Below are 57,671 nucleotides of genomic sequence, written 5' to 3' on the forward strand. Positions count from 1 at the left end.
CTCATGGTCTATGAAGTGGCCAGAGTCATTTGCCATATCGAACATTCGCCTGAACCGGACATTCCAATCGTTTCGGAGAACCGTGCTGTCTTGCTTCTCGACTAGAATCGGCGCAGCCGTGTGGATGGCAGCCGTGACTTTCGCGTCTCTCGACCACCGAAAGGCGGGAAGGTTTAGGGTGTTCGGGTTGATGGCCCTGATTTCATCGACGGTGAGCGCGTACCGCTTTGCGGGATCGGCAATTTCTGCAGGCTGCCTGATATGTGCCGTGAACCACGGCTGCTCGATCTTGACCTGAGTGCCGCCGATGGTGAGCAGCCCGAACTTCGTTTCGTTGTGCACATCCTTGAAGATCTTGTCTTCGTTCTCGAAGCCGTAGAACGAGACCAGAGATTTCTCCGACAAGAGCTGGCGCAGGAACTCTCGGTAGGTGAAGCCGACCACCAGACCATTCGGAATGATCAGGCCAGCTCGCCCCGTGGGATGGAGGGCCTGCCAAGCAAGATCGGTGAACACGGCGTAGGTGTTGACGTCTCCGACGCCGCCTCGCGGGAAGCGCCCGGACTCGCGCATGAAATGGCTTTCGGTCGCGGCGGTTCTCAGCGCGTCCTGCCATTCTCTAGCCAGGCGCGGGTTGGTTTCGTCCAGCCGTTCGATCAGCTTCTTGCGCGCGGCGGCATTCTTCGCCGTTGCAATTTCGGCATCCCGAAGCGCGAAAAACTCCTGTTCCTGAAGTTTGACACGCTCCCACGGCGGATTGCCAAGCACAACGTCGAAGCCGCCCCGCTGCATGATATCCGGAAACTCAAGCGGCCAATGGAAGGCGCGCGCCTCGCGCGCGACCTTGGGCGCATCAACCATCGCGTTCCGGATCTTGCCCTGATTGAGCGCCATCCAGATTTCTTCGGTTGTCGGGACGGTTCGCTCTGACGGGCCTGTTGGAGCGTGGCCAGTCTTGGGCAGCAGGAACGCTGCGATAAAAAGGTCGCAGGCGGCCTTTGCGCGGACGAAGTCCTGCTTTTTGCGAAGTTCCTTGAAGCGTGCGGCTTTAGTGCCGATTTCCTCCAGTGTGTCTTCGGGCAGCTCACGGAAGCCAGAGAAGTCGACCGCGAACGGCTTGGTCTCGGGCAGTTCGTTGAGGCCGGTGCTAAAATCGAAACCGCCTTGGCCGGTTTTTGCCGCAGCGTTTATCTTCTTGTAGATGCTGGCGATGTCCTTGTCGTCGCCCGTCAGCGGTTTGTACGCGGCATCAGGAATGCCCTCCTCCAGCACCTTCAGGTCGAAGACGCCGAGCAGTGCGTCGCCGCAGCGGATCTGCGCGTCGAAGAAGCCCAGCGGTAGTCCGGGGTCGACCGTCTCGATCCAGAGCGCGACCTTGGTCAGCTCCACCGCCATCGGGTTGCGGTCCACCCCGTGGATGCAGCAGCGCGCTACATCGCGCAGGGCATGGCGGAAGTCGTCCATCGAAGGCGTGCCCTCGGCCCGGATGCGTGCGAGCCGCGTGGCGATGCGACGGGCGGCGGCCAACAGGAAGTGGCCAGAGCCGCAGGCAGGGTCGATGACCGAAAGCTTCAGCAGCGCCTTGGCGGGATCGTCCGCCTCGGCCTCGGTCTTGTCGAGCACGGGATCGAGTGCGGTATCGAGTAGCGCCTGAACCAGGCTGTCGGGCGTGTAGTAGGACCCAGTGGTCTTACGCTGGTTGCCCTTCTGCTCAGCTGCCTCGGACGCGAATACGAGCGTCTTGCCATCATCGCCCAGCTGCGGCTGGAGTTCGAGGAGGGACTCGTAGACCGAGCCCAGTTCCTCGGTTTCCATCGCACGCCAGTTGACGGGGACCATGCCGGTTCTATCGGCAAGCCAGGAGAGGCGATAGAGCGCCTCCATGAAGGCCCGGTTGCGCAGGCGGGCGGTTTCGAGGTGGGGCAGCCTGTCTTCGGCGAAGAGGCCGCCGAGCGCCGGCAGCGCAAGCGCCTCCTGCCCATGGGCGAGCGCGCGGAAGACGATCTTGATGCCCTCGTAGCGGTCGTGATGCTTGTCCCAGGTGGCGGCGCGGTAGCACTGCTTGCGCAGGGCGGCGAGGCTATAGCCCTGCGCGTAAAGCGCGCGTGCGTCGGTCTTTGACTTCGTGGGATGAAGGAGGTTCCGGTCCTCGGCGACCATCAGGAAGATCAGCCGGTAGACGAGGCGGAGGAGCTCGTTGAACCAGGCGGTGAGGTTCACCTCGCCGGATTTCAGCTTGGCGGCGAGGCCGGGGTTGGCCTCGAGGAAGCCCGAGCCCAGAACCTTGAGAGCAATCTGGACCTGGGCTGCTAGGCGCTCGCGGGCGGCCTCGCCCTCGCGCGTGCCGGACTCGCGCCAGCGTTCGAGGGGGCAATCGGTGGCCGGGGTGCCTGCGGTGCCGAAACGGGACCGGTGGATCAGCAGCCAGAGTGCGGCGAAGGATGCGATGTCCTCGGTCGAGAAGATCTGGGCGAGATCGGCTTCGATGTACGCCGGGCGCGTCAGGGACGCGTTGTCCCGCATGAGCCGAAGGTGGATACCATTGGTGACGATGCCCCACAGCGCTTCCTCGGAGTCGTTGAGGTAGTCCTGAAGGGCGAAAGCGGGCGAGCGGGAGCGGTCGACGGACAGGGTCGGGCTGCGGCGGTCCAGCGTCTCGCTCGGCGGGACCACGACCATGGCGACCCGGCCGCTCGCGATCATGGCGAGCGGCGCGGCGGCAGGAGTCAGGTCATGAAAGCCGAAGGTCTCCTTGAAGAAGCCCGCTACGAAACGGCGGGTGGCGTCCTGCGACGGCGCGTCGAGTTTCGCGAAGGCATCAATATGTGATTGCCCGACGCGGAACGCCGTCGAGATTTCCTCGCGGATCGTGAGACCCTTGCGGACGGCGTAGTCCTCCGGCGCCTGTTCCGGGGCATCACGCTGATCGATCCTCGCGATCATCGCGGGCGCGATCAGGTTGCCCTCGAGGCTGAGCGAGGGCCATGCGGACATATCGGAGATCGATTTGCGCGCCATGATCACATCTCGCCCGGCATAAGGACGAACAAGCCGATCACGTCGGGCGGGAGGACCGCCTCGACGCTGACGCGCGAGATGGATCCGGCTGCGGTACGCAGACGAGCATGGTCCTCGACGAGCTCCGCCGCCCGCTGCTCGACGAAAGCCGCCAATGGCCCAGCGAGCAGGTCGGGCAGTTCCGCCTTTGCGGCATTGATCATCCGATCTCGTGCGATCGTTGCGAGGTCAGCGGTGGCCGGCGTGCTGAGCATGTCGCGGACGTCTTCGCCTGTCGCCACGATGCTTTTCCCTTGAAGAGCAACCAGGGCAGCTTCTTCAGCCAGCAGGAGCTGCTCCTTTCGGCCGTGGATCGTGAGCTTGTAACGAACGCGTAGGAGTGCGACGCGTGTCATCGCCGAGACGGCCGCTGTCGGCCACGCACCGACGCGGCCGACGCCGAGATCCGGAAGCGCCTCCTGATCCAGCGAAGCCTCGACAAGGCTCTCGGCAAGAGACGCCGTCAACGGATGGGTTCTCGTCAACAGAGAGGTGCCAGAGGGAGCGGGCTCGGCTGCGGCAAGTCTGACCGATTTCTCTAGGCCCCGCTGTTCGAGCTTCTCCTTCAGGCTCTGCTGAAGGGCGTGGACGTGAGCAATGTAGACGTTCCGCTTCTTCTCAAGCGGAACCCCGAACCGCGACATCGCGCGCTCCACGAAAAGCCTTGTGTCCTCCGGAGAGCCAAGCAGGCTCCTGACCTTGTCCCATTCCGGCGCCACCTCGGAGGGCTTCATCGCATTTTGGGCGAACCGCGCACGGGACTTCTTCTCATTTTCGCTGGCGTCGCGCCAACGCGCTTCCATCACCTTCGTGCCATCCTCCAGGCGAAGGTCCAGAGTGAGCTGTTTGTGCCCACCACGGCGGAGCATCATCGCGCACATCAAGGCGTGTGTGACCGGCCCGCGCTCGTCAGGCAGCGGAACCGTTACCCCGGTGGCCTTCCTGATTTCCTCGGCTTTGCGAAGGATCACGTCGAGGACAGCACCATCAATGGCACTGTCGGGCGAGAACATCATGATTGAACGAACCAGTTCGGCCGGCTGGCCGAAGCGGTCAACCCGTCCTTCACGCTGCTGATGCCGGGTCGGGTTCCACGAGAGGTCGTAGTGCACAACCGTGTCGAAAAGCTGCTGCAGGTTGATGCCTTCGGAGAGGCAGTCGGTCGCAACCAAAATCCTCTGGGCGCCTTCTTCCTTGTCTTCCAGCGCCATCTCCGCAACGCGATCGCGGCGCTCGTCCGGGGTCAACTCTCCGGTTACGGACTCGATTATGAGCTTTGGGAAAGCCTTTCGCAGCCCAGCCTTTACGTGATCGGCGGTTGCCAGATACCGACAAAAAACGACCGGGTTGGCACCGCTCTTGATCAGAGGCTTGAGCGCACTGACGAGGGCATCAAGCTTGGGATCGTTCGCTTCAAGGAGGCCGCTCGCCTGATCGATGAGAGCACGGAGCGCGGGATCATCCGAGAAGGCCATACTTGGCTCAATGTCCACGGCATCTTCGTCGTCGCCGTCTTCGTCATAGATCTGCGGTTCGAGACGGTCTGCTTCGTTGGCAGCACGATTTCTCAAAGCACTCAGCGCGGCAGCCGGCGATGAGCCGACGCAGCGCATGAGAGCGAGGGTGCCCCAGAATGCGAGGCGCTGATCCCTCTTCTGCTCCCCAGCCTTCGAGACTACCGAGAGGCAATAGTCTAGGACCGCTTCCTGGAATGCCAGGTGCTCGGGCGATAGACGGTACGCATGTTCGGTGGTTTCGTGTTTCGGGAATGATCTGTCCTCGTGCCAATCCCCCTCGACGAGGTCCACTCGACGCCGCTGTACAAAATGCCTTGCAAGGCGCTCTCGGTATCTCGCGCTGTCGAAGTCGAGTGTGCCGAAGTCCTGGTCGATCAGTGATAGCAGTCGTGCAAATGCTTCTTCGTCACCTGAATGCGGCGTGGCGGTCAGCATGATGATCCGCCGCTCCGGGTCCCTCGCGAGTCCCTGAAGCAATTCAAATCGCTGCTGCTTGCCCTTGTGGGTGCCGACACAAGCATGGGCTTCATCAACGATCACGAAGTCGGGACAGGCACGAGCGAACCCCTCCCGACGCTTCTCGGCCTTGATGTAATCGAGGCTCACGACCGTGTAGGGATAGGCGTCAAAGAGCGTCTGTGCGAGCGGTAGATTGCGTTCGAGGCGTGCCGCGCTACCGGAAGTCACGGGTACTGCGTCAACTCCGAACCGATCCTTGAGCTCGATGATCCACTGATCCACCAAGTGGGGTGGGCAAAGAACTGAGAAGGAGTCGACCTCGCCCCGGTCCATAAACTCCCGCAGGATTAGGCCCGCTTCTATCGTCTTGCCGATACCGACATCGTCCGCGATCAACAGTCGCGGCACCTGGAGCCTTAGTGCCATGAGCAACGGAACAAGCTGATACGTCCGCGGCTCGAAGGCGAGTTGCGCGGCAGATCGGAATGGCCCGGCACCGCGGCGAAGTGTGAGACGTAGGGCATCTGCCAGAAGTGCTGCCTTCGCCTGGACGGTGCTCCGGGCATCCTCGGGCAGATCAAATCGCGCGGCTTCGACCGATGAGATTTCTAGCGAGGGGGCCAGAACGACGACGTCGTTCTCGTTTCCTGACAGCGGGCGAAGCGCAAGAACGCCTTCGCGCGGTGCTGGGAGAGTTACCCATTCGCGGCCACGGGCGCGCACCAGATCGCCAGGTGAGAAACTCAGCACCATCTCACCCCTTCAAGAGATCAAGTAGTTTCTGTGGAACGCCGGCTTCAGGCGAGGCTGGAAGTTCCAATAGCTCCCACCCCTTGTTGGCCGCATCACTGGCCACACCAGGAGAAATCGACTGGGTGGTGGCAGCCACAAAGTGGCCCCGCCATACGAACTCAGCTTCCGTCCCAGCAAAGCCAATGCCCATCGTGTCGACGCCGGGGAGACCGGCTTCTTCGAAAGCCTTCAGCCACGGCGACAACGTACTATCGCGCGCAGAGCGTTTTTCGAGCACTGTGCGGCCGCGAGCGAGATTAACCAAAAGCTGGGTGACTTCACTACTGCTACGGTCGATCTGCTCGTGATCCGGCTGGTTGAAGTATGACAACAGACAGCGGTAGCAGCCTCTGACGCAGGCCTCGTCTGCCTTTTCGGCCAACAGGTCAGCATCTCCGCTTGAGACTGCGGAGTCGATGTTCTCGAAGTGCATGAGCCCGAGAGCTGTCCGCGCAACTTCGCTGATCGCCTCCGGATTATCCATCAGGCGAGTAAGAACACCGGCGCCGCCCTCCGTTGCTTCGTAAGCAAGGATGGCGCGGCGGTTGTCGCGGGCTGGAAGCGGCTCGCCCAGTATCTCGCCTTCTTCAAGCTGGTAGACGACCTCGATGCCCCGCAAAAGCGCATGCTGAACGGTGGTAATCGTGCTCGCGTCGTAGTCTTCCGGTTTCTTGAAGCGGAACAGAAGCGCGTTTTTGCGGTCTCTAACGATAGGCACGATTCGAACCGGCTTGATCACGTCGGGTGGAGCGTCGGTCTCCGTATCCTCATCTTCAGATTTCGCCCAGTAGCCGGTCCGGGGATCGATGTTGAAGCCGAATACCGTCTGATCCTTTCGGCGCTTCAGGCCTTTGTTCAGACGGCTTATCTCGGCGCTATTGGCATATTGCAGCGCGAGCAGTGAAGTCTCGCCGCACTTGAATTCAGCGTTTGTGACCTGAAGCTGATCATCCTTCTTCGGCCACGCGAATACGGTCTGGATGTCGAAGCCTTGCCGCACGCGCTCTTCATCGTTCGCGGTGATGCGCTCAGTGGGCGCGGCCTCGACGTTGTCGATGCGGAGCGTGCGCTTGATTGGGACTTCGCCGGCCATGTGCGCATCGCAACCATGGCAGCGCTCCACCTCACCCTCGTGGCAAGCTCCGCAATTCGCACAGATGTAGATGTCCTTGGTCGCGAGTTCCGACCCATCGCCTTCGCGAACCTCTGGAGGGAGCTTCGCCTTCATCACCCGATAGGCGCGACCTTCGTGGTAGATCAGGCTCCGTGGCCCAAACTCTGAGATTGCGAGAAAACGTGCGCGAGAGAGGAAGGAGCCGGTTTTTCCCTCGCCGGGCACAAAGGCGTAGAGCGGCAGACGAGGAAAATTGTATCCAGGCAGGAAGCCTTCCGTCGCGAGGTAGCGGTATGAGTAGAAGTCGGAACCGTTTGAAGCCTTCCCTTGCTCAAGGATCGCTATCTGGTCGCTGGCCTGCATCTGCGCCGCCTTGATCTTGCGGCGGTCGACGGCCGAGAGACCTGTTATCTCCGAGCGGGCGTTGGCTTCGGCCAGCTGGGTGCGAGCAGAATTGTAAAGTTCGCGCCAGCGGTCGAACGCTCGATCGAATTCCTTCGGAGCGTTCATTGCCACATGAAGCACGAACTCTTCCGGGTCCTCCATCCAGACAGGTATTGCCCCTTGATCAGCTGCCAGAATCTGTTCGAGGACCCGCTGCATGGGTGCGCGCGCACGGGAGACGAGATCGGCCTTGGAAATGCTGGTCAGGATCTCTTCCTTGAGCGGATAGCGGTCGCCACCAAGATCGAGGATGTCCGGGATGTCCGGCGAGAGTGCTAGGCGGCTCTCAGCGAGCCAGACCGCATGCAGGTGCGAGCGCACCAGTTCTTCGTTCGTGATGTCCAGCGCAGGCGGGCGCACGACACCCGCCACCATGTCATTGCGGCGCTCGAAGAAGTACTGATCGTGTGGAGAGCCCGATGCACAGTACGTCACCACAACCGCTGCCTGGCCGGACCGGCCCGAGCGGCCAGCGCGCTGCGCGTAGTTGGCGGGCGTCGGCGGGACATTCCTTAGATAGACAGCATTGAGAGCCGAGATGTCGACCCCAAGCTCCATGGTCGGCGAGCAGAACAGCGCCGGGAGGAACTGGTCGGATTCCCCGGTCGCCTTGATTTCGGTCCGATACTCCGAGGTGCTTAGGTTCTCCAGGTCGTCGTCTTCGTACCTGAACCGCCACTCGCGCCATTCCCGCTGCCTTTGAGACACCTGCGCGGTGTGCTCGCGACCTTCCAGCCCCCAATAGGCGCTATGGCCAGATGCCAAGTCGTCAGCAATGGACGCGTATAGATCATGAAAGTATCGGTTTCCGCGTTTGCTCTCGTCTGAAAGCGCAGGCCCGGGAACGAGGCGGACGGCCGAAGGTGTCAGCCGCCAGCCCACGAGGTCGGCGTCCAGTTCAACGGGAACGACCAGACCCTCATCGGCGAACAGCTCAAGCAAGCGCGAGAAAAACTCAAGATAGTCGTCTCGCCCGAGCTTCGTGCCCAGCACGCTCTTTTTGTTGATCAGCCGAGCGATGCGCGAATTGTGGCCCGCGCGAAGGAGGGTCTGTTCCTCACGAAGGCCCACAGCATTCTTGCCAGGTGCACGCAAGAGAAGAGACGATCGCCCACGTGGATTCTCCTTGGCATCAATCGCCCACGGAGCGCGCAACAGCGAACGCGATTTCTGTGCGACACCATCGAGGACAGTCAGATCGAGGGCCTCGGTATTGACGGCCAGCCCTTCAAGCATTGCGCCTAGCACGCTCTTCAGCAGGGCGGCCCGTTGCTCTTCCGTTTGATCGCCGAGCTCGGGGAGAACTGTCATCAGCCTTCCCCGGTCTAAAGCCATGTCGGTGACGCCGACGAACTCAACATCGAGGAGGTTCAGGACAGAGAGACTGGGGTTGGTGTAGCGCCAACCCCGGCGGAGATCAGTCCATACGCGGTGAGCCAGGACTTTTGCGAGTGCGCGCTGAGCGTCTTCCCGAATGACGGCGCCAGCCGTTGGATCGAGCATCCAGTGGGCGCGCGCATCCTTGTTTGCAGACGTGAAGCCAAGCGCCTTAACGACGCTCAGACCGAACCCATCTTCGGTTAGGCCCTCGGGCCCAGCCGCAATGATGGCCCGCAGAATGGCCCCACGGAGAAGGCTCACGAACAGAAAGTCGTTGAAGTGGCCCGACTGAAGCGCCGCGTCTTGCCGATTGTCCGTGAACCCTAGCAGCTTGCGCTTCGTCTTTGGAACGCCGCTCGTCGGCTTGTTCATCCACTCGAGAGCACTGGACACCAGAAGCGTTGTCGCAGAGCTCCGCCCTTCGCCGGACAGGCCTGCCAGCTTGCTGCGCTCACGCATCCCCTGATTGGGCTCATCCTTGCAGCAGAGGCAGAATGCAAACTTTCCGGGTATGAACCAGAACTCTCTGCCCCCGGCACCATGCCGGCCGTCCGGCGTCACGAGATAGGAGATGGGCGCGCGTTTCTTGCGATACGAACGAAGCCGCTCGATGCCGTTGCGCTCTTCAAGCCAGCTCTCAGGATAGCCACTCAATTCGCCGTCGAAAGCGAAATCGGGATCATTATCCGGAGTCGGACAAAGATACCCGGCCACATCATCGTCATCCTCGGCTTCCAGCGGTGTATCGTCGATGTTGCGGGGGAGAAACCTGATGTGACCGTCGTCTTCGTTCTTGGTGACGACGTGGTATTCGTGCCCGCAGTTCCTGCAGAAGCGTGTCGGGTAAAGCCGGTTCCCCGGAGCATCTGGATCCTCGAGCTGGCCCTCGAACAGAACCGCCCGAGGCTTGTCCGTCAAAGTGGTGAAGATCTCACCAGCGCCGGAGATGAACCTGTGTAGCTTGAAGGCAAGAAATGCCCCATCGCCGGTGCCACCGCGCTGATCCTCGGGAAGGCTTACAAGCGTCAGGAAGTCTTCGAGATGCTTCCGGCACTGCTTCTGATCGACCCCACTGTCGTTGGCCAGCCGTTTGACGGCGTCCTCGAAGGGAATAGGCTTCTTTCGTTTTAGCTCTAGCCCGTCATCGAGACCGAGAGCGAGTTCTGCCCATACCGCAAGCGGATGTTTCCTCAGCTGTTCGTCATCAAGGTTCGTCGGAATAGGCTGTTTCAACACGTCAGCCAGCCCGGCGATTGCATGCGCAAGAGTGATGGTGTCGTCAGTAGCTCGCTGAAGAGACTCATCGATAACGGCGTCCGGGCCGATCTCGGAGCCGAAAAGCCGGGTTGCAACTTTGGCCACGGCAACCGCTCGGCTTTCTTCGGTTCCTTCCGAAGCCATCGTCGCCGACGTGCCTATGCAGATCGGAGCTTTGTCAGGGGTGCACCGGTCTCGTAGCCGTCGAACAAGCACCGCCACATCCGCGCCTTGGCGCCCTCTGTAGGTGTGGAGTTCGTCTAGGATGATGAACTCAAGGCCGGTTGCGTTTTTGACCACCTGGGCGTCCAGGTCGTCTTGGCGGGTCAGAAGGAGTTCCGCCATCATGTAGTTGGTGAGCAGGATGTCGGGCGGGTTGGCGGCGATCCGTTGACGCTCCTCGTGGCTTTCCTGGCCCGTGTATCGCTTGACGACAGGTTTCAGAGCGTCCGGCAGACCCGATTGTCCGATGAATTTTTCGATTTCCTTCATCTGGCTGTTCGCCAGAGCATTCATCGGATAGACGATGATTGCCCGGGTGGTACGCGGTTTTCCGGCGCGCAAGGCACGAACGATGGTGTCGACCACCGGCACGAAGAAGCACAACGATTTGCCGGAGCCGGTCCCTGTCGTGACGACAAAGCTCTTTCCAGATTTCGCCTTGGCAATCGATTCCGCCTGATGTCGATGAAATCGGAGAGGTTTCTCGCCGAACCGGAAGACCCGTCCAGCTCCCTCGTCGAGGTCACCCGAGGCGACCAGGTCATCCACGGTGGGACCTGAAAGATACCTAGGATTCAAGGAGAGGAGAGCATCAGGCCAGAACCGCCCGGCATCATATTGTGCGTCAATCGCGGCTCGAAGATCTTCTGAACGAATGCTGCTGAAAGAGCGCGAGAAGCGCTCGTAGGAGCTGATCAAGTGGTGATCAAATTCGAAAGCTCTCATGAAAGCTCCTGGTGGCTGCCCGCAGCATTTCTCGTCCCGACGACCGCTTGACGGTTCAGAAGGATGATCTGCTGGTCCTGCGGTTGCCGCGCAGCTGGGTCTGTGTCCAGACCGAGCCGCTTGAGCGCGTAGTGGAGAAGCGCCTTGCGCACGGAGATCTTCGCCCGACCGCTACGCATCCCGTAATCGAGAGCAATGACTTTCTGCTGCGTCTCGGACAGCTCTGGGTGCGGTCCGATCTCCAAAGTCACCTGCTCGTTCCAGTCGGCGTCGTCATCGGCACCGAGCTCGCTCGGCTTGGTGCCGCAGGTCTCGATGATCCGCGAGAGCAAGAAGTCCTTGAAGCTCTGATCGGTGAGACAGAAGGCCCTTGTGTGCCAGCGGAAACCGTCGAACCCGATCGCGTGTGGCGCAATCCAGCGCCAGCGCGGCTCCGGCTGGGACAGCGACTGATACTTGACCTCGATGGCTTCTGATCGGCGGATTGCGGCGACCACCGAACGCAGGGTCTTGGCGTTGACGCCCCGCACGGGCGTCGGCGCGGAGTCGTAGGACGGAAATTGCCCGATCCAGGCATCAGCCCGGTCGAGGATGCCATCGGCGACAGAACGAAGCTGAGAGAGGTATCGGCTAGCGTCCGGCTTCAGAAACAGTGGGTCGAACTTGCTGCCTCGGATGTAGGTCCGGGCGCTCTTGTCGTAGGTCATGTTGTCCGGAGCCATGCCGATGTAGCGGTTCAGGTCGGTGGACGCCTGGTTCACCGACACACTGAACGCATCCATCAGATCGCCCCGATTCACATGCCCCTCCCAAAACAGGCGGAACTCGATGAATTCGAGCCGTCGCTCGACGCCCCACCGAAGATCAGCCTTCTCTGTTCCCACCATGCACTCCCGGTGACATGATCCGTCCCGAAACTAGGCTAGCCCAGTTTCTGGATTTTCAATCAAGCTATCCGAGAAGCGGAGTGGGTTCAATCGAAATGGGTAGGGTCTGCAAGCAGGGGAGAGGGCGGGGATGGCGGCTGCGCCTCGGCCAACCGGCATCCTGGAGCTATGGTCACGCGCCCGCTTGCTGAGCCTGGCCAGGGTCAGAGGTGCTGGAGCGGATAACCGGGTGGCCGCCTTCGCCCGGCGGTGGCGGACCGAGCTTCAGTATGAACAACAGACCAGCGGGCGCGGGACGTTCGTGCCTTTGGTTTTCCAGCCTGGCGAAGCGTTCCAGTTCGACTGGAGCGAGGATTATGCCGTGCTGGACGGCAAGGTTGCGAAGCTGCAGGTTGCCCATACCAAGCCGGCACATAGCCGAGCCCTCATCGTGCGGGCCTATCTGCTCCAGACCCATGAGATGCTGTTCGACGCGCTGGCGCAGGCATTTCGGGTGCTGGGCGGCGTGCCGCAGCGTGGCATCTTCGACAATATGCGGACCGCTGTCGACAAGATCGGGACCGGGAAGGCGCGGCAGGTCAACGCAAGATTTGCCGCCATGGCCAGCCACTATCTGTTCGAGCCGGATTTCTGCAATCCGGCTTCTGGTTGGGAGAAGGGACAGGTCGAGAAGAACGTCCAGGACGCTCGGCGCCGGTTGTGGCAACCGATGCCCAGCTTCCGCGATCTGGCTGAGTTGAACGCCTGGCTGGAAGAACAATGCGTAGCCCAATGGGGCGGATCCAGCACGGCGTCCTGCCCGGCACCGTGGCCGATGCGCACGCCGAGGAAGTTTCCTGTCTGATGCCTCTGGGCCGGCCCTTCGATAGCTTTGTCGAGCAAATAAAGCGCGTGTCGCCGACCTGCCTCGTCGCCTTCGACCGCAACCGCTATTCGGTGCCTGCTTCCTTCGCGAACCGGCCGGTCAGCCTGAGGGTCTACCCGGATCGTCTGGTCATAGCAGCCGAAGGTCAGATCGTGTGCGAACATGCCCGGCTCATCGACCGTTCCCATGGATTTGTCTAAAATGTCTTGATAAATCTCGGTCCAGGGTATGGGTTCATCAATGGCGGTAGAAGAATGAATCTGGGCTCCGTCGCTGACGCGTGCAACCCGGCGTCCGACATCGCCTTCAGGATATCGTCAGGTACGACAGTCTCTAGCGTGGCGTCCGCAGCCAGGACGTAGCCTCAGCTCGATATTAATCCAGCAATTCACCCAGCTTTACGTCCAGTGCCATCGCCAGCCTGTCCACAACGGTGATGGTGGGATTGCGCGCGCCGCGTTCCAGGTCGCTGACATAGGTGCGATGAATATCCGCGCGGAACGCAAACTCTTCCTGCGACCAGCCTTTCTGCTGGCGCAGGCGACGAAGATTATGGGCAAGGCGCTGCGTGACATCCACGGCGGAACGGTGCCGTTCATGTCGACGATCAATCTACAGACGATCAGTGACATTCGTGCTTGACTTCGCCGGGGTGAACAAGCGTCAGTCACTGTCACTGTTCGTCGACACGAGGTAAATATGGCAGCACATGATGATAGCGCGACCGTCGCATCCCCGGCCGGGGTCCCCCGGACCATTCGCACCGACACAATCGGGAAGCACATCCTCCGGCTGGTCGCCGTCGGCAAGACGTTCGCTGGCCTGCTGATAACGGCGGGCAAGCAGAAGGCGCGTATCGATGGCGAGGATCCCGATGCGGTATGGCGAGAGCTGAAAGCGCTCGTCGGCAAGAGCAGTGACGCCTATTTCGGGTTTGAGGGCGCGCTGACCCGTTTCCGGAGCTTCTTCCCGGATGGTTTCCAGTCCGCGCATTTCGAGAAGAGCGAACGCGATTACAAGCTTGAGGCCAAGCGCAGGCTCGATGAACAGGCGCCGCTGGACGAGGCGATGTCGGGAACGGGATATGGCGAGGTGGTACTCGCCGTCTTCCGGGCCACCAACCTGCTGTCTCCCTATGAGAAGACCAGGCTGCAGCCGCTGCTGCGTGGGCCTGACGCCGATATATTTGTGCAGGCGGCGGCACGGTTCGCGACAGGTGACGTCGTGCAGGCGCTGGCAATGATGACTCCTGCGCTGGCCCGGCATGACTGCGCCAAATGGACGGTGGTGACATATCTGCCGTTTCTGTGGCGCCCGGAAAACCACATGTTCCTGAAACCGGTTGTCACCGGTGATTTCGCCGAGCGCGTCGGGCATCCGTTCTCCCATGATTATCGGCCGGCGCTCGACCCTGCCGTCTATTCGAGCCTGCTCGATCTAACGGAGACCACCCGCGAAAACACCCGGGTGCTGAACCCCCGGGACAATATCGATCTGCAGAGCTTCGTCTGGGTTGTCGGCGAATATCGCGAGGAATGGGGGCATGCCGAATGACGCCCGGCTCGCTCTACATGGTCGGCACCGATGGCGAGCTCCAGCGCATGCGGCCCTCCACGCCGGACAACGAAGATCATATGCAGATGCTGGTCGCGCGATATCCTGAACTGATCAGCGATGGCGATGGCGAACTACTGCTGATCCGCCGCGAACAGGCTATCATGGACAGTGATATGGGGGCCGGCCGTTGGTCACTGGATCACCTCTTCGTCACTCGCGACGCCGTGCCGGTTCTCGTCGAACTCAAGCGTGCGGTCGACACGCGACTGCGGCGGGAGGTCATAGGCCAGATGCTGGATTATGCCGCCAACGCCACGGCCTACTGGCAAACCGGCAGGATCGCCGACAGCTTCGCGCAAACCGCCCTGCAGGCGGAGCAGGAGCCGGAAGAACTTTTGCGGGCATTTCTGGGTGACGAGGATCCCGATCGGTTCTGGGAACAGGTCGATGCCAATTTCAAGGCGGGGCGCATCAAGCTCGTGTTCGTTGCCGACCAGATACCCCGGGAGCTTGCCCGGATCGTCGAGTTCCTGAACGATCAGATGCGCGCCGATGTTCGGGCCGTGGAACTGCGATGGTTTGCGGGAGGCAACGGCGCCATAACGCTCAGCCCGAGGGTGATCGGCGAAACGGAACGCGCCGCGGCTGCCAAACGCCCTTCGGCAACGCTGGAACCGGTTTCGCCGCCGGAATGGCTGGAGAGGAATCTGGCCGCGATGGGGGCCGACGTTATCCGGGGCGCGAACGTCTACATGTCCATGATCGAGCGCCTTGGCGGCACAGTGGGCATCCACTCCTCGCAGGGCTCGATTTATGCAAGCTTCGTGGGTGATGACGGCAAGCTTCTCTATCCGTTCCACCTCTGGAAAGACGCCCACCTCTCATTCACCCTGCGCTTCATCCACGCGCGTGAAGGGCTGCAGGATGAGGATGTGCGCATACGCCTACTGGATGAACTCGTCGGGATCGTCGGGCCTCTCAAGACGATGAACACAAAGGGCTATCCCGCTTTTCCTGTCGCCCTGTTGACCCAGCCATCCATTGCCGCGGCGGTGGAGCAATGGATGAAACGGGTGCTGGATCATATCCGATAATGATCCGTCCGGATATCAGCGTCGCCGGGCCTGATTGGCCAGCCGGAGCAATTGACCCGTATCGAAAGCGGCCAGGAACTGGACCACACTATCGACCTGATCGTCGTGCTTGCCATGCGGGAAGCTGGCCAGTTCGTCCTCAAAGGTCTGGAGCCAGGGAGCTTCGCGGGGAACCCAGATTTCTCCACGTTCGAACTTCGGCGATTGCTGGGATGCCCTGTCTTCCTTGGAGCCTACCGGTTTCTTCAGATCGATCCATCGATGTCCGGCATTGTTATGTATGTTCTGGTAAAGGCTGACCCCCGATCCGGCCCATTCCACGATCACGAGATCAGCTTTCCATTTTTCCCGCTGGGCGTAGACAGCTTTTTCGAGGGCATAAAATTCCAGGCGCTCCCGATGGACGTCCAGAAGATAGCAATTCTTCCCCGAAAGCGCCCATGTCGTGCACACGCTGTAATCGTTGCTGTCCTGAATATCATAGGCGGTATCCCAAGACTGGAATATGCCCTGCACCTTGTGCGTCGGCGGCCGCTCATCATAGCGTGAGAGCCACTGCAGTTTGAACAGGGCGCCACCCGGTGGCATCGGGCGCTGATTATATTGCGCTTCGAAATCCCGCTCTCCCATGAGCGCCCGAAGCTGGACGATTTCTTCCTCATCAAACCGCTCTTCATGAAGAATCTGTCCGGCAGGGAAGTCCATATAGGCGCTGTGCGACACCGGAATTTCGAGATCCCTGTCAGCGATGAGCGGTAAGCGCAGTTCATGCCAGCCACCGTGAGCAATCAGCTGGCCGGGTAAGTCTTCCATGTGGAGACGCTGGGCGATGACCGCGATCCTGCCTTTTTTCGGATTGTTGAGACGGCTGAGGACCGTGCTCCTGAACCACTTGGTGGCGTTTTCACGCATGGTTTCCGAGTGGGCATCGGCGGCCTTTATGGGATCGTCGATAATGATGAATGCGCCGCCTCGTCCTGTCAGCGTTCCGCCAGTGGAGGTGGCATAACGGTAACCCCCGCGTGTCGTGGTCAACTTATCAAGACTGGCCCGTTTGCGATCGATATGGGTATCTGGAAAGATGCGTCGATACCAATCGGATTCCATCAACTTGCGGGTCTGGCCTCCAAAGTCCTTGGACAAATCATGAGCATAGGACACGCAGATGATCTTTTCGCCGGGATTGCGGCCTAGAAGCCATGCGGGAAAGCACACACTGCTTATGAAGCTCTTCATTGTCCGTGGGGGCATCGTAATGAGGAGGCGCCGGTTGTCGCCTTCAGCCAGCCGCATCAGTTCATAGCATATGGCGTCGATGTGCCAGTTGCGAAGAAGTTCTTCGTTATGCAGGATACGGAACGCTTCCTGCACGAACACGCTCAGATCTTCGCGGGCCAGCGCACGAGCAGTGGCGGCGATCCGGCGGGGATCGAGCGCTATGAGCGTCTGATCATTCATCGCCAAAATCCCCCTGCATCAGCAAATAGTGTTTTATCGTTTCAAGAGCGTAGGCGGCCTCCTCCTCAGGGATTGGGGTATCATCATCAGGTGGACTGTAGCGTTCACCGAGGGTCAGGACCTGAGAGATGGCCTTAAGGTCACCGGCATTGGCCTTCCTGACCAATTGCCGCAGGCCAAGCTCGACGGGTGAGACTTTTCGGGTTTTACCGTTGATTTTCACCGGAATCTTGTCTTCGAGGACGTCCCGCACGATAGACTTCATGTTCCGGGATCCGCGCGGCCGTCCTTTTCCGTGCTTGTTGCCCGATTTAAACTGACTGTGCCTGGGAGGTTTGCGGTAACCCACCTCATAAGAGGCCTCCTGGTTCTCCGCATCGGGCGGGAATTCGTCGTCAGTCATGGCCGGCCTCCACCTGCTGATCGGCGGCTGCCTGTTTCCGGACTTCACTCACCCGCGTGAATGTCTCACCGGTCTCCGCGAGAATCGCCTCCTGGCCTGTCAGTTGCTCCCAGCGACGGATAACGACATCCACGAAGCGCGGTTCGATCTCGATGCCGCAGCAGGCGCGGCCTGTCTTTTCCGCTGCGATCAGGGTCGTGCCGCTGCCGAGGAAGATATCAAGGACAGTGTCCCCGCGCTGGCTGACGTCGAGAATGGCGTCGACGCACAATTCCACGGGTTTGGGCGTGGCATGGAACTCCAGCATCTGGTTGGCGGAGGAACCACGCCTGTTGGCGCCTGGCGCAATCCACACATTGTTGCGGTTGCGTCCATGCCGGCCAAGCTCGACATTGTTGGTCCGGGGGACCTTGCCCTTGCAGAAGAGCGCGATCAGTTCGTGCGCCGAACGATAGAGGCCGCCCATGGCGCCGGCTTCCTTGTACCAGACGACCAGATTGACGAGGTTGAGCCCGGCCGCGAAACCAGCCGTGTAGACGCGGTGGATCGATCGCCAATCCATGAAAGCGAAAATAATGCCGCCCTCGATGAGCGGTGCCGCAAGCAGCATCAGGACCCTATCAAGGAAGGCCTGCCATTCCGCATCGTTCATCTCGCCCGAAGCCATGGCGAAATCGGCATGCTTCTGCTTACCCAGGCCACTGACATTGCCGGGGATCGAGACGTTATAAGGCGGATCGGTGAGCACCAGGTGGACGGTTCGTCCATCAAGTAACGTGGCGTGAACATCGGAATCCAGCGCGTTGCCGCAGATGATTCGATGATCGCCTAGTAACCACAGATCACCCGTGCGCGTAACCGAAGGTCCGGCGGCATCGGGAAGCTGATCGCCGGCTTCCTCGCTGCCTTCATCGTCCTCGTCGAGCAGGATGATATCCAGCTCCTGGACACTGAAACCGGTCGAGGACAGGTCTACATTGAGGTCGATCAGATCCGCGATCTCGATGCGCAACTGGTCCAGATCCCATTCGCCCATTTCCGCCGTGCGATTGAGGGTGAGCCTCAGCTTGCGGATTTCCGCAGGCGAAAGATGGCTGATCTCGATGGCGGGGACGCGGTCCAGGCCTAAGCGCGTGGCCGCCTCGACACGGATGTGACCATCGACAATCTCGGTTTCGCGAACGAGGATCGGTACCGTGAATCCGAGATCGGAGATGGATGCCGTCAGCCGTCCGACGTGCTCCACCGTCGATCGCCGCGAACGATGCGGAGAGGGGCGCAGCTCCGCGAGGGCAATGTACTGCAATCGCAATTCTGGCAGGAGGTCATTCCGGCGATTGCTGCCAACCCGTTCCGAAATCTCGCGCTCAGTTTCGAGCTTGTGCCGCCGCTGCGCCGTCTTCGCCAGCTTCTGGCTCTTGAAAGCCTGATCTCGCTCCAGTCGTCTCTTCGTTCCCATATCGACCCATCCAAACAAAAAACCGCCAACGCTTTCGCGAGGCGGCTTCGCTTGAAGGAACGAAAGCTCGACCACGCCAAAGCGCAATCCAAGCCGACCGTTCCCTCCATGGATGAGTCGTGTGCCTGTCTCCAGACACGTGGGTCTTATATGCTTTCTGGTGCTCCCATTGCAATTCTAATCCGATTTACGCTCTCGCCGGACGAGCACACGACAAGGGAGCGGGCCGGTCGGGGGAGTGACCGGCCCGCTCGAGATACCGCCTATGTGCGGTCAGCCCGAGGCGGGAGGGGGCAAATTCCTGCGGGCTGCCTTATCGGTTTACTGGACCGACACGCCGGGTGCGATACTACGCAAGTCTCAGGCGCTCCATTCCAATGCATAGGTAGCAAGGTGTCAGCCATGCTCCGAAATGTAGGGTAGAATCCGCCGCCCCCACGCGCACCGCGTTGAATTTTCTCTAGGAACTCCATCTCGCAAGGCGAGCCGCGCGTTCCGGTCGGGCACGGACGATGCGAACTGTGGCTATTTCCTCATCGGCCAAATCCCTGGGGCGAGCCTTTGCGCGACCCTCGAAATCCGGCCATCGCTCGCTCCGGCCCACATCTGAACCCACCACCAGAACGCAAGCGGGAGAGAGCAACTTCAAACCCCATATTCCGACCAGGCCCTCATGAACGCCCGCGTCTACGCGCCTATACGATCGTATGTCTCGGACAATGCTTCCACCCAATCGTCCCTTCGAATGCCGTTCCGTAGCCTGACTGTCGCCGTGGCATTGCGGCATCTCGAAAGGAACGAAGCATGAAACTCGAAACCATTGCCAAACCCGGCCGGACCGACGCCGACGACCTTGTCCCTTCGCGATACGCGCTCAGCGTTGGCGGTTTGGATGTTCTCATCGTCAGCGACGGTGTGCTGCCGCTGCCGACTGAAACCATGTCGACCAACGTGACGCCCGATGCGCGCGCGGCATGGTTCAATGACATGTTCCTGGGTCCCGATATGTTCGACTGGGCCCTGAACGTTCTCGTCGTGCGCAGTGGCGAGCAGGTCATCCTGGTGGATGCGGGCCTCGGCGGGCAATTCCCTGGCTTTCCTCGCGCTGGCCAGTTTCCCAAGCGCCTCGAAGCTGCTGGCATTCCACTGGAAGCGGTTACGGACGTCGTCATCACCCACATGCACATGGATCATGTCGGCGGGCTGCTGGTTGATGAGGTTCGCAGCAGGCTGCGGCCCGATGTCCGGATCCATGTGACCTCGACGGAAGTCGAATTCTGGAAGGATCCCGATTTCTCGCTGACTTCGATGCCGTCGCCCGTGCCGGACGTGCTCCGTTCGACCGCTGCCGAATTCGTCCAAGCCTATGGCGACAAAATCAGCACGTTCGAGAACGAGCTTGAGGTGGCGCCAGGGGTTACGGCGAAGCTGACCGGCGGACATACTCCGGGCCACTGCGTGGTTAGGGTTGAATCCAACGGCGAGCGCCTGACGTTCGCGGGTGATGCCCTGTTCCCCGTGGGATTCGACCATCCGGACTGGCATAACGGTTTCGAGCATGACCCCGAAGAGGCTGTGCGCGTTCGGGTCGACCTCCTTCGTGAGGCCGCGCAGAGCGGTGAACTGCTGGTGGCGACACACCTTGCCTTCCCGTCTCTCGGACGGGTGGCGCTCGACGGCGATGCCTTTCGTTGGGTGGCGTCGATCTGGGATTATTGATCGCCGGGCAGCTCAACCAGGTCGGGGCGCGCATTCATCTGTCGGGAGCGCGCGCCCCCACCACCTGAAGCTGACGGAAGCAGCGACGAACTGACCCAACAGCATGCTGGAGTGCATGCCGGGCGCCTCACTGCGCGAGCATTCGGATCAGAAACTCGCGTTCCTCTCAAATCGAGTGCGGCGCCAGCACTTCGGCCAGATAGTCGGTGAACAACTGCACGCGCAACGGAGCCAGGCGCCCGAATGCGTGCAGTGCCTGCACCGGGATCGACGCGAGAGGGTCGTGCGGTAGCAGTTCAACGAGGTGTCCGGCGGCGAGATCGTCTGCCACCGCGAGCCGAAGCAACTGCGCGATACCGATCCCGGCACGCGCAGCGGTGCGCATCACCAGTCCAGAGTCGGTGTCGAGCGCCCCATCGATTGCGAGTTCGAAGCCATCGGCGAAGCGGATCGGATACGCGCGCGAGCCAAGGCGATAGCGAACATGGGACGCCTGCAGGAGATCATCGCGTGTTGAAGGATAACCGGTACGATCGAGCCAATCGGGTGCCGCGACGAGGACGAGGGGTAAAGTCGCGATGCGCCGAACCATCCAGTCGACCGCTTCCACCGCACCCACGCGCAGTGCGGCGTCGAATCCTTCGCGAACGAGATCGACATGACGGTCGGTGATGCTGATCTCGAGCTTGATGTCGGGGTGACGTCGGACGAAGCCGCCGGTCAGGTGCTCGACGAGCGTAGGACCAAGAACGCCGGGCAGGCTGACCCGCAGCAATCCACCGGCCCGCTCGGCGCTGCTCAGGACGTCGCCGGCCTCGTCAAGGGAGCGCAGCAGGGGCGCCACGCGCTCATAATAGGCAGTTCCGTCGACCGTCAGTGCGAGCGAACGTGTCGAGCGCAGGAAGAGCTTGACGCCCAGACGCTGTTCAAGCCGCTCCACGCTCTTGGAGACGGCGGATGGTGTCGTGCCGGCAAGCCTCGCAGCCGCGCTGAACGAACCTGCCTCTGCGGCCCGGACAAAGGCGTGCAATCCGCTGATCGGTTCGAGTCCTGCACCCATTCGATAGTTTTTATCAAAAATCCTTTGCTTCAAGCCACTCTAATATTCCGTTCTGGAAAAACGAAATACCCCGCTGACTTCACCGGAGGTAAAATATGACAAATCTGAACGGAAAGGTTGCCGTAATCACGGGTGGCAACAGTGGCATCGGGTTCGCGAGTGCGAGGCTCTTTGCAGAGCAAGGCGCCCATGTGGTGATTACCGGGCGACGCCAGCAAGCCCTTGACGACGCGGTGCGCGCCATCGGCCCATCCGCGATCGCCATCCGGGGTGACGTCGCCGATCCCGATCACCATCGCAAGGTCGCGGACTTCGTTCGCAATCGCTTCGCCGGTGCCGACATTTATATGGCGAACGCCGGCGTCAACACGATCACGGCGTCGCCTGCGGTATCCCCCGCCGAATATGATGCCCAGTTCGGGGTCAATACGCGCGGCACTTTCTTCGGCGTTCAAGCGGTCGCCCCCGAACTGCGCGACGGAGGCTCGATCATTCTCCTGGGGTCGCTCGCGAGCGACAAGGTGCTTGAAGGCCATGCGGTCTATGCGGGAACCAAGGCGGCGATCGGTGCCTTCGCGCGCAGTTGGGCACTCGAATTCAAGGACCGCGGCATCCGCGTCAACATTCTGAGCCCTGGACCGACGGAAACGGAAATCCTCGCAAAGCTTGGCGTCCCCGCTGGGGAACGCGAGACTTTCACAACGATGATGGCGGGCGCGATCCCGCTCGGCCGGCTTGGCCGGCCCGAAGAACTGGCGCGTGCCGCGCTGTTCCTCGCCTCGGACGCCAGCAGCTTCGTCACCGGCATCAATCTTCGCGTCGATGGCGGCATGGCGCTGCTTTGACCCTGCTTATCCACCTGGAAAGGAAATCATAATGACCAAACCCGAAATCGATCCCGCGATCCACGACCTGATCCGCAACGTCGTGCACGTCGGCAGCGCCTATGACATCGAGGGCATGGAGACGCTCTATACGCCGGATCAGATTTTTCTGGTGCTTGGAAGCGACGGCGGGGTGACGCGGATCCGTCGCGACGATTCCATTGCCGAGTTCCGTTCTCGCCGGGACGCGGGTGAGGCACCGCTTTCGACCGAGCATCGCGTCCTCCATGTCGAACAGCAGGGTGATCATGCTACCGCGATCCTCTATCGTCGCATGAGTCCCGATGCTCCTCCGGCAATGTACGAACTTCGTTTGCGCCGGGATTTCGGCACCTGGATGGTGGCGGGGGAAACGGTAACGCCCTGGCCCGGTGGGATTGATGGGAACTTCCTTCCACCGCGGCGGAAGGTGGCCTGAGGTTCATTCGATGGCCGCATTTTCGGACAGGCTCATGGAAGAGAAGCGTCGGCCGGCACTGGCGAGACAAGGGAGGAATTCCTTGCCTCGCCAAACGCAGATAAATATAGTCTCTGTTATGGCGCACCTTACCGTAAGCGTGGAGTATGGGCTGCATTGCCTGCTGGGACTGCTCGATGCCGGCGAGCAGCCGCGCAGTGCGCGTGACCTCGCCGCGTTTCAGGGCGTTTCGCCCTCCTTCGTCGCAAAGATCTTTCCCAAGCTCGAAAAGGCGGGGATCGTCGAGGCGGCCGAAGGCGTGCGTGGCGGCTACCGACTCGCGCGCGCGCCGGAGACGATTTCCGTGCTCGAACTGGTTGACGCTATCGAGGGGCGAAAGCCGCTGTTCGAGTGCCAGGAAATCCGCAGTCGCTGTGCCCTGTTCGACCAAGAAGCGCCCATCTGGGCAACACGCGGCGTCTGTTCGATACACGCGGTCATGCTCAAGGCCGAGAATGCAATGCGCGAGGCTCTCGCGAGTGAGAGTCTTGCCGATATTGCCGGGCGGATTGAACGAAAGGCGCCACCCACGTTCGGCATGGACACCAGGTCATGGTTCGACCGGCGGATCGTTCAGCGGCGATCGGGAAGTCTGGCGCGAGCGAAGGACAGGACGACATGATCAGTACTATAGCTGAAGATGAGCTACCGCTCGTCTTCATCGTCGACGATGACGAAGAGGTTCGCACGGCTATCCGTGAGTTGATGCTCTCAGTCGGCATCGAGGCCTTGTGCTGTGCCTCCACGCGCGACCTGATGGATTCTCCGCTTCTCGAGCGGCCGGGATGTATTGTCCTTGACGTCCGCATGCCGGGAGCAAGCGGTCTCGACCTCCAGCAACATTTTGCCTCAGCGGGTATCGTCAAGCCGATCATATTCCTGACCGGCCATGGCGATATTCCGATGTCGGTCCAGGCGATGAAGGCAGGCGCCGTGGACTTTCTCACCAAGCCGGTCCGCGACCAGACGTTGCTGGATGCCGTGACGGCCGGAATCGAGCGGGACATCGCAGGGCGGGCGAATGCGCGTGCCGTGCAAAGGCATGTCGAGCATTTCGAGACGCTGACACCGCGCGAATGCCAGGTCATGCGCGAAGTCGCCCTGGGGCGGCTGAACAAGCAGATCGCCTTCGATCTCGGTATCACCGAGATCACCGTGAAACTGCATCGCAGCAATGTGATGCGCAAGATGCAAGCCGCTTCGGTCGGCGAGCTGATACGCGCCTGGGAAAAGCTGCCAACCGATATACGCGAAGCCGCCCCAGCCTAGTCTTTGGTATGGTAACAATGCTTTGCAAGCTGCGCGACATAGATGGCTTCTGCTTCGGAGCCTGCGTTAAAGAGGATGTCGCCCTTTGCCTGAACTGCCGACCGTCGCCATCGTGGACGATGACGAGGCTGTACGTGAAGCTCTTGGAGACCTGCTGATGGTCTCGGGGCTCGCCTGCCACACATTCGCGGGTGCAGCTTCCTTCCTCGCCGCGCGGACCGAGTGCCGTTTTGACTGCCTCGTCACTGATATCCGCATGCCGGGAATGACTGGGATGGAGCTGATCGAGCACCTTCATGAAGAGGGCGCCGATCTACCGATGATCGTTCTCTCATCCGTACTGGACCAGCAGGCTCGCGCCTACGCGCTCTCGCTCGGCGTCAGGGCATGGTTTACCAAACCTGTCTCTGATGACCGGCTATTGGGTGCCATTGCGGCGGCCGTCGACGGTGGCCGAGGCGGCGGGCGATGACCTCCCTGCTTCGTGACCATGATGAAGCAGGCATCGCGGATCTCGCGTGGGAAAGCATCATCATTCTCGATGAGTCCAGCAGGGTGCGCGACTGGAACCCCGCCGCGGAACACATCTTTGGCTGGCCCGCACTTGCCGTTCGAGGGACACAGGTCCAGGATTTGTCTCCATCGCCTGCCGACGAAAAGCGCGCCTGGGCACATCTTCTGCAGGAAGGATTCTGGCGCGGCCGCATCAGCCGATATACGCGCGATGGCGGGATCGTCTTTGCCGACGTGCGGCGCCACCTACGATATGATGACGTGGGCATGCACCGCGACGTCATCGAATTCGCGCGTCCGGCACGGGATGCCGGAGAGCCGCAATATGAAGAAGAATTTGTTCTCGACCGCATGACGGCCGCGAGTTGGGAGATTGACGTCTCGCCCGCCTCGCGGATCATCGAGCGGATTGCCGCGCGGACCGGTTCTGTTCCCGAGGAGGAATTGCAGGATCTTTACGGCCGTCTTGTCGAGCTGGCGCGGATTGTCGAGGTCAACGAGCGTACCGCGCGCCTGGTGGGCGGCAACCGTGGTCCCGATCTGATGGTTGGGCAATCCGTGGCGGCATTTTGGCCGGTGGGAAGCCGCAGCATACTAGCCGAGCTCATCCTCGAGGTCTTGCGTGATCGGGGCGGAAAGGCCTGCCGCCGCCAACTCGCGTCAGACGGAATATTGCGTGATCCCCTCGTCACGGTCTGGCGAGCGGGTGGCACGCATCGCGAACGCCTGTTCATAGCGGTGAACGGCACAGTCGATGATGATCGCTCCTATCTGTTCCTGCGGGCAAGTGAAGCCCGCTATCGCAAGCTTATCGATTATATGCCGGTTGCCCTCTGGCAGGTCGACGCCAGTCACATGGGTAAGATCTATGCACGATTGAGAGCAGATGGCGTCATCGATTTCGAGCGATACCTGGAAGAGCATCCCGAACTGGTCGAGCTTGCGGCGGACACGGTCAATGTCACCGACGTCAATCGCCGAGCGATCGAGTTGGTCGGCGGCGCGGGGGTGCAAGACCTGATCCGGCCCGTCGGATACCTGTTCGCCGCAGATCCTGCTGCGTTGCGGCGCGTGATGATCGGTCGATTCACCGGGCGGAAGAACTACAGCGAACTCATGAAGCTTCGGACTCTCGACAATCGGGCGCTCGACGTGCGCTTTTCCGTTACCTATCCTGAACCACGCCTTGAGCTCGACGCCACCATCTTCAGCTTGGAGGATGTGACGGATCAATTGCGAATGGAAACACAGTTGCGCCAACTTCAGGCAGATTTCAGCCACGCCGCGCGCGTGTCGATGCTCGGCGAACTCGCCAGCTCAATTGCCCATGAGGTTAACCAACCGCTCGCGGCCATCGTCACGAACGCCGAGACGAGCCTGCGTTGGCTGGGGCGTGACAAGCCGGATATCGAAAAGGTCGGGCAACTCACGGCCAGGATTGCTGCAAGCGCACGGCGTGCGGATGAGATCGTGCAACGCGTGCGCGGTATGGCCGTCAAGCAGACGCCTACTCCGGTCGAACTCGCATTCAACGAGATCGTCCAGGAAAGCCTGCTCTTTGTCCGTCACGAGATCGAAACACGCTCAGTCCGTGTGACGAGTGCCTACGCTCGTGGATTGCCTTCGGTGATTGGTGATCGAATACAGCTCCAGCAGGTGATCGTGAATATGCTCATCAACGCGATACAGGCCGTTGAGGGATGCGATGAAACCCTGCGGGAGATCGCCATTTCTACCGGGACCGACAAAAAGGGTGATCTTCTTTTCACGCTGCGTGATCGTGGGCCGGGCATAGCCCTCGATCATATCGAACGCATATTCGACGGCTTTTTCACGACAAAGACCCATGGCATGGGTATCGGCCTGGCCATCTGCCAATCGATTGTCGCCGCCCATGGCGGAGAGTTGTCGGCATCGAACCGTCCCGAAGGCGGCGCGGAATTTCGCCTCATTCTACCTCGAGCCGGACGTTTCACCGCGGGGGCCCAAATTGCGACGAGCCTGGCCCGTGCATTTGCCGATGACATATCGAATATAAGCTGACCTAAAAGCCGGGCAGAGGTTGCGCGTGCGCCGTGCGTGCTGATCGTAAGAGAACCGGGGTCCAGGTCTTTGCGGCTGGATTGGATCCATCAAGCCGGGCGTACTTCCCTTGCGGCTGAAGCGCATCGCTGCGCCCCTATCCTGATCGCGATTTGCGAGTCTGCTCACCCTTGGTCGAGGGTGAACCAAACGAAAGTCTGGGAAGGAAGATGCTTTGACTCAATAGTCGCTGGCGAGACCTCCCGGCATGAATCTGCTCTCACCCGATAGATAGAGGCAGGACAGTGAGCACCGAGGCGGCATCGACCAGATCAGGCTTTGATCGGCGCAAGGCGGCCGGTGCCCTGCTCGTGCTCGCGGCAGTCCTGATCTTCACAGGCTGGTGGGCATGGGCTGGTGCGGATGCGGCGGCGTCGACCGACAATGCCTACGTACGCGGCGATATCACGTCTCTTGCGCCGAGAGTTGCTGGTTATGTCACTGCCGTTGCTGTCGCTGATAACCAGGCTGTGAAGGCGGGAGACCTCCTCTTTCGCATCGATGATCGCGACTATCGCGCCAAGCTCGCGCAGGCTGAAGCGAATGTCGAGGCGGCGCGGGCGCGTCTGGCTAACGTGGTTGAGGAAACGGGGCTCCAGCATGCACTGATCCGCCAGGCCGAAGCCCAGCGACGATCGGCTCTTTCCGATCTTGCGCTCGCAAGGAAGGCGCGCGCGAGGCGCAGCGGCCTTGTTGAAGGCGGTGCGGTCAGCCAGACGCAGTTCGACGAAGCAGACGCGGGGCAAAGTCGGGCTGAGGCGGGAGCCGCTGCGTCGCGGGCGAACACCGATGCGCAACGCCAGAAACTCGGCGTGCTCGGCGCCCAGGGAGACATCGCCGCCGCAGCACTCGCGCAAGCCGAAGCTCTTCGTGACCTCGCCCGGATCGATCTGGAGAGTACCGAAGTGCGCGCGCCGGTCGACGGGGTGATTGGCAACCGGCAGGTCCGTGTCGGGCGGCTTGTCGCACCTGGAACGCCGCTTCTCGACATTGTACCGGTCGCATCAGTCTATGTAATTGCCAATTTCAAGGAAACACAGCTTAAGGATATCCGCCGGGGCCAGCGAGCGCTGATATGGATTGACGGCTATTCGGACGAGGCGATCGAAGGGGTCGTCGACAGCTTCGCTCCAGGCAGCGGCGCCGCCTTCAGCCTGATACCATCCGACAATGCGACCGGAAATTTCGTCCGTGTCGTCCAGCGTGTCGCGGTCAAGATTCGCCTCGTCCGGAACCCCTTTCCCGGGCGGCTCGTGCCAGGTCTCTCTGCGCGTGTTGAAATCCGGCGCGGGGGCACGTCATGATTGCCGCCACCAGTGCACCCGCGCGCGAATCCACAGGCGGGGGCTGGCTTGTCGCCGGCATCGTTATCGCGAGCCTGACGGAAGCGATCACTGGTACAATGCTCGCAATCGGACGCAACGACATCATGGGCGACATCCATTCAACCCCGGATGAATTTGCCTGGCTGGACGTCTGTTACACCGCCATGAAGCTGACGGGTTTTGCTGCCGCACCGTGGCTTCTCACGCGTATCGAGCCCCGCCGCGCACTACTCGGCGCGACTGCGTCGATGGGAATTGCGGCAATGCTTGCGGCTTTATCCGTACAGCTCGGCGTGCTGGTCGCCTTGCGTCTTGTCCAGGGGCTGGCCGGCGCAATTCTGCTCGTGACCGGGCAAGCCATTCTCTTCTGGCGTTATGAACCGGAACGGCAACCGGCTTTGCAGGCGATTTTCGCGATGGGTGCAGTCGTGGCGCCGGCCACGCTCGCGCCCATGCTCCATGGGTGGCTGATCGATACGCGTGACTGGACATGGATCTTCTTCCTCGTGCTGCCGCTTGCACTCGCCGCGATCGGTCTCATGTTCATGGCTGGGTCCGTTCAATTGCCAGTACTCGATCGACGTGCCCTCGACGGGGTGGGGTTGGCCGCGCTAGCGCTCGCATTCTCCAGCGCAGTGTGGCTGCTTTCGCAAGGGAGCCGCTGGGACTGGCTCGAGGAAGCGCGCGTGGCAAAAGCGCTTGGGCTTGCCGTGATCGCCTTTCTCTTCGTGGTGGATCGCCAGCGTCGGGCACGTGCGCCGCTCCTGGACCTTGCGCTATTTCGCAACGACGATTTCGCCTTTGCATTTGTCGTCAGCTTCGTTGCCGGTGCTGCGCTGTTCGGCAGCGCATTTCTCATCCCGACATTCGCGCTCTCGGTACTTGGGATGACACCGACAGAGGCAGGTGCGCTCCTTCTGCCGAGCGGCCTAGTTTTCGCTGCAACACTCTTTGTCGTGGCGCTTCTAATCCGGTTTCGGCGTGTTCCGCCTGTTGCAACCGTTCCTTTCGGCGTCCTTTCCATGATGATCGCCATGTGGATGCTCTCGGGTTCCACGCTTGAGAGCGGATCGGATGACATGATGGCCGCACTCCTACTACGCGGCTTTGGCCTCGGCTGCCTGTTCCTGTCGATCACGCTGATTGCGTTCAGCCGTCTGGCGCCGTCGCATCTCGCTTTCGGCATCGGCCTCTTCAATATCGGGCGTCAGCTTGGTGGTCTGATCGGGGTCGCTGGGCTCCAGACATTGATTGACCATCAGGCGGTAACGAACCGCACCCTGCTCGGAGCAGCGCTCACGTCGGGGTCGCACACGTTGACCGATCGCATGGGCGAATATTCCATGCTGCTGGCAGGGCGCGGCCTGGACCCGGGATCTGCCGCATCCGCAGCCCGTACCTTGCTTGCGCGTTCCCTCGGCGGACAGGGAACCGTCATTGCCTTCAACACCGCCTTTATTGCTGTAGCGCTGATGTTCGTCGCCGCGGTTCCCATCGTCGTCGCCGTGAAGGTCGTACTTGCGCGGCAGGCGACGCGATCGGCTGCGGGGTCACTGTCATGACGTTCTGTAGACCCATTGGCTGGCGTCTGCTCGCGATTCCAGGGACGCTCGCGCTCGCCGGTTGTACCGTTGGCCCCGACTATAGCCCTCCGCCGATCAAGGTCAGCGAGACCTGGATCGGTTCAGTTGAATCGGGCGCCGTGGATGCAGCCTGGTGGCACGCTTTCAACGATCCAATGCTCAGCGAGCTCGTCGATCGCGCGATTGCAGGAAACAAGGATATCGATGAGGCCGAAGCGCGGCTTCGCGAAGCGCGTGCATTACGCGATGCGGTCCGGGGCCGGACACTACCGCAGGCTGGTGTTACCGCTGTCGCGACGCAGAACCGACTCAGCGAGAATGGACAGCTTCCTGTTGGAAAAGTGCCCGGTCTCGGCCGTGATCTGTCGATCTTCGATGGAGGCTTTGATGCGTCATGGGAAATCGACCTCTGGGGCGGCACGCGGCGCGCCGTAGAGAGCGCGGAGGCACGTGCCCAGGCAGCGGAGGAAGCGAAGCGCGGTGCGGTGATCCAGGTCATCGCCGAAGTGGTGCGGACCTATATTGACCTGCGCGCGGCGCAGGCCTTGGGCGCGAACGCGGCCGCCGCTGCCGCAGCCCAGGCGCAGATCGCGCACCTCGTTGCCGATCGGGTGCATGCGGGCCTTGCCTCACGCGAGGATCTGACCCGTGCCGAAACGCTCGCACACGCCACGGCAGCGAGCATTCCGCATTTCCACGCCGAAGCCGATGCTGCCGCCTTCCGGCTCGCACTGCTCACCGGAGAGCCGCCCGAAATGCACTATGATCGCCTGCGGATGTCGCGTCCGCTGCCGTCAGCCCGCCGGGAGGTACGAGCGGGGCTTCGCTCCGATCTGCTTCGCCGCAGGCCAGACATTCGCCGTGCGGAACGTGAACTCGCCGCCGCGACGGCGGATGTCGGGATTGCCACTGCCGAACTCTTCCCACGATTCTCGCTGCTCGGAGGTGTCGGACTTCAGGCGCGTGAGGCAGGCGATCTTTTCTCGGGCGACAGTCTGCGCTTCCAATTCGGGCCGGCGCTGCACTGGCCGCTTTTCTCCGGCGGCCGCATCCGGGCTCGGATAAGGGCGGCCGATGCGCGCGCCGATGCAGCGCTTGCGCGCTATGATCGCGCAATACTCGCGGCACTTGCGGACAGCGAGGCCGCGATCAATCGCTTTGCAGCCATAGGAGAGGTCCGGATCGAGCGCGATGCGGCCAGCGCATCGGCGGCCGAAGCCACCGGGCTTGCGGAGCGCCGTTACCGGGCCGGTGAAGAGAATCTGACCACACTCCTCCAGGCACGGCTCGCGCAACATGCTGCAGATCGGGCAGGTATCGAAGCGCAGTCGGCCGAGCTGCGCCAACTGGCCGCCTTGTACAAGGCTCTGGGCGGTGGGTGGCAGGCGATGGATATCCCGGCCGATCGCTGACGCCGCGACGCTATACCTTGGCACAGGTGCGATCATGACGACCTCGCCCTATGCTCAGCGACCTGATGCAGAAGGTTCGACGGGGTATTCCGTTTCGCAAGGCGGGCTGGTCATCGCGATTGCTCTCATGGCTATTGACACGATAGCAACGGTGCGTGCGGCGGAAATCGGCCTGCCGGGCGAAGCGCGAATAGTCCCTCAGGGCAAGGACCGCAATGCCGCCCGCCCCGGCGACCCCGAACGCATCAACAAGGCGCCGGTGCCAAATGAGGACATGAAGCGCCTCGTGAGACGGATGCTGTCTGGCCCGTGTCGGGGAGAGGTGCTGCGATGACCAAGGAAACGCCTCGCGATGTTGAGCGAAAGCTGCGTATCCTGGAAACTATGCCGGGCTTTGGATGGTCCGCCAATCCCGCCGGGCAGTTCACATATGTCACGCCCAATACGTTGAGCTTCCTTGGCGTTACCGGCGAGGATCTCAATACGTCCGACGCCGATGACGAATTTGGATGGCGACAGCTCATTCACCCGGACGACTATGAGCGCGTCGCTGCGAGATGGCGACATTGCCTGCGGACCGGCGATCATTATGATACGGAACATCGACTACGGCGTGCGGACGGCAGCTATCGCTGGTTCCGCAATTCGGGCCGGCCATTCCGGGACGATCAGGGGACCATCACCGAATGGTTCGGGACCACGATCGACATCGATGACCAGGTCAGGCTCTGCCATGACATTGCGGAACGTGAAGCCAGAATACGCCGGCTCGTAGACTCCGATATTATCGGCATTGTCATCTGGGATCTGGATGGAACCCTCATCGACGCAAATGACGCGTTCCTCCGTATGGTGCAGTACGATCGGGAGGATGTGAAGGCCGGACTGCGGTGGTTCGATATGACGCCACCCGAATGGCAGGAAGTTCATGGGCGCGAGGAAGCTGAAGAGCTTGCCGCTACGGGAAAGATGGAACCCCGCGAGAAGGCGTTCTTTCGCAAGGATGGTAGCCGTGTGCCGGTGCTGATCGGGGGCGCCTGCTTCGACGGGCAGTCCAGGCAGGGCGTTGCCTACATTCTCGATCTGACCGAACGAAAGCGAGCCGAAGAGGCTTTACATGACCAGAAACGCGAGTTGTCCCAGCTCGTCGATATGATCCCGAGCTATTTGTGGCGGGTCACGCCGGAAGGCGTGCCGGAGTTTTTCAATCGTCGACTGATCGATTTCCTGGGATTGGACGTGGCCGGAGTGAACAAGCCGGACACAAGCCGACTCACAGCCTTCATCGAGGCCGTCATTCATCCGGATGACGCTGCCGGAGTGGCCGGCGCATTTGAACGATCGCTGGCAAGCGGCGATATCCTGTCCATGAAATGGCGGATGCGTCGTGCCGATGGTGTGTATCGCTGGATGGCGGCAAGTGCCGAACCGATGCGCGCTTCCGATGGCACGATTGTGCAATGGTATGTCGCTTCCATAGATATTGAAGGTGAAATGCGCGCCCAGGAGGTCTTGCGCGAAAGGGAGCGCATGCTCCACCAATTGGTCGAAACACTGCCGGCCATGATCGATTGTTCGACCCCGGACGGGGAGCCCATCTATCGCAGTCAGCAGATGAGCGAGTATCTCGGCTATGATTTCGAGCATCTGGACTCGTCGGCGAAGTCCCGCCTGAACGGCACGCTCGAAGCCAGCGTCCATCCCGACGATCTGGCAGGCGTCAAGGCAAATTATGGCCATTCGCTGACGACTGGCGCGCTCTATGCCCGGAGGCACCGCCTGAAACGTTCAAATGGTGAATATCGCTGGGTTGAAACACGTGCCGCGCCCATGCGCGATGCCAGAGGCGCGATCGTACAGTGGAACGTTATCTGCCTCGATATCGACCCTGAAGTCAGGGCCCAGCAGGAATTGCAGCTCGCACAGGAGCGTCTTGCCCGCGCAAGCCAGGCGGCGAGCCTTGCAGAACTCTCGGCCTCGATTGCCCATGAGGTAAACCAGCCCCTAGCGGCAATCGTGGCGAATTCCCATGCCTGCCATCGCTGGCTTTCGGCCCAGCCGGCAAACATCGAACGCGCGAAAATCACCGCCGAGCGTATCATCCGAAACGCCAACGCTGCGGCCGACATCGTCAGCCGCACCCGCGCGCTGTTCAGTCAATCGACGGAGACTCGAACTATCCATTCGCTGGATGGAGTCATTGCCGAGACGCGCGAACTTTTGGCGGACGAAGCAGCGCGACGGCATGTTTGCGTAGAGATCGACATTGCGAACAATATTCCTACTCTCGCCTTCGATCGCGTCCAGATCCAACAGGTTTTGATCAACCTCATGCGTAACGGAATGGAAGCGATGGACGTTATAGCAACACACCGAGTACTTCGGCTGGGCGTGCGTCGCGTTGACGATGTCGTCAAGACGTGGATTAGTGACAGCGGCCCCGGCGTCGAATTGCCCAACAGGATGTTCGAACCATTTTACACGACCAAGCCGCACGGCATGGGAATAGGCCTCGCCATTTGCCGATCCATCGTCGAAGCGCACGGTGGGCGATTGTGGGTCGAAAACAATGAACCGAACGGCGCGACTTTCATCTTTTCGCTGCCGGTCGGGGAAGCCCCGGTAACCCGACAGGCATCAGCCGCGGTGGATAGGTGAAAACGATGAGCGCCCGATCACAGAAGAGGTGGGGTGGACGCAGGCAGGTTGGATTTGCCGCAATCTCGTTCGTCTCCTTGCCGTCGATGCAGGAAGACCTGGCCCGGACGCAGACCTGCGATTTCACTTGGGTGGTAGGGAGAGCAGTCCATTCGAACATGGTCATGCCGGGAAAAGGTGGTGATGACAGATTTCCTGAGCGGACTGCCGGCGCGCCCTGACCTGTTGGCCGGGAAATACCCGCCTTTAGCATAGCGCTGGCGCGCCTCCCGTATGATCGTGAAATCACCGGTTTTCGTTATCTCGACAGGGGCCGCTCCACCGAATTCAAACCGATACGGAGTTGGCGTCGTGCAGAGGAGCGCAAAATGCCGCCACTCAAGGATTTCATGATCGATCGCCGGGACTTCTGCGTCGCCGGCGGCACTGCTGTGTTCGCGGGTCTGACCTGGCCGGTTGCAAGCCTCGGCGCATCTCACCCTGGCGCAAATCAAGGAGTTCATCCGATGAATTTTATTTCCGCAAATGACGGAGCCCAGATCTTCTACAAGGACTGGGGTCCTCGCGACGCGCAACCGCTCGTCTTCCATCATGGCTGGCCGCTCACCGCTGACGAGTGGGATAACCAGCTGCTGTTTTTTCTCTCGCAGGGCTATCGGGTCATTGCCCATGATCGCCGTGGCCACGGTCGCTCGACCCAGACCGACGGCGGCAACGAGATGGATACTTATGCCGCGGACGTTGCCGCACTGATCGTCGCGCTCGATCTCAAGGACGCCGTGCATATCGGCCATTCGACCGGCGGCGGCGAAGCGGCGCATTATGCTGCGCGCGCCACACCCGGTTCGCTCGCAAAGCTCATTCTCGTCGGCGCGGTGCCGCCGGTGATGGTCAGGAAGGAGAGCAATCCGGGCGGTCTACCGATCGAGGTGTTCGACGGATTCCGCAAGGCGCTCGCCGAGGACCGTTCCCAATTCTACCTCGATGTCGCCTCCGGGCCGTTCTACGGCTTCAACCGCGAGGGCGCGAAGATCAGCCAGGGGCTTATCCAGAACTGGTGGCGTCAGGGCATGGTGGGCAGCGCCAAGGCCCATTATGACTGCATCAAGGCGTTTTCGGAGACGGATTTCACCGAAGACCTGAAAGCGATCAAGGTGCCCACGCTCGTCATGCATGGCAAAGACGATCAGGTCGTGCCGTTTGCAGATTCCGCCCCCTTGTCCGTCAAGCTCCTCGCGAACGGTGTGCTCAAGGCCTATGACGGCTATCCACACGGCATGGCGGCAACCCACGCCGACGTGATCAATGCGGATATGCTGGCCTTCATTCGCAGCTGACGTCCGGCGCCGGGACGGACAAGCCCGTTCGTCCCGGCAAGGCGCAACCGCCGCGACAGAAACGGAAGGAGAGCGAGATGGGCATGGCTGGCGATGGTCACCGGCAAGACTCGTGGCGGGACATCTTCCCTTCAACCTCGCCGATCCCGGTGCGTGCGTCCGAACACGGATCTCGGGCGCAGTTGTCGATCGGCCCGGACGGTGCGCGGCTGGAACGGCGCGGCTTCCTCCTGTCTGCGCTCGGCGGGGCGGCCTGTCTCGCAACGTCCGCGGCAACGGCGCGCGCCGAACCGGCGAGCGGGTACATACCGACGCCATCCTCCAGTTTCGGTCTGCTCAAGCGGGTGCGCACGAGCGTGCTCGACATTGCTTATGCCGAAGCAGGGCCAGCGGACGGCCGACCCGTCCTGCTGCTTCATGGCTGGCCCTACGACATTCACAGCTATGCCGACGCCGCGCCGTTGCTTGCAGCTGCGGGCTTCCGGGTGATCATTCCCTATCTGCGCGGTTTCGGCCCGACCCGCTTCCTCTCCGAAGCTTCTCTTCGCAACGGCCAGCAGGCCGCGCTGGCAAGCGATGCGATCGAGCTCATCGAGGCGCTGGGTCTCGAACGTCCCATCGTCGGCGGCTGTGACTGGGGCGCCCGAACGGCGTGCATTCTCGCCGTCCTCTATCCCGCACAGGTCCGCGCGCTCGTCTCGGTGAGCGGCTATCTCATCGGCAGCCAGGCCGCGGGCGCAACACCGCTTGCGCCCGAAGCGGAGCGGAGCTGGTGGTATCAATATTATTTCGCGACGGAGCGCGGGCGCCAGGGATATGCGTTGCACACGCATGATTTCGCGCGGCTGATATGGAAAACCGCCTCTCCCCGCTGGACCTTCGACGAGCCGACGTTCCTGCGCTCGGCCGCCGCGCTCGACAATCCCGATCATGTTTCGATCACGATCCACAATTATCGCTGGCGACTGGGCCTGGCGGAGGGCGAGGCACGCTACGCCGCGATGGAAGAGCGGCTCGCATCCTTTCCTGCCGTGACGATCCCCGCCGTGACGTTGGAGGGGGATGCGAATGGCGCACCCCATCCGCGCGCCAGTGACTATCGGGCGCGCTTCACCCCGGCCTATGAGCACCGGCTTGTTGAAGGCGGCATAGGCCATAACCTCCCGCAGGAAGCGCCGGACGCCTTTGCCCGCGCGATCGTCGACGCCGACCGGATGGCGGGACGATCCTGAGGATGCGCGGGCACGGGGCGACCGGACGGCTCACGGGACATCGCAGCCGGTCAGCCGGACGCTCTCGGTCCAGAGCGCTTCCGCCATCGCACGATCGATGGCGAACGGGCGTACGCCGGGCCCACCGAGCTGACCGTCCGGAACGACAGCCGCAATGTCGCAATCCTCGCAATAGACCCCGCCGATGCCGTCCAGGGCGGGCGACGTGGCGCACCATATCGTCGTCGCGGCGCCTTGCTGCGGGCTTTTGAGATCGCGGCCGGGATCGACAATGGCGGAGCCGTCTGCATCCACGGCTCCGAACTGCGCGATCTCCTCGCGTGTGAGATGCCGCGCGAGCGGGCCGAGGATGGAGCCGGGATGGACCGAGAAAGCCCGAACATCATGCGCAGCACCCCGCGCATCGAGCGCGACGGAGAAGAGGACATTGGCCGTTTTCGCCTGACCATAAGCAAGCCATTTGTCATAGACGCGGCGCCTGAAATCGAGGTCGGACAGGTCGAGCCCACCGAGTTGATGTGCACGCGAAGAGAGAACGACAACCCGTGCGCCTGCCGCCCGCAGCAGTGCTGGCCACAGCGCCGCCGTCAGCCGGAAATGGCCGAGATGGTTCGTGGCGAACTGACCCTCATGACCCTCCGCGTCGCGAAACAGCGGGCTTGCCATCACGCCGGCACTGAGAATCAGCAGATCGAGCGATGGCGTACTGTCTATGACATGCGCGGCGAGCCCGGCGATCGATGCGGAATCGAGCAGGTCCATCGGCAACAGCTCGACATTCTCGAGACCGGAAAGAGTCTCGCACGCCGCATGCGGTTCGCGTGCAGGCACGACCACGCGCGCGCCTCTGGAGGAGAGGAGCCTGACCGTTTCCCGGCCGAGATTGGAGGCGCCGCCGGTCACGACGGCGGTCTTTCCCGAAAGGTCTAGGCCATTGGCGACCTCTTCAGCGGTGGTGAAAGGTCCGAGGCCAGTCTCGAGCGGCTGCTGAAAAGAGGGCATGCACAATCTCCTGTTCAATAGTAACTCGCCTAAGACCGCTGGCTGCGACCCCGTGATCCGCAGAACAACCCTGGTTCGATCCGGAAAAGACGCAAACTCGCATGAGGCTCGAGCTTGGATGCATGGCAGCGCACCGGTCGGACGCTTCCATCCGACCGGCCGCGCGTCCTCAGAAGTCGATCGTCCGAGCCTCAAGGGCATTCTGGAACGCAGTTTGCCGATCTGCCGCCGGCGGGTAGATCCACACCGCGTTGACATCCATCTTGACCTTCTTCGCGTCGGCGCCGGTCAGCTCGACGGTGCGGGGGGACCAGCCGCGCGTGAAGATGGCCGTGTCGGGGCCGAGATCGAGACACACGACATAGGCGGGCTGATCATAGGGTAGCGTGGGTTCACCGAGCAGGTCGGCCGCGGCATTATGGCCGGCGAACGAGCCGAGGCGTCGCGCGTGCTGGCACGACATGAGCGAGAAATTGCCTTTGTCGTCGGTCGCCGCCTTCGCGGTATCACCCGTGGCGAAAATACGCGGACAGCCGGGCACGCGCAGGTCGGGCTCGACGAGAATTCGCCCGAGATTGTCGCGATCGGCCGGCAACTGGGCGGTCAGCGGCGAGGCGCGCATGCCCGCCGACCAGATCACGGTCCCCGTTTCGATCCGTTCGCCATTTTCGAGCGTGACGCTGCCGTCATCGAGCCGGGCAATCCCCGAGCCGAGCATCGTCTCGATGCCCAGGTCGCGCAGCCGCGCCTCGATATAGGGGCGAGATTCTGCTCCCATGTCCGGGGCGACGACCGACCCCCTCTCGACGATGACGACGCGGACCGCCTCGCCCAGCCCGAGAATCTCCCGCAGCCGGGCCGGCATTTCGGTCGCCACCTCTATGCCGGTGAAGCCGCCGCCGCCGACCACGACCGTGTTGCGCGCTGCCGAAGCGGACTTTCCTGCAAGCCCGTGCAGATGCTCGTCGAGCTTTACCGCGCCGGCCCGATCCGTGACGCTGTGCCCGAATTCCGAAAGCCCCGGAATGGGCGGCTGGAAGCCGTGGCTTCCCGCCGCGACGATCAGCCGATCGTAGAACAGCCTGGCGGGCATCCCGTCCGCCCCGGTCACCGTCACCATGCCGCGTTCCACATCGAGCGTGTCGACCCAGCCTTCATGGAAGCCGATGTCCGTGGCCGCGAACAGCTCGTCCAGCGGCGCCACCATCGTCCCGGGCTCCGGTTCGTAGAGGCGCGGCCGGACGATCAGGGCCGGTTCGGGCGCAATGACGGTGATCTTCAGATCTTCGGGCGACACGCCCTTTTCATCGCGGAGGCGCGCTGCTGAAAGCGCGGCCATGAGGCCGGCAAATCCGGCTCCTATAATAACGATATGCTGTGTCATGCGATTATCTCCTCGGTGAGCGGCGTTTGAGAGTGCCGTGCCCCGCGGGGCCGCTTCTGCCGGGCCTGGAGGCAGGATCGAGGATCGCGAACGGCGCGCGCCGCCGCTACCGTGCGGGAGGCTAGCCGTGATATGCCAATCGCTATGCATCGCTATGCCTTGGAATAGCGATGCACGGGGCGAGGCGAGAGAGGGGGCCGCCGGATGGGAGCCGCGCCACCGCCGGCCCCGGACAGCGTTCAGGAGCCCGGCCGATCCTCATTGTCCGGCATGTCGCGGGGCCAGAATCGCTGGTGCAGCGTCATCAGGCTGGCGGCCAGAAGATCGCGTTCGAGGGGTGAAAGCCGCATGGCGATGGTCGCGATCATGATCACGCTGTCCAGCGCGATACGCCGGGCGTTCACCTGTCGTGGCGCCTGCGCGCGGCGTCCCTGTGGCTGGTGGCGGCCGTCAGCGGCGTCAGGGCGATGAAGGCGACGCATCCCAGCACCAAGGACAGCGGCACATCGCCGAACGAGGCAAAGATGCCCCCGCCCGCGGCGATGGCGGCCACCGTCGGGCACAAGAGAGCGGACGCCTGGCTCCAGGCCGTGGATTGATGCTTGGGTTTCATAGGATATCCCTCAGTGAGCTGAGGGCAAAGTGGCGCGTCGGGCCCGGCCCGGCCATTCTGCCAAGGATCCGGATCACCTGTGCGAACATATGCAGTCGGCGGGCCTCAGGGTTGCGTGACCATGGGGCTTCGCGAGGAACCCCCAAGACTGAAGCGCATGTCGGGGCGCCGGGCATGCGGTTCGTCAGCCGGCCGCTATGCCGAAGATCATGTCCGGCATGGCGAAGCGCTGGTGCGTCTCTGTCGATCGTACAATCCCGGCAAGTGGCCCCAGGCCCGACACTCCGCCCGGCACGCGCAGCTGTTGCCGTGATCCGATGACTTTGGAGATTGTAATGAAAACCCGTCTTATCATTGCCGCTGCCCTGGCTGGCTGGTCGGTCCATGCATCCGCGCAGGATTTCAACGGACCATCTGTCGGCGTCCAGGCGGGGTGGAACAGGACCGATGTGCGCCTTCCGGCAGGCGGCAAGGAGCTCCCCGGCGTCGACCAGTCGAAGGATGCGTTCGTCGGCGGGGCGTTCCTGGCCTATGATTATGAAGTGGCGCCGCGCATCGTCCTGGGTGCGCAGGCCGAATTCAACGTCGCTGCTTCCGATGATTTTGGAGTGGCAGGCAGTGCAGGCGCGCTCCGGGTCGATCCCCGATATGCGTTCGATCTGACTGCGCGCGCTGGCTATCTCGTGACCCCGAAGACTCTGATCTATGTTCGGGGCGGCTATAGCAACACCCGCGTTCGCACGACGACCTCAACCAACTCGACACGGATATCATCGTCCGACAATCGGGACGGATGGATGGTCGGCGGCGGCGCGGAAAGGATGATCACCGATCATGTTTCCGCGCGCCTCGAATACCGATATGCCGACCTTGGTGAAGGCTCGAACAAATTCGACCGCCATCAGGTTCTTGTTGGCGCTGCCTACCGCTTTTGACCATCGCCCGGAGCGCGGTGAGATCCCATTAAGGATGGAGGGTCCCGCGCTCCAGTGCATGATCGCGCGTCGGGCGAAGTATTCTCGTTGTTCGGCAACGAGCGCCCGGCTCTGGCATCGAAGGCGAGGGATACTGCGGACATGGGCGGAAAGGCCTTGAAACCCCGCTTTCTAGTTGCCGCTGTGTCGTAGCATCGATTAAGCAGCATCTTGCGGTGGGCCGCCGCTGAGTGAGCGCGACCCTGCCCGGAACCAGCCCTGAATGGGTTGCGCATAGCCTGCTTGGGCTAGGCACCAGACCCATTACAATCTTGCAAAACTGCGAGTATCGACGTGGCCGTCAGCACTGACATGCTGAGGCGAGCCTCGCCGCTTAATTTTGGGCGAAGAACCGGCTGCACGGGAACTGGCGGGATGGCCAAAGACACCCGTGATAAAAGATGGGGCTTCGATCGGCAGTGTTTACCGGTGTGCCGGTTGGCCAAGCCGGCACACCGGTCCAAGACGCGGAAGCCGTAATGCTTCCGCACGCAGCTGGACCTGATAGCGGCCAGCCTAGTGGGCTCCGTGCGGGTTCGCCGCCATCCCCACCGCCATGCTCGATCCGCCCCACTGTGCGGCGTCTCCCATGGTCCCCGCGCTTATCGGGTCCGGGTCCCCATCAACTCGTCAGGCCGGTTCGGATGCTCCAGCGAGGGTATCGATTTCGGCTACCCGCTGGAACTCAGCGAGATATTCCTGTCGATGATGCGACAGCCAGCGAACGATGGCAGCGTTGCCAAGCAGCTTCGCGAGATATCCGCGGGCAAGCGTCAGATGCAGATTGTCGATACCGTAGCTGTCTTCGACCGACTTTATGCGGGTTTGCAGAACCGCCAGTTCCCGTTCCATGCGGGCTATCTGCTGCCGGTTGGGATTTGGCGTGGCGCCGTTCTTTCTCGGAGGTGGTTTGGCTAACTGGTCTTCTGGTGTTGCAGCGAGCACAGCCCGGGCGAACATGACCGTGAAATTATTCTGTCCGATCATCAGATCGGCAGCCTCTATCTGCCGCAGTGTGGACATGCGCCGCAGCACGTCGAACACCTTCATGGAGCAATTGGTGTCCTTCAAGGTTTCCACGACTTCGCTGCAAATGCCGTCGAGCAGTCGAAACTTTTTGCGAACCGATTGGACCTCGATCCCCAATGCCTCAGCTATCCTTTCCTGAGGCACGCCGCGCTCCATCGCGCGGGCGATCATCCGATGCTCCTGAACGGGCGGCAGGCGGTTGATCCGCTTGTTGTAGGTATAGGTTTCCTCGTCTCGCCCGATCAGACATTCGACCGTGGGAACGCCGAGTTCCTTGAGCACCTCGATACGCAAATGGCCGTCGAGAAGAAAATAGCTTCCGGAGTTCTGCGGATCGGGGATGACCACCGGAGCTTCCACCAGGCCGACCGCTTTTATAGAGCTGACGATCTGCGCATACTTCCTGCTTTGATGAACCCCTTCGCGGAGCTTTTTGAGCGGCACGATGGCTTCGATGGGGACCGTCACGCATTCCCGGTCGAATGCAAGCGCCACTCGCCCGTTGGCAACGGCGGCACCGTCTCCTTCGGTGCGCGTGGGCCAGTCACTCATCGACATGACCGGCCATCCGTGATTGCAGGGCTCGCGGCATCTTCTCGAGTCTTTCCGCCCGCAGCAGTGTGCTGAACCCATCATCGGCAAGAAGGTCCTTCATCGCTTCAACGATGAAAAGCAGCTGCGTCTGAGCATAATCCGACTTCTTGACGAGCAGGCGCTGCTTCTCTGCCTCGCGCTGATAAATTTCCATCAGGTCGTTGGCGGTCAGGCGCCGATTGCCGCCCTTCTGCCCAAGCCGACCTCGGGGTAGTCCTTTGTTTCGATTACGGGCCCGCAAGTCGAGAAGCCGGCGCATCGCAGCGAGCTTCTTTCCGCGAAGATTCCCTTTATCATACGCGTCCAGGAGCACATCCTGCGCATCATCGGCTTCGGAGCGGGCGATCTCCATGGCGAGCGTGATCGGGATCAGGCCTGTCTCGACGGCTGCGAGCAGGCGTTCCTCACCGCGCTCCAGCAACGACAGCACCAGGCTGACCCAAGAGGAACTGACGCCGATCTTTTGGGCGATTTCTGTTTCATTATGCCCTCGTGAACGTAGGGCGCCCACTTCCTTCATGACGTCGATGGGACGCTGCACCGGGCGAGCAATGTTCTCCACCAGGCTCATGACCAGACAATCACTCTCCGGCGCTTCGATAACCACAGCCGGGATTTCCGTCTGCCCAAGCATCTGAAAGGCATCGAGGCGACCTTCGCCGCAAACCAGATCATAGCGCGGGCCTCCCGGACCGGTTCGACGGCTGACCGTTATGGGGCGTTTGAGTCCGATGGCCTCGATGTTGTTCACGATTTCCCGGTGCTGCCGCTTGTTTCGTGCTCGCGGGTTCAGCACGGTGATCTTGGAAATCGGTATCATCTCGATGTTCTGGGGAAGTGATGTGATCATCAGGCGGCCTCCGCAATGCTGACTGGGGCTGCGATCTCGTAGAGATAGTCGAGGCTTTCGAACCGGTAGGCATCGAGGGACAGGCCGTTCTCTTCGGCAAGCCTCACGCGGTCGGAAGCGATATCGATCCTGGGAAACAGATAATAATCCAAAGGCGCACGGTTCGCGGAATCCATCCGCACCACGATGGTGATGTCGGTGCCGAGGGATGTGTCAAAACGCAGTTTCCACCGGAGCAAACCGGTGGGTGTCGAGGTGCAGCGGACGATGACCAGGCTGACGCTGAATTCGTCATTGACGATGATGCGATCGGTTTCGTCCTCTTGCTGGATTTTGCTGCCCATGCCCCGAAAGCCGTCGAGCACCTCATCGAGAACGTCGGGATGGAGATTGCGCAGGAAGCGGTTGATCTCGACATAGCGATAATCGCGATCTGGCCTGAATCCGACCAGGCTGTAGGCGCGCAAGAGGCTACCGAACCGGGAACTGAAGGCACTGCTCGACGGCATTCCGTCACATTCGTCGATGATGATTCCGGAGAGCAGCCCCTCGCGTTCGTAAAGCTCGCGAAGGGTCAAGAGCATCTCATCATCGGAAAGGCGGAAGGAGCGCGCATTGATGATCGCCCGGGCTGCCTCGAAAATATCCCTTTCGATAATCGCCTCGAAGACCCCTTGGGCCCGGATCCACATGTCGGGATCGTTGCGGACACGCTTTTTCTTCAGCTTGAAGGAGCGCCGGTTCCAGACATTGTCGCCGACGTATTTCTCATTGATCAGCAATTGGTGGATCGTTCCTCGCGTCCAGGTGCGACCAAGGTCCGTTGGAATGCCGCGACGGTTGAGGTCATCAGCTATGTCCTGCTCACCTCGCTTGTCGTGGACGAAGGCGCGATATACATCGCGAACGATTGCGACTTCCTCGTCCGGGCCGGGTGTGAGGATCACCCGATCCGTCTGGATGCTTTTGTGTTCGCCGCGAGCAAGAGCGGCTTTGACGTTCCCATGTTCGTCGATCAGAGTTCGACGAAGCCCAAAGCCTGCGGGGCCTCCCTGCCGGTAGCCTTTCTCGATCAGGCGCCCCTGGCCTGCGAACACCTTGGTGGATAGTTCGCGGCTGTACTCCCCAGCCATGGCGCGTTTGACGCCTTTGACGATTGTGGAGACCGGGCTTCCGTCATTCTCGAACTGCTCGGCGCAATACTCGACAGCGATCCCGGCCCGTTTGCAGATATATTCGTAATAGGCGCTGTCAACGGCGGAGCAAAAGTCGGCCATTCGGCGGCGTAAAACCAGGCCATCGTGTTACATGCCGGGGGGAGTGGCGTGAGGGCGTAGCCCGAGGGCCACTCCCCCCGGCATTGGTGTAATTTTCAGGGTCTGGTTTTGGCCTTGCGGGCCCGGCTGTGCGCGAGGCGATAGCTTTCGCCGTTCATCTCGAGGATGCTGACGTGATGGGTCAGGCGATCGAGGAGCGCGCCTGTGAGACGCTCAGATCCGAAGGTTTCGGTCCATTCGTCGAAGGGCAGGTTGCTGGTGATGAAGGTGGAGCCGCGTTCGTAACGCTGGGAGATCAGCTCGAACAACAGTTCGGCGCCGGTCTTGGAGAGCGGCACAAAGCCCAGTTCGTCGATGATGAGCAGCTTGTATCCGGCCATCTGCTTCTGGAAGCGCAGAAGACGGCGCTCGTCGCGGGCCTCCATCATTTCGCTGACCAGCGCTGCCGCGGTGGTGAAGCCCACCGACAGTCCTTTCTGGCATGCTGCCAGTCCGAGCCCCAACGCTACGTGCGTCTTTCCGGTGCCTGATGGCCCCAGAGCGATGGCGTTCTCACGCCGCTCGATCCACTCGCAGCGCGCCATCTCGAGCACCTGCATCTTGTTGAGCCTGGGGATGGCGGCGAAGTCGAAGCTGTCGAGGCTTTTGACGGCGGGGAAGCGCGCGGCCTTGATGCGCCGCTCGACCATGCGACGCTCCCTGTCGATCATTTCCATCTCGACGAGGCGGGCGAGGAAGCGGATATGATCGACGCCTTCAGCGGCACATTGCCGCGCGAGCTTGTGATGCTCACGCAGGCACGTAGGCAGCTTGAGCGCCTTGAGATGGTGAGCGAGAAGGATCTCCGGGGCCTGATCGCTCATGCGGCCTCCTGCCGGTCGGAGAGCAGGCTCAGATAGGCTCTGGCAAAGGTCTTCTCGACCGTGGTGCGTGGCAGGAAGGGATAGACGTCCAGGTCCAGCCTGGGCGGTACGCGTTCGATCCGGCACAGGACGAGGTGCTTGACGGCATCGAAGCCGATGGCGCCAAGATCGATGGCCTGTTCGACCGCCGCCTGGAGATCGGCGAGGGTGAACGTTTCCAGCAGGCGCAGTACCTGCACATATTCGCGCCTGCCATGTTTGTGCATGCGCCCTTCCATCAACCGCTGCAGTGTCGTGAACGCTTCGGGCAGGTCCCAGCCCTGCAAAGGCGCAGCCTGGTCGAATGCGTTGATCTTCTGCTCGATCAGCGGGAGATAATGGAGCGGGTCGAAGACAACCTCCTCGCGGGCATAGCAACGAGGATGACGGGCGATGACTTCGCTGCGGCAGCCGATCACCACCTCATCGACATAGGCCCTGATCCAGACCTCCTGATGGCCCCAGGCCACCGGAACCGAATAATCGTTGGTCCTGTAGCGCACCAGGGATTGCGAGGAGACCCGCCCGCCTTTCTGATCGCAGGCCTCGAAGGGTGTAGCGGGCAGAGGCTGCATGGCCGCGAGATCGCGCTGCAGCCGCTCACCGATCGTCTCGCTCTGCCCGCGCACCTTGTCCTGCTGGCGCTTGCGGCATTGCTCCTCCAGCCACAGGTTGAACGCCTCCCAGGTCGGGAACTTCGGGATCGGCACCATGAAGTTGCGCCGGCAATAGCCTACCAGCCCCTCCACATTGCCTTTCTCGTTCCCCTTGCCCGGGCGAGCATAGCGGTCGCGGATCACGTAATGTGACAGGAAAGCGCTGAACAGCGTGGCACGCTGCCGCGTGCCGTCGGGCAGGATCTTCGTCACAAGGCAGCGATCGTTGTCATAGACGATCGAGCGCGGTACCGCGCCGAAAAACGCGAAGGCATGCACGTGTCCGTCCACCCAGGCCTCCGCCACCGCCGCCGGATAGGCCCGCACATAGCAGGCATCACTGTGCGGCAGATCGAGCGCGAAGAAGTAGGCCTTCTGCTCCACCCCGCCGATCTCCACCAGCGCTTCCCCGAAATCGGCCTGCGCATCTCCCGCAGGGTGCGCCAGCGGCACGAACATCTCCCGGCTGCGCTGTTCGCGCTCCCGGATGTAATCCTTGATGATCGTATAGCCGCCGGTGAAACCATGCTCGGTGCGCAAACGGTCGAATACCCGCTTCGCCGTATGGCGTTGCTTGCGCGGGACACTGCGGTCACCCTCAAGCCATCCATCAATGATCGCCACAAACCCGTCCAGCTTCGGGCGCTGCGGTACGGACTGGCGCCGGTAACCCGGCGGCGATGAAAACGACAGCATCTTGCGTACCGTTTCGCGCGACACATTGAAACGCTTCGCCGCCGCCCGTTGGCTCATGCCATCCGCGCAAGCCAGACGGACCTGAAGATAAAGTTCCACGCTGTAGATCCCCACACCTCCCTGACTCGGCAGAAAGGCTTCAAGGTGGACGACTTTTACGCCGCCCGCAGCAGGACTATCCCGCCGCTACCGTGGTCGAATATTGCTCCGCCGTTCTCAGAAGTGGGTGCGCTGGTCGCTTTCCTGTGTTCTCAGGATGCGGGCTATATTACCGGTCAGTATATCGTTGTCGATGGTGGCTATATGCAGGCCTATCACTGAGGGCGTTTGAGGATGGATCTACGGATCGCCTAATTCCGCCATGACGGCAGTTCTGCGGCAATGCCATGCTTCGGCTAATCGGGTGTTGGCGCGGAGGACTCCTCGCGTTCGGGAAGCTTGCCCTGATTGATGGCCCAGATCGCCGCCTGCGTACGGTTGTCGACTTGAAGCTTACGCAGGATGGCCTTGACATGCGCTTTCACCGTCGCTTCCGCCACGGCCAGCCTGCTTGCGATATCCTTGTTGGCTTCCCCTGCGGCAAGGCAATGGAGAATCTGGATTTCCCGTTCGGACAGGTCGGGCCTCGCGTCGCGGGCATGCATGTCCTGAAGAGTCGATGGCGGGGCGTCAGCGGCCAGATGCTGGATGATTTCGGAGGGCATGACCTTCATCCCTGTCGCGATCAGCCGGACCGCGCACAATAAAGGTTCCGCCGCCATATGGGTGGACAGCAGGCCGTCTATGCCAATGGCAAATGCCTGCTTTGCAGTGTCGATGTCACAAGCATCGCACAACAGGACAATGCGCGCGGTCGGCAAAGCGGCTCGCAGCGCGCCGCAACGGGGCAGGATGGGGGGCACGGAGGGACTGTCGATAAGGACCATCTGATCGGGGCCGTCCCTCCAGTCCGGGAAATGCGTTTCCACATGGCCGGACAGAACGCGCTCGATAACGAAATCCGCCTCCATCAGGATATGACGCAAACCGAAACTGTCGATTTCGTTGCGACCCCAAATGGAAATGTGAAGCGCGCCGTTCATGACGAACGTCGTCGGGAAACAGCGTCTGGTGGCTGGATTGGCATCTTGATATATCAGGACCGCTCTGGATTGATGGTGCCAAAAGACTAGCCCACGCATCGGTTCGTCGTGAGCAGACTTCGGCATTACCCCGAATGACAGACAGTTTGCCGAGAGCCGCAAAGAGCGGCAGCGGCCGCCCGCGTCCTCCACCCCGCAGCATATGTCCCTTTGCATGCAGCATCATAATGCCAAGGACGTAGCCCCTATGCGCCCGGACGTCGGCCCCAATTGCTTTTGAAGCCGCTCCTGTCCCGGCCCACAATATGCACCGCAATCATTGCGCCCCATCCGTCAGACCAGGGATAGACCATCGTGAACTCCAGAGCAGACATGACGCTTGCCTTGCCTTCGCCCGATGTCCATCCGGGCGCACGTATACCCTCTGGCGGACCGCTTATGGGGCTGGAGCAAATCGCCAATGTCTTCCGCCGAAGACGCATCCTGATATTGGGCATCGTCGCGGTCGTGCTGGCGTCCACGGCGCTTATCGTCTTCACGCAAACGCCCATATATGAAGCGAAAGCCACGCTGCGGATGGACGTTCCGGTCGCGGCCGACGGCAGCGACCGCGTCCAGCAGAGCGCGGAAAGCGAAATGCAGATCGAAACGGAAATCCGCGCCTTGTCGTCGCATGATCTGGCGGCCGCCATGGTCCGGGATCTGGAACTGCTCGACAATCCTGCCTTTTCCGGCCGGAAGATGAGCAAGGGACGCACCGCCCGTGCGTCCCAGTTCCGCATAGACAATGCCGCGGAACAGCTTCTGTCGATGGTGACCGTCCAGCGGATTCCCCATACCCAGCTCATCACCGTGACCGTCCGGTCGCCCCATCCCAAATTCGCCGCCATGATCGCCAACCGCTATGTGCATGTGCGTCAGATGAACAGCATGGTGGATCGTCTGCAGAGACAGGAAGGCATCGTCGCGGCGCTGGCAGAGCGGACGAACAAGGCAGGCGAGGAACTGCGTCACGCGGAACAGGCCGTTGCGGACTATCGCAATGAGCATCGCATGCTGGGTGGAGGCGACAGCACGAACGCGCTGGCCGGCATCACCCAGTTGGCGGCCGAAACAGTGTCCGCCGCCAGTGCGCGCGCCGCAGCCGCGGCAAAGGCGGCTGGCGTCAGTGCCGCGGCCGCGATGCGACCGGGGCCGGAAAGCGCCACCTCTCCCCTGCTGTCCGCGCAACAACAGCGCTATGCCGATCTGATGCAGCGCAAGGCGGAACTGTCCGGCTTTTACGGATCGGGCCATCCCGCCCTTGCCAATGTGCTGGCACAGATCGACGAGGTGAAGCGCACGATGGAGGCTGAACGGCTGCGGGTCCGGCAACGGGCAGCCGCCGACGCGGCGATCGAAGCCTCTCATGAAAGCACGCTCGCGCGCAGCGACGCGCAGGGCGCGGCGGCCCGTGAATCGGTGCTTCAGAGCAATCTGGCCGCGCTTACCACCAAGGCCTATCAGAATAATGAGGCGGGCGTTAAGCTCGCTGAACTGGAGCGCGCCGCGGAAACCCAACGCGGCCTCTATCTGGGGTTGTCCGGGCGTCTCAAGCAATTGGGGGCGGCGCTGGTGTCGGGAACCGGCCTGGTTCTGCAATCGACCGCGCCCATTCCCCAAAACCCGATCAGCCCGACCCCGCGCAAGACTATGATGGCCGCATTGATGGGATCGACCATATTGGCCTTTGGCTGCGCGTTCGTGCTGGAACTGACCGACAGGCGGCTACGCAGTGCGGAGCAAATCTGGCGGCTGTTCGGTCTGGAAAGCTTTGCCATGATCCCGATGCTGCGATCCGGCGTGGAAAAGGACACGGCGGCAAAACTCATAGCCGAACGGCCAAGCTCCCTGTTCGTCGAATCCGCCAGGATGATGCTGACCGAAGTGATGCGGCAACGCCGGGGCAATGGCGCACAGGTGGTGCTGGTCACGTCGCCGCTGCCAGGGGATGGCAAAACCTCGGTCGCCTATAGTCTGGGCGCGGCCGCCATCGCGGCGGGTAGCCGGGCGGCCGTCGTGGAATTGGACCTGTGGCAACGCGCGCCCGCTGCGAATGACGAGCATGAGACCATCGACCTCATCGCTTATCTGCAGGGTGAATCGCGCGTGCGCGGACTGCTCACCCAGGCTTCCAGTCCGACGCAAAATGCCCTCACGGTCTTTGCGTCCCATGAACAGACGCGCGATCCCAGTACCGTTATTTCCTCGTCCCAGCTTGCTTCCCTGTTCGAGGATCTGCGCGCGCGCATGGATCTGGTCGTGATCGATGCGCCCCCCGTTCTGGCGGTGCGCGACGCGTCCAACATGGCCTGTTTCGCGGATGTGAACCTGCTCGTGGTGCGCTGGGGCCATACCACCGTGGAGGAGGCGGCCGACAGCCTGGTGGCGCTACGTTCTCCGGTGGATGGTGTCGTGCTGAATGCGGTCGACTATCCTCGCCATGCGCGCGGGCACTATGGTGATCTGGTGCAGTATTTCAATCGCGCGGGTGCTTATTATGAACGCGACGACGAACTGATCCAGGCCAGCTTCCTCGACAAGCTGAAGGAAAAGATCCGCCGGCCCCGCGCTGCCTGACATTCTGTTCAGGCCGAAGCGGCGGGGCGTTCGTCGGAAACGGCGCGGCCGAAGCGGCGGCGTAACGTCCGTTCCATCGCGATCGCGCTGCTGACCGCCAGCACGACATGCGCCACATTCGCGCCCATCGCCCCGATGCGCGGCACGAGCAGCAGCGCAATGACCTGAAAGACAAGGGTCGACCACAGGACGATGTGGAGAACGGACCGTTGCTCGCCCATGGCCAGCAGTGCGGAACGCAGGGGCGCGGCGTGCATGGTGAAAGCCAGCGCCACCATCTGGACGAGCAGCAAAGGATAGGTTTCGGCGAAGGCATGGCCGACGGTCAGTTCGATCAGCCACCGTCCGCCCATCACCAGCACGGCGATGGCGCCGAGCGCGAAGACATCGAGAATGATCTGCACCTGCACTATGGCGCGGCGGAACAGGCTCCTTGCTCCTTCCGCCCATAGTCGCGCTACATCGGGATAGAGCACCGCCTGCACCTGGGCGCAGACCTGCTGCACCACCTTCGCCACCTGCTTCGCCACGAAGTAAAGTCCGGCGGAACGTGGGTCTGAAAGCGCGCCGACAATCAGCACGTCTAGCTCCATTGAGCTTGTGCGGATGCTGGTTGACAGGCTGGACGACCATGCAAAGCCCATGATGCCGGGAAAACGCTGCGTTATTCCGCGCATCGGCATACGATGCAGCGCAATCACGCCCTGCCGCTTCAATTCGAACAGGCTGAGGGCAAGGAAAAGCAGCGAGCTGACGATCTGGCTGATCGTCCAGGCGCAGATGAAGAAGATCAGTCCGCCATGCATCCACAATCCGATGGCGCACAATAGGATGCGGACGATGCTGCCGGTCACCTGCACATAGGCGATGGTTCGGAAACGTCCGGCCAGACGCAGCACGGCGGTCGGCATCCCGCTAATATTGAACAGCAATGTGACGGCGTTGATGCACACCAGCAGGACATGGGTGTGATTCATGCCGAGGAGGGGCGCGAAGAGGATCGCGACCAGACTGGCCAGCAGCGCGGCGGCCAGACAGGCTCCAACATCCAGCCACAGCCCGAATGCGAACAGCGCCCGCAAATGCGTCAGCCGTTCCTGACCGTCCTTTGCCACCTGCGCGGCATATTTGATGAGGGGCTGCCAGCTTTCAAACCGCATCAGGCGGTCGAAAACGCGGACATAGCTGATGACAAGGGCCAGGATACCATATTCGATCGGCCCCAGCGATCGCGCCGTTAGCGCAACGCCGACAAGGGCGATCGCGCCGTTGACGCCGTTGCCCGAAAGCAGATGTCCGATATTAATGAAACGTCGCAGGAGCGTGGCATCTTTCCATAGCTGAAGCCGGCCCCGCTTCCGGCTTCCGATATGGTTGGCGGATTGCACACGCGTTTCGTCGTCCATCTTGGGAGATTCCCCCAGTGACGCTGAAAATTACCGCCTGGCCTGATTTTCAGGCACAAGCCGCGATGCGCGGCAGAGGCGGAGCGGCGCGAGCAATGGCTTGAGAAGTGTCACGGGGCATGGACAACATCTTGTCGTCATCATAGGCGACCAGTCCGCGTTGCACCGCCCAGATCGCGGCCTGTGTGCGATTGGATACGCGCAGCTTCCGCAACGCGGCTTTCACATGCACCTTCACAGTGGCCTCGCATATGCCAAGGCGGCGGCCGATGACCTTGTTGGCGGCGCCGGAAATGAGGAGCTGAAGAACCTCCACTTCCCGGTCCGAGAGATTGACGTCCGAAAGATTGACCGACCATCCCATCGGATAGGGGCGTTCCCCCAGGCTGGTGGCCATTTCCGAAGGCAGAACTTTTTCGCCCGATGCGACCAGTCGCAACGCGCCAACCAGCGGTTCCGTCGATATTTCCTTGATCATATAGCCATCGACACCCCAGCGAAATGCCTGAACGACTGTGTCGAAGTCGAAATGATCGGCGAGCAGGACGATCTTGGCGTGAGGATACATCATCTTGACCTGCTCGCAAAAGGCTATCCCTTCGCCCGCATGACCATCATCAATCATTACAATGTCGTTTATTTCGTCATCTGATAGGGTTGATTTTATCTGGCAGGGGTCACTTACCGCGCAGGTTACTGTAAACCCGTGATCCAGTAATATGTGATTGAGTCCCTCCCGGAGTATCCCATTCTTACTCAGAAGAACCACTTTGATACTTTGAATCATTGTATCTCCCTTTCGTCAGGACTTGGGTTTCATGGATCATTATGTGCGATCCAAGACCGGTGCGACCCAATTCTTTTCAAGCAGGAGTTAGCTCTTTAGGGCGGTCAATGTGCGCGCAGAGTAGGCATTTGGCTATAGCAAATAAGTGGTAGAAAGAACGGATTCGGCAATCCTTTCGATCCGTTTATCAATCTAGGTTAATGCCATGCCCATAAATCTCATTCGATCTGGCGAATCAGCATGAAGGTTTCGGCGGCTGGGCGATGAACGGTAGCGCCCCGGAAACACGCCAATGCCCTGATCACTTCCGGTGATCTTTCGTCAGGCGCCTGCTTCACTTGCGACCGATAGCAGTTGAATGCCTGAACCTTGGCTTCCAGAGCGTCGCTTATATCGACATAGACATTGGGTACGAAAGCGGGCGTGATGCCCGGCGCATACCAGTTCGTTTCCGACAATGTTTCATAGCAGTAGATCCGCTGTGGCCCTTTTCCGCCTCGGGGGCGGGCGGCGACCATCGCCGACAGGAATGTCAATTGGTGATCCAGATGCACGTCGCCGATGAAAGGCACGAACAGCGTGTCGGGTGCCACTTCCGTCACCAGCGCGCCCAGCGCGGCATTCATGTCCGCATGGGCCACGCGGTCAAGTTCGGCGGCGGGGAGGTCGATGAAATGCGTGCGCGCGACCTGTAGCAGGGCATGAGCCTCGTGGGCCTCGCTCCGTCCGATGCGGGCGACGTCGGGACCAAAACGGTTCGTGCCCGCCTTGGTCACGATGGCGACATGCACCTGTGTGCCTTGCTGCGCCAGCCGCATCATCGTGCCGCCGCATCCCAGCACCTCGTCGTCTGGATGCGGCGCAATGATCAGCGCGCGCGAGATGCAGTCCAGCATCGAACCCATGGTTTATCCTCCGAGGCGGGCGTGCATTTTCGGGATGGTTCCGCCGCCACCTTCCCATTCGGTGACTTCGATCGCCGCACCGTCCCCGCAAAACACGGTAAAGCCTCGTTCGGATCGGCCGACTATCTGTCCCGGCATGGCGAGGTGATGGCCCAATTCGAACGCAAGTCGGGCCTGCCACAGGATGAGATCATCGTCGGAGGAGGGTGCCAGGGTGCGGGCTCCTGGATAGGGACGGCCTGCGGCGCGGATCAGCCGCTCCACGTCCCGCGCGGAGGCCGACCAATCGATTCGCCCGCTCTCCACCGTCCGCCCCGCCGTCCATGTCGCGAAGCGTTCGTCCTGCGGCTCGCGCCGCGCAGTTCCGGCTACGAGCGCCTGCAAGGCATCGTCCAGCATCCGCTCAAGCAATTGCATGTGGCGGTGGTAGAGCGAACCGGCCGTTTCATCGGGCGCGACATGGATGAAGCGCTGTTCAAGGATGGGGCCGCTGTCCACCCCCGCGTCGATCCAGAATAGCGTGCCGCCGGTGATCGGTTCCTGATTGAGGATCGTCCAGGGGATCACCGCCCGGCCTCGCATCCGGGGCAGCGGGGCCGGATGATAGCCGATCAGCCCGTCTCCTGCCGCCTGCATGAACGGTTCCCGGCAGATTTGCGACCAGCCGATGACGAATACATGGTCCGGGGACGCGGCCGTGATCGCCGCGCAGATTTCGGGCGCGTTCACGTCGCGTGCTTCGATCAACCGGGCGCCGGCGGCGTCGGCGGCGGGGCGCAGGTCGACATAGTCGGAATGACGATGCGACAAGCTGGCGGGCAGCGTGACGACAAGGGGGAGAAACCAGCCCGGCGCGCGCGCCACGGCTTCGATCGCGACCCTGCTGCTATCGACGCTACCGATTATGACCGCCCGCATGGGCTTTCTCCAGCAGAACGGAATCGATCTTCTCGCCCCGGATCATCATCAGTGGCGTATGGACCATGATCCACAGGTCGAGGCCCATCCCGCGCTGCTGGACGTAAAGCAGGTCCAGCGCCAGCTTCTCCTCCATGCTGAGCAAGGTATTGCCGCTGACCTGAGCAAGGCCGGTGATGCCCGGCCGCACGGATGACCGGGTGGCACCCGCCCGGCCAAGCGCGGCTATGGTTGGCGGAAGCAGGGGCCTTGGCCCGACAAGCGCCATGTCTCCGCGCAGGATGTTCCACAGTTCGGGGAGTTCATCCAATCGCGACTGGCGGAGCAGGCGGCCCATCGCGGGCGTGCGGGCCTCATCGGGCAGTGGCTGGCCGGCCGCGTCGCGCGTATCGCGCATGGAGCGGAACTTGACCAACTCGAACGCTCGCCCGCCAAGGCCGATGCGTCTTTGCCGGAACAGGATCGGCCGTCCGAGAAACGCGAGTACGGCCAACCCGATCAGCATCATGGGCAAGGCCATCAGCATGAGGGCGGCAAAGGCGACCGCGCAATTGACGCCCCGCCCCATCAGCCCGCGCTCCACGACATCGCCGCGGGCATGTCGAGAGCATCCTGGGCGATATGCATCACGCGCATCAGTTGTCGGTTGACTTTGTTCACGTCGAACCGATCCTCGGCATAAGCACGCGACCGCGCGCCCATGGCGGCGGCGAGGGCGGGGTCGGTCAGGAACCGCTCCATCGCCACGCCCAGCGCCTCGACATCGCGGGGCGGCACCAGGAAGCCGTTGACGCCCGACAGGACCGGCTCCCGGCATCCCGGCAGATCGGTGGTGATGAGCGGACGTCCCACCGACATCGCCTCCAGCAGGGTGCGCGGCAATCCTTCCCGGTAATAGGAGGGCAGGACGAACACGCTCGATTGCGCCAGCAAAGGACGCACATCCCGCGTCTCCGGCACATAATCAATGATCCCGTGCCGGACCCACAGATCCAGTTCCGCTTCCGACAAGCCGGTGGGATTATCCTTGTCCAGTCGCCCCAGAAGCTGGAATCGCGCCTCGGGATAGCGCGCCTTCAGGTGGCGGGCGGCCTCGGCATATTCAAACACGCCCTTGTCGCGCATCAGGCGGGAGATCATCAGGAAACGCGGCGGCCCTTCCGGCAGGGGCATGGGTGCGAAATGGGCAAGGTCTACGCCCGAACCAGGCACCTCGACCACCAGCGCGGCCGCATCGACGATGTCCTGCGCGATCAGTTCGTCGCGATCGTCGCGATTGAACACGAATATGGCCCGCGCCCTGGCGACCCCCAGACGGTAAAGCCGTCCCACAATGGCGCGCAACAGGCGGCGATGTTCCGCCGCCGGACTGAAGACATAGCCAAGCCCGCTCATCAGCGCATAAAAGCGCGCCTTGGGGAACAGGCGCGCGGCCATGCCGCCATAGATGATCGGCTTTTGCGTATAGGCCAGCACGACATCCGGTCGCTCTCGCGCGATCAGCCTGACATAACGCAACAGCAACAGCAGGTCTGCCAGCGGATTGCTGCCCGTGCGCGCCATGGCGATCCGACGATAGCCCGCGCCTAGTGCCGTAAGCTGCCTTTGGACGGCGGGATCGTCGTCCGGCGCGCAAGTGATGACCTGATGCCCTTCGCGCACCATCGCTTCGATCAACCGGCCACGAAAATTGACCAGCGAAAAGGCGAAACTCGACAGAATAAGAATTTTCATTCGACCAGACTCGCATCGCTGGAAGAAAAGGCGGGCTGCCAATGCCGCAGCCAGTTCTGGAACATCAGCAGCGTCCAGAGCTGGAACGACCAGTTCCGGTTGCCCGACAGATGCTCTGCCCACATACGGCTGACCGGCTCGGGCGCGATCAGCCCTTGCGAACGGATAAGATCGGGGTCCAGCAACGCCCCCGCCCAGCGGCGGAGCGGCCCGCGCAGCCATTGCTCGATCGGCACGGAAAAGCCGCGCTTGGGCCGGTCGGCCAGAGCGGGGGGAAGATGCCGCTGAAACAGTGCGTGGAGCGGCCATTTTCCCTTTCCATCCCGTAGCAGCGCGCCGGTGGGAAGGCGCCATGCCAGTTCGATCAGCCTGTGATCCAGCAAGGGCGCGCGCGCCTCCAGCCCCACGGCCATGGTCGCGCGGTCGACCTTCACCAATATGTCGTCGGGCAGATAGCGGGCGCTGTCGATCAGCATCATCTGGCGCAACGGATCGTTCAGCGCCGCCTGAATCGACATTTGTGGTTCAGCCCCCTCGATCACCAGGGCTTCGGGATCGGGATGGACGCTGGTGAGGTTACTGTAGAGCGCCTCCACATTTTCGCTTCGAAACAGCGTCGCCAGCTTATGCAGACGGTCGCCGGACATGTCGCCGCGCAGCGCGCTGCCCGCGCTGACCGGCATGTAGCGGAATATCCTGTCCCATGCCGCCGGGGACAGCGCGTCGATGCCGCCGGCTATCGATCCGCGCAGCCATGGCGGAAGAACGGTGATGCCGCGGCCCAGCTTGCCCGCGATCTGATACCGGCCATAGCCGCCGAAGCTTTCGTCGCCCCCGTCGCCCGAAAGGCACACGATCACTTTTTCCCGCGCGAAACGGGCAATGTGGAACATGGGAATGGCGGATGGGTCCGCGAAAGGTTCGTCATAGATTTCGGGCAGTTGCGGCACTGTGTCCAGAAACGCCGCTGCGCTCATCCGGATCATGTGATGATGGGAGCCGATCGCCTTCGCCACCTGTTCGGCATGGGACGATTCATCATATTCCGGCTCCTCGAAGCCAATGGTGAACGTGCTGATGGGTTCACGCGATTCCTGTTGCATGATCGCACTGGTCAGTGACGAATCGATGCCTCCCGACAGGAAAGCGCCCACCGGCACATCCGCCACCATCCGTTCCCGTACTGCCCGGCGCAGCACATCCTCCACCCGGTCGAGCATGGCTCCATCATTCGCGACAAAGGGATCATCCTGACCTGCAACCGCCGTTTCCTCGATCGACCAATAAGGGCACGGATCGGTCGCGCCATCTGCCGTGACCATGACATGGGTGCCCGCCGGAAGTTTTGAAATGCCGCGCATGATGGAGTGCGGCGCGGGGACATATTGATGCCGCAGATAGGCGGTCAGCGCTTCGCGGTCGACCTCCACTCCCGTCTCGCAAACGGCCATGATCGCCTTCAGTTCGGATGCGAACAGGAAAGCCTTGCCGTTCCAACCATAATATAGCGGCTTTTTGCCGATCCTGTCGCGAACCAGGTGAAGCACGCGCTTGGTCCGGTCCCACAAGGCGAAAGCGAACATGCCCGCACAGCCCTGCGCTGCTCTCACTATGCCATATTGCTCGATCGTGGCCAGCAGCACTTCGGTATCGCTGCCGCCCGCGAAGTGGTAGCCGCGCGCGATCATATCCTCGCGCAGGGCGCGGTAATTGTAGATTTCCCCGTTGAAGCAGATGACATAGCGCTCGCTCGCCGAGATCATCGGCTGACGCCCCTGCGGCGACAGGTCGAGGATCGACAGGCGCCGGTGCGCCAGCGCGATTCCTGCGTCCGCGTCGATCCATTCATCCGCCATGTCCGGCCCGCGATGGCGCAGGCTGTCGTTCATCCGGCGGGCCGTGGTTAGCAGCGCATCGGACGAACGGTGGGCGATCAGGCCGCTTATCCCACACATCGTGGCATCCCCGCGCTATTCGCTATGGTGGGCGGCTGACGAAGGACCGTCTCGTAAAGCTCGGCA

Annotated in this window: 46 protein-coding genes and 1 pseudogene (2 of these 47 only partly in view); 20 read left to right on the forward strand and 27 right to left on the reverse strand. The window is 61.6% G+C overall.

What is annotated here, in order from left to right:
• The 4 genes in view from ATN00_RS05120 to ATN00_RS05135 are tightly spaced (at most 2 nt apart) and all read right to left on the reverse strand, a layout consistent with a single transcriptional unit that may run on beyond the window.
• On the reverse strand, positions 1-3,018 hold the 5' portion of the coding sequence (locus ATN00_RS05120; protein WP_062062899.1) for an Eco57I restriction-modification methylase domain-containing protein. The gene continues 1,458 nt to the left of window position 1, outside the view; the window shows 3,018 of its 4,476 coding nt (coding positions 1-3,018); its start codon is at positions 3,016-3,018; the stop codon falls past the left edge of the window.
• 2 nt (positions 3,019-3,020) lie between these two features.
• Entirely contained in the window at positions 3,021-5,786 is a 2,766-nt protein-coding gene (locus ATN00_RS05125; protein ID WP_062062902.1) for a DEAD/DEAH box helicase, read from the reverse strand.
• 1 nt (position 5,787) lies between these two features.
• Positions 5,788-10,968, reverse strand: coding sequence for a DEAD/DEAH box helicase (locus ATN00_RS05130; protein WP_062062903.1), 5,181 nt, complete (start codon positions 10,966-10,968; stop codon positions 5,788-5,790).
• Positions 10,965-11,855 carry a BrxR family helix-turn-helix transcriptional regulator gene (locus ATN00_RS05135; protein WP_062062905.1) on the reverse strand — a complete coding sequence of 297 codons (891 nt, stop codon included), beginning with the start codon at positions 11,853-11,855 and terminating at the stop codon, positions 10,965-10,967. The genes ATN00_RS05130 and ATN00_RS05135 overlap by 4 nt, the downstream gene beginning before the upstream one ends.
• A 214-nt stretch (positions 11,856-12,069) precedes the next feature.
• Between ATN00_RS05135 and istA (ATN00_RS05140) the strand changes: the two are divergent.
• Positions 12,070-12,908 (forward strand): annotated as a pseudogene (gene istA / locus ATN00_RS05140) (IS21 family transposase); the annotation flags it as partial.
• A gap of 187 nt (positions 12,909-13,095) precedes the next feature.
• Here the strand turns inward: istA (ATN00_RS05140) and ATN00_RS05145 are convergent.
• Positions 13,096-13,299: a helix-turn-helix domain-containing protein gene (locus tag ATN00_RS05145; RefSeq protein ID WP_062062908.1), complete on the reverse strand. Its 204-nt coding sequence runs from the start codon at positions 13,297-13,299 to the stop codon at positions 13,096-13,098.
• 120 nt (positions 13,300-13,419) lie between these two features.
• Between ATN00_RS05145 and ATN00_RS05150 the strand changes: the two genes are divergently transcribed.
• Entirely contained in the window at positions 13,420-14,274 is an 855-nt protein-coding gene (locus ATN00_RS05150) for a hypothetical protein (protein ID WP_062062910.1), read from the forward strand.
• Positions 14,271-15,371 carry a hypothetical protein gene (locus ATN00_RS05155; RefSeq protein WP_062062912.1) on the forward strand — a complete coding sequence of 367 codons (1,101 nt, stop codon included), beginning with the start codon at positions 14,271-14,273 and terminating at the stop codon, positions 15,369-15,371. Before ATN00_RS05150 ends, ATN00_RS05155 begins: the two co-directional genes overlap by 4 nt.
• 15 nt (positions 15,372-15,386) lie before the next feature.
• Here ATN00_RS05155 and terL read toward each other — a convergent pair whose 3' ends face one another.
• From terL to ATN00_RS05170, 3 genes are read right to left on the reverse strand one after another with little or no spacing between them, the layout of a single operon-like run.
• Positions 15,387-16,829, reverse strand: coding sequence for a phage terminase large subunit (terL, locus tag ATN00_RS05160; protein WP_062062915.1), 1,443 nt, complete (start codon positions 16,827-16,829; stop codon positions 15,387-15,389).
• On the reverse strand, positions 16,822-17,232 hold the full coding sequence (locus ATN00_RS05165; RefSeq protein WP_062062918.1) for a DUF5681 domain-containing protein: 411 nt from the start codon (positions 17,230-17,232) through the stop codon (positions 16,822-16,824). Before ATN00_RS05165 ends, terL begins: the two co-directional genes overlap by 8 nt.
• On the reverse strand, positions 17,225-18,691 hold the full coding sequence (locus tag ATN00_RS05170; RefSeq protein ID WP_156415221.1) for a DNA modification methylase: 1,467 nt from the start codon (positions 18,689-18,691) through the stop codon (positions 17,225-17,227). The genes ATN00_RS05165 and ATN00_RS05170 overlap by 8 nt, the downstream gene beginning before the upstream one ends.
• A gap of 804 nt (positions 18,692-19,495) precedes the next feature.
• Here ATN00_RS05170 and ATN00_RS05175 point away from each other — a divergent pair.
• Positions 19,496-20,410, forward strand: a complete 915-nt coding sequence (locus tag ATN00_RS05175) for an MBL fold metallo-hydrolase (protein WP_062062921.1) — start codon at positions 19,496-19,498, stop codon at positions 20,408-20,410.
• A gap of 166 nt (positions 20,411-20,576) precedes the next feature.
• Here the strand turns inward: ATN00_RS05175 and ATN00_RS05180 are convergent, their stop codons facing one another.
• Entirely contained in the window at positions 20,577-21,503 is a 927-nt protein-coding gene (locus ATN00_RS05180) for a LysR family transcriptional regulator (RefSeq protein WP_231746385.1), read from the reverse strand.
• A 62-nt stretch (positions 21,504-21,565) separates the two neighbouring features.
• On the opposite strand from ATN00_RS05180, the gene ATN00_RS05185 reads away from it, so the two are divergent.
• The 13 genes from ATN00_RS05185 to ATN00_RS05245 all read left to right on the forward strand — a co-directional run bounded on the left by ATN00_RS05185 (position 21,566) and on the right by ATN00_RS05245 (position 36,222).
• A complete protein-coding gene (locus ATN00_RS05185) occupies positions 21,566-22,315 on the forward strand; it encodes an SDR family NAD(P)-dependent oxidoreductase (protein ID WP_062062927.1) in 750 nt (249 codons plus the stop codon).
• A 31-nt stretch (positions 22,316-22,346) separates the two neighbouring features.
• Complete coding sequence (locus tag ATN00_RS05190) at positions 22,347-22,772, forward strand: hypothetical protein (protein ID WP_062062929.1); 426 nt, start codon at positions 22,347-22,349, stop codon at positions 22,770-22,772.
• Positions 22,773-22,890: 118 nt separating this feature from the next.
• Positions 22,891-23,433 carry an RrF2 family transcriptional regulator gene (locus ATN00_RS05195; protein WP_062062932.1) on the forward strand — a complete coding sequence of 181 codons (543 nt, stop codon included), beginning with the start codon at positions 22,891-22,893 and terminating at the stop codon, positions 23,431-23,433.
• On the forward strand, positions 23,430-24,080 hold the full coding sequence (locus tag ATN00_RS05200) for a response regulator transcription factor (RefSeq protein WP_062062935.1): 651 nt from the start codon (positions 23,430-23,432) through the stop codon (positions 24,078-24,080). Before ATN00_RS05195 ends, ATN00_RS05200 begins: the two co-directional genes overlap by 4 nt.
• A gap of 85 nt (positions 24,081-24,165) precedes the next feature.
• Positions 24,166-24,552, forward strand: a complete 387-nt coding sequence (locus tag ATN00_RS05205) for a response regulator transcription factor (protein ID WP_231746386.1) — start codon at positions 24,166-24,168, stop codon at positions 24,550-24,552.
• Positions 24,549-26,636 carry an ATP-binding protein gene (locus ATN00_RS05210; protein ID WP_082635099.1) on the forward strand — a complete coding sequence of 696 codons (2,088 nt, stop codon included), beginning with the start codon at positions 24,549-24,551 and terminating at the stop codon, positions 26,634-26,636. Before ATN00_RS05205 ends, ATN00_RS05210 begins: the two co-directional genes overlap by 4 nt.
• Before the next feature lie 284 nt (positions 26,637-26,920).
• Positions 26,921-27,979, forward strand: a complete 1,059-nt coding sequence (locus ATN00_RS05215; protein ID WP_231746387.1) for an HlyD family secretion protein — start codon at positions 26,921-26,923, stop codon at positions 27,977-27,979.
• Entirely contained in the window at positions 27,976-29,562 is a 1,587-nt protein-coding gene (locus ATN00_RS05220) for a DHA2 family efflux MFS transporter permease subunit (RefSeq protein WP_062062941.1), read from the forward strand. Before ATN00_RS05215 ends, ATN00_RS05220 begins: the two co-directional genes overlap by 4 nt.
• Complete coding sequence (locus tag ATN00_RS05225) at positions 29,559-30,995, forward strand: efflux transporter outer membrane subunit (protein WP_062062945.1); 1,437 nt, start codon at positions 29,559-29,561, stop codon at positions 30,993-30,995. The genes ATN00_RS05220 and ATN00_RS05225 overlap by 4 nt, the downstream gene beginning before the upstream one ends.
• 34 nt (positions 30,996-31,029) lie before the next feature.
• Positions 31,030-31,329 (forward strand): hypothetical protein, encoded by a 300-nt coding sequence (locus ATN00_RS05230; RefSeq protein WP_156415222.1) that lies wholly within the window; start codon positions 31,030-31,032, stop codon positions 31,327-31,329.
• A gap of 50 nt (positions 31,330-31,379) precedes the next feature.
• Complete coding sequence (locus ATN00_RS05235) at positions 31,380-33,653, forward strand: PAS domain-containing sensor histidine kinase (protein ID WP_231746455.1); 2,274 nt, start codon at positions 31,380-31,382, stop codon at positions 33,651-33,653.
• Positions 33,654-34,159: 506 nt separating this feature from the next.
• Positions 34,160-34,990, forward strand: coding sequence for an alpha/beta fold hydrolase (locus ATN00_RS05240; RefSeq protein WP_062068424.1), 831 nt, complete (start codon positions 34,160-34,162; stop codon positions 34,988-34,990).
• Positions 34,991-35,073: 83 nt separating this feature from the next.
• Positions 35,074-36,222 (forward strand): alpha/beta fold hydrolase, encoded by a 1,149-nt coding sequence (locus ATN00_RS05245; protein ID WP_082635294.1) that lies wholly within the window; start codon positions 35,074-35,076, stop codon positions 36,220-36,222.
• A 30-nt stretch (positions 36,223-36,252) separates the two neighbouring features.
• Here ATN00_RS05245 and ATN00_RS05250 read toward each other — a convergent pair whose 3' ends face one another.
• The 4 genes from ATN00_RS05250 to ATN00_RS05260 form a co-directional block, all read right to left on the reverse strand.
• Entirely contained in the window at positions 36,253-37,224 is a 972-nt protein-coding gene (locus ATN00_RS05250) for an SDR family NAD(P)-dependent oxidoreductase (RefSeq protein ID WP_062062952.1), read from the reverse strand.
• Between the two features lie 169 nt (positions 37,225-37,393).
• Positions 37,394-38,608, reverse strand: coding sequence for an NAD(P)/FAD-dependent oxidoreductase (locus ATN00_RS05255; protein ID WP_062062955.1), 1,215 nt, complete (start codon positions 38,606-38,608; stop codon positions 37,394-37,396).
• Between the two features lie 239 nt (positions 38,609-38,847).
• Positions 38,848-39,012 carry a hypothetical protein gene (locus tag ATN00_RS23330; protein WP_156415223.1) on the reverse strand — a complete coding sequence of 55 codons (165 nt, stop codon included), beginning with the start codon at positions 39,010-39,012 and terminating at the stop codon, positions 38,848-38,850.
• Positions 39,009-39,221, reverse strand: coding sequence for a hypothetical protein (locus ATN00_RS05260; protein ID WP_062062958.1), 213 nt, complete (start codon positions 39,219-39,221; stop codon positions 39,009-39,011). Before ATN00_RS05260 ends, ATN00_RS23330 begins: the two co-directional genes overlap by 4 nt.
• 335 nt (positions 39,222-39,556) lie before the next feature.
• Between ATN00_RS05260 and ATN00_RS05265 the strand changes: the two genes are divergently transcribed.
• Positions 39,557-40,156, forward strand: a complete 600-nt coding sequence (locus ATN00_RS05265; protein ID WP_062062960.1) for an outer membrane protein — start codon at positions 39,557-39,559, stop codon at positions 40,154-40,156.
• Between the two features lie 669 nt (positions 40,157-40,825).
• Here the strand turns inward: ATN00_RS05265 and ATN00_RS05270 are convergent.
• The 5 genes from ATN00_RS05270 to istA (ATN00_RS05290) form a co-directional block, all read right to left on the reverse strand.
• On the reverse strand, positions 40,826-41,860 hold the full coding sequence (locus tag ATN00_RS05270; RefSeq protein WP_231746457.1) for a plasmid partitioning protein RepB C-terminal domain-containing protein: 1,035 nt from the start codon (positions 41,858-41,860) through the stop codon (positions 40,826-40,828).
• Positions 41,769-42,668 (reverse strand): plasmid partitioning protein RepB C-terminal domain-containing protein, encoded by a 900-nt coding sequence (locus ATN00_RS05275; protein ID WP_062062963.1) that lies wholly within the window; start codon positions 42,666-42,668, stop codon positions 41,769-41,771. The genes ATN00_RS05270 and ATN00_RS05275 overlap by 92 nt, the downstream gene beginning before the upstream one ends.
• Entirely contained in the window at positions 42,668-43,945 is a 1,278-nt protein-coding gene (locus ATN00_RS05280) for a recombinase family protein (RefSeq protein ID WP_231746389.1), read from the reverse strand. The genes ATN00_RS05275 and ATN00_RS05280 overlap by 1 nt, the downstream gene beginning before the upstream one ends.
• 95 nt (positions 43,946-44,040) lie before the next feature.
• On the reverse strand, positions 44,041-44,808 hold the full coding sequence (gene istB / locus ATN00_RS05285; protein ID WP_007686288.1) for an IS21-like element ISSsp5 family helper ATPase IstB: 768 nt from the start codon (positions 44,806-44,808) through the stop codon (positions 44,041-44,043).
• Positions 44,805-46,298, reverse strand: coding sequence for an IS21 family transposase (gene istA, locus ATN00_RS05290; protein ID WP_011950768.1), 1,494 nt, complete (start codon positions 46,296-46,298; stop codon positions 44,805-44,807). The genes istB and istA (ATN00_RS05290) overlap by 4 nt, the downstream gene beginning before the upstream one ends.
• Positions 46,299-46,343: 45 nt before the next feature.
• Between istA (ATN00_RS05290) and ATN00_RS23880 the strand changes: the two genes are divergently transcribed.
• Positions 46,344-46,520 (forward strand): SDR family oxidoreductase, encoded by a 177-nt coding sequence (locus tag ATN00_RS23880; protein WP_231746390.1) that lies wholly within the window; start codon positions 46,344-46,346, stop codon positions 46,518-46,520.
• A gap of 74 nt (positions 46,521-46,594) precedes the next feature.
• On the opposite strand, the gene ATN00_RS05295 is transcribed toward ATN00_RS23880, so the two are convergent.
• Positions 46,595-47,281 (reverse strand): response regulator transcription factor, encoded by a 687-nt coding sequence (locus ATN00_RS05295; protein WP_062062965.1) that lies wholly within the window; start codon positions 47,279-47,281, stop codon positions 46,595-46,597.
• A 354-nt stretch (positions 47,282-47,635) separates the two neighbouring features.
• Between ATN00_RS05295 and ATN00_RS05300 the strand changes: the two genes are divergently transcribed.
• Entirely contained in the window at positions 47,636-49,900 is a 2,265-nt protein-coding gene (locus ATN00_RS05300; RefSeq protein ID WP_156415224.1) for a GumC family protein, read from the forward strand.
• 8 nt (positions 49,901-49,908) lie between these two features.
• Here the strand turns inward: ATN00_RS05300 and ATN00_RS05305 are convergent, their stop codons facing one another.
• The 8 genes from ATN00_RS05305 to ATN00_RS05340 all read right to left on the reverse strand — a co-directional run.
• Entirely contained in the window at positions 49,909-51,306 is a 1,398-nt protein-coding gene (locus ATN00_RS05305; RefSeq protein ID WP_062062969.1) for a lipopolysaccharide biosynthesis protein, read from the reverse strand.
• A gap of 49 nt (positions 51,307-51,355) precedes the next feature.
• On the reverse strand, positions 51,356-51,877 hold the full coding sequence (locus ATN00_RS05310) for a LuxR C-terminal-related transcriptional regulator (RefSeq protein ID WP_197413672.1): 522 nt from the start codon (positions 51,875-51,877) through the stop codon (positions 51,356-51,358).
• Positions 51,878-52,311: 434 nt separating this feature from the next.
• Positions 52,312-52,998: a PIG-L deacetylase family protein gene (locus ATN00_RS05315; protein ID WP_062062975.1), complete on the reverse strand. Its 687-nt coding sequence runs from the start codon at positions 52,996-52,998 to the stop codon at positions 52,312-52,314.
• A 3-nt stretch (positions 52,999-53,001) separates the two neighbouring features.
• Complete coding sequence (locus ATN00_RS05320; protein ID WP_062062977.1) at positions 53,002-53,916, reverse strand: formyltransferase family protein; 915 nt, start codon at positions 53,914-53,916, stop codon at positions 53,002-53,004.
• The gene (locus ATN00_RS05325) at positions 53,894-54,484 is read right to left on the reverse strand and encodes a sugar transferase (RefSeq protein ID WP_082635296.1); all 591 of its coding nucleotides are present in this window, start codon (positions 54,482-54,484) and stop codon (positions 53,894-53,896) included. The genes ATN00_RS05320 and ATN00_RS05325 overlap by 23 nt, the downstream gene beginning before the upstream one ends.
• Positions 54,484-55,650 carry a glycosyltransferase family 4 protein gene (locus tag ATN00_RS05330; protein ID WP_062062980.1) on the reverse strand — a complete coding sequence of 389 codons (1,167 nt, stop codon included), beginning with the start codon at positions 55,648-55,650 and terminating at the stop codon, positions 54,484-54,486. The genes ATN00_RS05325 and ATN00_RS05330 overlap by 1 nt, the downstream gene beginning before the upstream one ends.
• Entirely contained in the window at positions 55,647-57,605 is a 1,959-nt protein-coding gene (asnB, locus tag ATN00_RS05335) for an asparagine synthase (glutamine-hydrolyzing) (RefSeq protein ID WP_062062982.1), read from the reverse strand. Before asnB ends, ATN00_RS05330 begins: the two co-directional genes overlap by 4 nt.
• Positions 57,593-57,671: the final stretch of a glycosyltransferase gene (locus ATN00_RS05340; RefSeq protein ID WP_062062983.1), read on the reverse strand. Its footprint extends 1,115 nt past the window's final position; only the last 79 of its 1,194 coding nucleotides appear in the window; its start codon lies beyond the right edge, outside the window; the stop codon is at positions 57,593-57,595. The genes asnB and ATN00_RS05340 overlap by 13 nt, the downstream gene beginning before the upstream one ends.

It is taken from the genome of Sphingobium baderi (assembly GCF_001456115.1).
GTDB lineage: Bacteria > Pseudomonadota > Alphaproteobacteria > Sphingomonadales > Sphingomonadaceae > Sphingobium > Sphingobium baderi_A.

Coding starts and splice junctions, on each gene's coding strand:
- ATN00_RS05125 (WP_062062902.1), bottom strand. CDS start 5,786: ATGGTGCTGAGTTTCTCACCTGGCGATCTGGTGCGCGCCCGTGGCCGC.
- ATN00_RS05130 (WP_062062903.1), bottom strand. CDS start 10,968: ATGAGAGCTTTCGAATTTGATCACCACTTGATCAGCTCCTACGAGCGC.
- ATN00_RS05135 (WP_062062905.1), bottom strand. CDS start 11,855: ATGGTGGGAACAGAGAAGGCTGATCTTCGGTGGGGCGTCGAGCGACGG.
- ATN00_RS05150 (WP_062062910.1), top strand. CDS start 13,420: ATGGCAGCACATGATGATAGCGCGACCGTCGCATCCCCGGCCGGGGTC.
- ATN00_RS05155 (WP_062062912.1), top strand. CDS start 14,271: ATGACGCCCGGCTCGCTCTACATGGTCGGCACCGATGGCGAGCTCCAG.
- terL (WP_062062915.1), bottom strand. CDS start 16,829: ATGAATGATCAGACGCTCATAGCGCTCGATCCCCGCCGGATCGCCGCC.
- ATN00_RS05165 (WP_062062918.1), bottom strand. CDS start 17,232: ATGACTGACGACGAATTCCCGCCCGATGCGGAGAACCAGGAGGCCTCT.
- ATN00_RS05170 (WP_156415221.1), bottom strand. CDS start 18,691: ATGGGAACGAAGAGACGACTGGAGCGAGATCAGGCTTTCAAGAGCCAG.
- ATN00_RS05175 (WP_062062921.1), top strand. CDS start 19,496: ATGAAACTCGAAACCATTGCCAAACCCGGCCGGACCGACGCCGACGAC.
- ATN00_RS05185 (WP_062062927.1), top strand. CDS start 21,566: ATGACAAATCTGAACGGAAAGGTTGCCGTAATCACGGGTGGCAACAGT.
- ATN00_RS05190 (WP_062062929.1), top strand. CDS start 22,347: ATGACCAAACCCGAAATCGATCCCGCGATCCACGACCTGATCCGCAAC.
- ATN00_RS05195 (WP_062062932.1), top strand. CDS start 22,891: ATGGCGCACCTTACCGTAAGCGTGGAGTATGGGCTGCATTGCCTGCTG.
- ATN00_RS05200 (WP_062062935.1), top strand. CDS start 23,430: ATGATCAGTACTATAGCTGAAGATGAGCTACCGCTCGTCTTCATCGTC.
- ATN00_RS05210 (WP_082635099.1), top strand. CDS start 24,549: ATGACCTCCCTGCTTCGTGACCATGATGAAGCAGGCATCGCGGATCTC.
- ATN00_RS05220 (WP_062062941.1), top strand. CDS start 27,976: ATGATTGCCGCCACCAGTGCACCCGCGCGCGAATCCACAGGCGGGGGC.
- ATN00_RS05225 (WP_062062945.1), top strand. CDS start 29,559: ATGACGTTCTGTAGACCCATTGGCTGGCGTCTGCTCGCGATTCCAGGG.
- ATN00_RS05230 (WP_156415222.1), top strand. CDS start 31,030: ATGACGACCTCGCCCTATGCTCAGCGACCTGATGCAGAAGGTTCGACG.
- ATN00_RS05235 (WP_231746455.1), top strand. CDS start 31,380: ATGCCGGGCTTTGGATGGTCCGCCAATCCCGCCGGGCAGTTCACATAT.
- ATN00_RS05240 (WP_062068424.1), top strand. CDS start 34,160: ATGAATTTTATTTCCGCAAATGACGGAGCCCAGATCTTCTACAAGGAC.
- ATN00_RS05245 (WP_082635294.1), top strand. CDS start 35,074: ATGGCTGGCGATGGTCACCGGCAAGACTCGTGGCGGGACATCTTCCCT.
- ATN00_RS05250 (WP_062062952.1), bottom strand. CDS start 37,224: ATGCCCTCTTTTCAGCAGCCGCTCGAGACTGGCCTCGGACCTTTCACC.
- ATN00_RS05255 (WP_062062955.1), bottom strand. CDS start 38,608: ATGACACAGCATATCGTTATTATAGGAGCCGGATTTGCCGGCCTCATG.
- ATN00_RS05260 (WP_062062958.1), bottom strand. CDS start 39,221: ATGAAACCCAAGCATCAATCCACGGCCTGGAGCCAGGCGTCCGCTCTC.
- ATN00_RS05265 (WP_062062960.1), top strand. CDS start 39,557: ATGAAAACCCGTCTTATCATTGCCGCTGCCCTGGCTGGCTGGTCGGTC.
- ATN00_RS05270 (WP_231746457.1), bottom strand. CDS start 41,860: ATGATGGGTTCAGCACACTGCTGCGGGCGGAAAGACTCGAGAAGATGC.
- ATN00_RS05275 (WP_062062963.1), bottom strand. CDS start 42,668: ATGATCACATCACTTCCCCAGAACATCGAGATGATACCGATTTCCAAG.
- ATN00_RS05280 (WP_231746389.1), bottom strand. CDS start 43,945: ATGGCCGACTTTTGCTCCGCCGTTGACAGCGCCTATTACGAATATATC.
- istB (WP_007686288.1), bottom strand. CDS start 44,808: ATGAGCGATCAGGCCCCGGAGATCCTTCTCGCTCACCATCTCAAGGCG.
- ATN00_RS05295 (WP_062062965.1), bottom strand. CDS start 47,281: ATGAACGGCGCGCTTCACATTTCCATTTGGGGTCGCAACGAAATCGAC.
- ATN00_RS05305 (WP_062062969.1), bottom strand. CDS start 51,306: ATGGACGACGAAACGCGTGTGCAATCCGCCAACCATATCGGAAGCCGG.
- ATN00_RS05310 (WP_197413672.1), bottom strand. CDS start 51,877: ATGATGTATCCTCACGCCAAGATCGTCCTGCTCGCCGATCATTTCGAC.
- ATN00_RS05315 (WP_062062975.1), bottom strand. CDS start 52,998: ATGGGTTCGATGCTGGACTGCATCTCGCGCGCGCTGATCATTGCGCCG.
- ATN00_RS05320 (WP_062062977.1), bottom strand. CDS start 53,916: ATGCGGGCGGTCATAATCGGTAGCGTCGATAGCAGCAGGGTCGCGATC.
- ATN00_RS05325 (WP_082635296.1), bottom strand. CDS start 54,484: ATGGGGCGGGGCGTCAATTGCGCGGTCGCCTTTGCCGCCCTCATGCTG.
- ATN00_RS05330 (WP_062062980.1), bottom strand. CDS start 55,650: ATGAAAATTCTTATTCTGTCGAGTTTCGCCTTTTCGCTGGTCAATTTT.
- asnB (WP_062062982.1), bottom strand. CDS start 57,605: ATGTGTGGGATAAGCGGCCTGATCGCCCACCGTTCGTCCGATGCGCTG.